Below are 56,526 nucleotides of genomic sequence, written 5' to 3'. Positions count from 1 at the left end.
CGTCGCGGAAGGCCCGGTTGAAGTAGTCCAGGAATGGCTTCATCAGGTAATTGAGCGGGCTGCGCGGGCTGGTGCTGATATACGCCTCAACCGGCATGCCGGGCAGGAGGGTTTTGTCACCGAGCGCATCAATCATGTTGGCATCTACCTCAATGTCGACCCGATAATAGCGTGCGCCAAGCTGCTCATCGACGATCGCGTCAGCCGATACCGCGTGAACTTTTCCTGGAAGTTCGGGGGTGGTGCGCATATCGAAGGCGGAGAAGCGAAGGTTGGCTTCCTGACCCACAAAAACCTGATCGATGTGAATGGTTTCGATTTGGGTGCGGGCGACAAGAGGCGTGTCCTTCGGCACGATATACATGACCGGTTCGGCGGCGCGGATAACGCCACGCAGAGTGTCGGCGGTGCTGCCATAGACCACGCCGGAGACCGGGGCGCGCAGGTCGAGGCGTTCGACCTGATCCAGGAGCGCGCGCCGGCGCTCGCGCAGTTCGATTTCGCGGTATTCGAGGTCGCGAAGCTGGGTGATGGCCTCGTCCCGCTGGGCGGTCATGAGGCGTACGCGCTCGATCTCAATTTCCGCGATCTTACCGCGGTTTTCCGAGATTGAGGCCGCGACCTGTCCTTCGGTACCGTGGAGCGAGGCAAGGTCCCGGCGCAGGGCAAGAACGCGTGCAACCTGGGTGAGACCCTGTTTGTAGAGCTCTTCCTGACCCTCAATCTCCTCGTCCAGCAGCTTGATCTGGGTATCAGTCGCGGCGGCGAGGGAGACCAGCCCGTCAATCTGGTTTGATATCTGGACCTGGCGTTCCGCGAGCTGTTGCGTTTCCTCTTCGCGAAGCTGACGACGGGCCTCAAACTGCTGGATCTGGGCGTCCATCAGCTGTTGAATTTCTGGATGATTTTCGGCTTCCTCCAGTAGTTCCGGGACGAACTGGATTTCATCGAGACCATCCCGCTCGGAGGACAGGCGGCTCTTGCGCGCCAGTACCTCGAACCACTGTCCCTCGACGATTTCGAGCTCGGTGATCAGGGTACGGCCCTCAAGCTGGATGAGAATGTCGCCTTCCTGGACCTCGTCGCCGTCGCGGGCATGGATCGCGGAAATGACGCCGCCGCTGAGATGCTGGACGATCTGGCGATTGCCCTCGACCTCAATCGAACCGGCCGCGACAACGGCGCCCCGAATGCTTGTCAGGACGGCCCAACTGCCGATGCCCCCGACGAGAAGGAAGAGGCAGATGTATCCAAAAACCAGAAACTTGCGAAGGTTCCAGCGGTTGCCTGCTTCAGAACTCATGATTTGGGCCCTCCCTCAATTCGGCCCGCGACCTGCGAGTAGTTTTTGACATGGGCACGAAGAACCTCGTCTCTCGGTCCGAACGCCTTGATCATGCCGCCATCGACAATAAGGATAAGGTCACATTCCGCGATACCAGCCGGACGGTGGGCCATGATGATCACGGCCTTGCCGCTCTCCTTGGCGTCCCGGATGGCAGCGTTGAGGGCGTCCTGACCACTTGAGTCCAGGTTGGAGTTGGGCTCATCCAGCACCATCAGAACCGGATCACCGTAGAAGGCGCGGGCGAGGCCAATGCGCTGTTTTTGGCCGCCGGACAGGCGCGCTCCTCCGGCGGAGACGGGCGTATCGTATCCGTTCGGAAGTTCGAGGATCATCTCATGCGCACCGGCTTTCTTCGCAGCCGTGACAATGGCGTTGTCATCCGGATTAGTCTGCATCCGCGCGATGTTCTCAGCTATCGTGCCGTCGAAAAGAACGACGTCCTGCGGGAGGTAGCCGATATAGCTGCCCAGCACGTCCGGGTCGTAATGATCGAGCGCCGCGCCATCGAGGCGCACCGAGCCGGAAGCGGGACGCCAAATTCCTGTCAGCACGCGCGCGAGAGTGGACTTGCCCGAGGCCGAGGGGCCAATCACGCCAAGGGCCTGACCCGGTTTGACGTTGAAAGACGCGATGCGCAGGCTGGCCTTCTGTTGATCCGGCGGGAACACGGTCACCTGGTTCACATCCAGATAGGCCCGGGGTCGCGGCAGCTTGGTGTGCTGCTGCAGTTCGGGTGTGGAGGACAGAAGGTCCTTGAGTCTGTCCCAGGACTGTCGGGCGCGCAGCACCAAAGGCCAGCCACCAATGGCCTGTTCAACTGGTGCGAGCGCACGGCCCAGAAGGATCGAGCCGGCAATCATGGCACCTGCGGTCATCTGCCCCTCAAGGACGAGGTAGGCACCTAGGCCCAGAACGGCGGACTGCAGGAAGAACCGGAAAGTCTTCGTCATGGTCGAAAACTTGCTGACACGGTCGCTGGATGAAATCTGTGCCTGGATGGCCTTTTGGCGCATGGCCTGCCAGCGTTCCAGCGTCGCGCCGCTCATGCCAAGAGCACGGACCATTTCACCCTGTTGGCGGACGTTCTCCGCATAGGCGTCGCCCTGCATCGTTGCGGCGGAGGCGACCGCCTCCGGCTTGCGCGTCATCAACTGGTTGAGAACGGTCATTGCGACAAGGATCAGGGCACCGACCACGGAAAGGTGCCCGAGCCATGGGTGGAACGTGTAAATCGCGAAAATGAAAAAAGGCGCCCAAGGCATGTCAAAAATGGCAAATAGAACCGGAGAGGACATGAGCCGCTGAACCGCCTCCAGATCACGCAATCCGGTCGCGGGCTTGGAGCGTTCCGTCGACAGGACAGAGCGGCGCATGGTGGCGTCAAACACCCGCGCATCGAGCCGCGCCTGCATGGTCGCACCAATGCGCGCGGAAACCCGTCCACGGATGTAGTCGAGGATCCCCATGAAGGCGTAGAGACCGGCAATCAGCACGGTCAGAGCGAGCAGGGTGGCCTCGGACCGGCTCGGCAGAACCCGGTCGTAGATTTGCAGCATGTAGAGCGGGCCGGTCAGCATCAGCAGGTTCACGAAAACGCTGAAAATCGCGATTGTCAGAAAAAGGCCTGACATGCCCTTCAGGCCGGAAGCCGGACTGTTTAGTTTTTCATCTGGTGACATTTGTGTTCCGATTACCTTCTGCGATCCGCCACAATGCATTCCCTCGCCGTGGCGAGGCTTTTTGCACAGAAAAGACTATTAACCAATTATCAAATGGTAAATTAATGGGTAGAAGACTAACGGTTCCGTAACGAAAATCACATTAGGCAAAGTTTTGCCCATCCGTTGTGGCGAAGGTCGCGACAGGTACATCAAAGCGGGGCGCCCGGGATAAACTCCTGGGGCAGGGTGGCCGCACCCGCTCAGCCGTCGAGCCAGACCTGTTCGAAATGAGTTTCAAAGGTCGGATGCATTCCCAGGCCCCGTACATCGGATGTCATGTGCCTGAACAGGGAGCGCCAGAAGGGCTGGATCAGGACACCGGAATCCTGGAGGATTTTTTCCATCTGACCCATGAGTTCACTGCGTTTTTCGGCATCGGCTATTTTTAGGGCCTCATCCAAAAGCCGGTCAAATTCCGCGTCGGAGAACCCGGTTTCGTTCCATGCCTCGCCGCTGCGATAGGCGAGCGCGTAGATCTGAACTCCCAGCGGCCGCATGTTCCAGTTCGTTGAAGAGAAGGGGTATCCGACCCATCCGTTCCAAAACGTGCTGCCCGGCATCACAATGCGCCGAACTTTCATGCCCGCATCGCGCATCTGGGCGGCTACGGCATCGGTTGAGTTTCGCCTCCAGTCGTCGTCGATCGAGAGAAGCTCAAACTCCGTGTCCGCGTGACCGGCTGCGGTCAGGAGTTTCATCGCCGACTCGGGCACGGCCATTTTGGGAGGAAGTTTTTTGTATTCCGGATGCATGGGGCCGCAGTGATGGTTTTCCGCAACCTCGCCCATGCCCTGATATCCAAGATCCAGAATAATCTCGTTATCCACCGACATCTGGATGGCCCGCCGCACCTCGACATTGTCGAAAGGGGGATGGTTTACGTTCATGCGAATGCAGATGGTAGCGGCCGTGACAACGCTGGTTTTTTGCAGTCCCAGATCATCAAACGCCTCTACGAAATCGGCTGTGGTCTGGTAATTTGTGTGGAGCTGACCGGCCTCGAAGGCCGCAATTTCGGCGGCAGGATTGGTGCCATGGTCGATGAATTCGACACCATCGAGAAAAACGGGACCGAACACCTCATCGCCCCACCAGGAATTGCCATCCGTCCGACGGCGTGTGACCGAGCGTACGCCGGGCTCATGGCTCACGAGTTCCCAGGGACCGGTTCCAATGGGGTTTTGGGTGATGTCCGCACCGGTTTCATCGAAGCTGCGATGGACAATCAGAGCGGGGTAGTCGGTTATCCCTGGAATGATCGTGATGTCAGGGGAGCTTAGATTAAGCTCGACCGTGTGATCATCTACCAGAATGACCGCATCTTCGCGTGCGCCAAAAACGTCCCGGACCAGCTCCCGTTCGACGGTCGTGCCGTCATCCTCGGTCACGGTTCCAATATAGGTTTCCTCGCCTTTTTTCTCGATGAGGGGACCAACGCGGGACGCCATCGAATTGCCGGGGACATGACGCTCGCACCAGCGCCGGAAATTGAACACAACATCGTCTGCGGTGAAGTCGTCACCATTGGACCATTTGACGCCACGGCGCAGCTTCAGAACATAATTCGTGGCGTCCCCGTTTACCTCCCAGCTTTCCAGAAGGTAGGGCTCAAAACCGAAATCAGGCGTATACCGCACCAGGTTTTCGAGGAAACCACGACAGGCATTGCCTTTTTCCGACCAGTCGAAAATCCGGGGATCGCTGATTTCCATGACGGACATGGACACCCGCAGCACGCCACCGGGTTTGCCTTCCTGCGCTCTGGCGACATGCGGTACACTGAGCCCAAGCAAACCGTATGCGGCCGGAACCGTGACACCAAGTGCCGTGGCGCGGGCCAGAAACTCACGCCGGTTGAGTTTGCCGCCGAGACATTCTTCAGCAAGTCGCGGAACCGCGGGGTGCACGTCTTTGCCGTTGATTGTGCCGGAGGTCATCATTAATCCCTGTGGTGATCATGTGCCTTGCAATTGCAAAACAAATCCGCGAACGGGTCAACGGAAGATTGGCTGCAAAACCCTGGTATCGGGAATTTGACCACGGTCACCGCGGGATACCTTTTGGCGATGGGGATGACAGGCGCTATATGCACATAATGATGATTATGTTATTTGGTTTTGTGGTTGTGATACCCCGCCACCGGTTATTCTCATGACATCACAAACAACGCTCATTGCGGGTCCTACTGCGAGCGGCAAATCCGACCATGCATTACGGCTGGCCGAAACCTCACCTTCCGTAATCATCAATGCGGACGCCCTTCAGGTTTATGACTGCTGGAGCATTCTGTCCGCGAGACCTCAGCCGTCAGATCTCGCTTTGGCTGATCATCGCCTCTACGGGCACGTGAAAGCGGATTGCCGCTATTCCGTTGGCGCCTGGTTGCGCGACGTTGCACCGATACTTCGCGAGGCCCACACCAAAGACCTGTCCGTGATTGTCGTTGGCGGTACCGGGCTCTATTTCGACGCACTCACCAACGGGCTGGCTCACGTGCCGGAAATCAAGCCGGAGGTACGTGCGGCGTCCCAAGCTCTGCTGAACAGCAACGAGTTGCACAAAATGATCGCTGATCTTGAAGCCAGTGATCCGGAAATCCGCTTCCGTATCGACACGAACAACCCAATGCGCGTGCAGCGTTCGTGGGAAGTCCTCACGAGCACCGGACGCCCACTGTACAAATGGCAGATGGAAAAGACCGCGCCATTGGTCGACGGATCATCCTGCGAGAAGACACTCATCAATCCACCCACCGAAGTTCTGAACGAGCGCATCGAGGCCCGGTTCAGGAAAATGGTGGAACTCGGAGCTCTGGAAGAATGCCGGCAATTCATGAACAATGGATATGATCGCAACCTCCCTGCCGCACGTGCCCTGGGAGCATCGCAGCTTATCAGTTTTCTTGAAGGCCATGTGGACCTTGATAAGGCTATTCAGGACGCCACCATAGCGACCCGGCAGTTTGCAAAACGCCAGCGGACATGGCTGAGAAACCGAATGTCAGACTGGAATAAAATATAAATTTTATATTATTTTCAGATATTTATACGATATTATTAAAGTTTTTGGAAGCGTTCACGGTCCCGCTGAGACCATCGCACATCAAAGAGATAACCGCCTTCCTGAACCTTTTCACTCAGCACGACATTGCGATCAAACAACCACGACCTTCTTTTCCCGTCGCTGAACTCCAGCTCGACCTGGTCCTCAACCATTTCAGAGGCCAGTTCCTGCTCAATTCGTTCAAGCAGCGCATCCACGCCCATGCCGGACACCGCTGATATGGCGAGAGTATCTCCCCCACGGGCGGCGGAATTCAACGTTGCGTCCAGGTCTTCGCCGGTCAGTTTGTCGACCTTGTTCCAGACCTCCAGCGTTCCCGATTGCCGTTCCTCATCAAGACCAAGCTGTTCCAAAACCTCGTGGACATTCTGAGCCTGGTGCGCGGTTTCAGCGTGGGTAATATCGCGGACATGGACGATCAGGTCAGCTTCCAACACCTCCTCAAGAGTGGCGCGAAATGCCGCCACCAGCTGTGTTGGCAGATCTGAGATAAACCCAACCGTATCCGACAGAATAACCTGACGACCACTCGGCAGCGTGATAGAGCGCATGGTCGGGTCGAGGGTTGCGAAGAGCATGTCGCGCGCCAGAACGGTTTCGCCCGTCAGGCGATTAAAGAGCGTCGACTTGCCCGCGTTGGTGTAACCGACGAGAGCTACAACCGGAAACGGAACGCGCTTCCGGGCCGAACGGTGCTGACCACGGGTCCGGATGACCTTGTCGAGCGACTTTCGGATGCGGACCATGCGCTCGTCCAAGGCACGACGGTCGGCCTCAATCTGGGTTTCTCCGGGGCCACCCAGAAAGCCAACACCACCGCGCTGGCGCTCAAGGTGTGTCCAGCTGCGCACGAGCCGGGATTTCTGGTAACTTAGATGGGCCAGTTCGACCTGAAGGACCCCTTCCCTCGTTTTGGCGCGATCACCAAAGATCTCAAGGATAAGACCCGTCCGGTCGAGAACCTTGCAGTTCCACGCTTTCTCGAGGTTGCGCTGCTGCACAGGTGTGACGACCGCGTCGACCACAACCAGCCCAGCCTCATTCGACGAAACCAGTTCGGCAAGTTCTTCCAGCTTGCCGGAGCCAAACAAAGTACCGGCCCGCGCCTTTGGAAGCGGGACGGCATCGGATGCGACGACTTCGAGATCCAGTGCGGCGGCCAGACTGACCGCTTCCTCAAGCGCGTCGGACGGGTCCCTTTCGGACCCGTTTAGTCTGGCTGGATGCAGAACAACCGTCCGCATCCGCTGTTCCTGATCAGCTATCTTCCGGCTCGTAAAGGTTGATCGGCTGGGCCGGCATTACGGTAGAAATGGCGTGCTTATAGACCAGCTGAGACTGGCCGTCCCGACGCAGAAGAACGCAAAAGTTGTCAAACCAAGTGATCACACCCTGGAGCTTAACGCCGTTCATAAGAAAGATCGTTACGGGAACTTTTGCTTTTCTTACGTTATTGAGGAACGCATCCTGGAGATTTTGTCTGTCGGCAGCCATTTTTCTCAGCCTTAAGTTGTATATGCCATCCGGGAACGGCTTATGTTTTCGTTGCCTTACAATTATGGTTGCCGGTTTTTGGGATTTCTAGTGCAGTGCATCATTTTTCCCCGACTGTGGCCACTTTGCAGAAGTGACATCAATTCCGCCAATACGCGGGGTTGAAGAGCGCAATGATCACCAGCGCCTCCATACGCCCGATGATCATGCCCGCGGAGAAAATCACCTGCGCGGCATCGTTGAGATCCGCATAACCAAAGCCGTCCGACAGGGTCAGAATTGCGGGGCCAGTCGTCGTTAGAGAGGCAATGGCAAGCGTCAGGCTGCGTTCAAATCCGAGACCTGTAGCGCTGAGCGCAACGAGGAGAAGTGACAGCGTGGCGAGAAAAAGCATCAGAAAAACAAAGGCTGTCTGGGGCCCACGGTCTGAAATCATCTTGTCGCCGTGACCCTGCCTGCGGACACTGCTGGGATGGACCAGAAGATCCATCTCCTGCAGCCCCAGGCGGTACAGCGCATAGACCCTGAGCAGCTTCACACCACCAGCTGTGGTAGCGATACCCCCGCCCATCACGGCCACACCGAGGAGAATCAGCCCCGGACTTTGCAGTCCCGACCAGACCTGCATGGTGCGCCAGTCACTGCTCTCAAAGCCTGTCGTGGTGAGGAATGACAAAATTGTGAAGATCGACCCCCACACCCCCTGTGCCGCTGCGGCAAGATTGTCCTGCCGATCCACCTCTGCCGCACCAATGAAGTTGCGGCAGAACAGTACCACGGTGATTCCCAGCACGCATATCAGCATCAACTGCATCTGCGGATCAGAGAAGCGCGGGATACGTTCGGTCCAACGGCTCCTGAATACGGTTTTCTGGGACACTGCGGACAACAGGAAAATTGCGATGGCAATCTCGCCAAGTCGTCCAGAGCCGGCCCCTTCGACGCCGCCTATGGGAGACACACCACTTGTGGATACAGTCGCCATCGCATGACAGAGGGCCACGAACGGACGATCACCGCAAACGGTCAGGATCAAAGCCAGAACAAAGGTGCCCATGACGTATATGGGCGTAATCGTCCGCGCCTTCTGAACGATACGGCGGCTTGCCTCCTCAATGGTCCCTGCCCCATGCCGCAAATACTGGCCGCCCGTTTTGTCGCTGATCTCAAAGCCGCCGAGATTGAGCGGCGCCAGAACGGCGAAGGTCGTGACCAGCACGATCAGACCACCGAGCCAACCGACAAGTGAGCGCCACAGGTGGATCGTATCGGAGATCAGGGCGGGACGTTCGAATACCGACGCACCAGTCGTGCTCAGACTGGACAGCATCTCGAAGTAGAGATCCATGAAATCCATGTTCGGCACGAGGGGTACGAGCGGGGCCGCCAGGAATATCGGCAGTAGGATGTATACCATCAGGAGCGTCAGGAGATGGTATCGCTCTGGAACTCTCGGATGCCAGTTGGTCGTGGCCAGTCCAAGAAGCACCGAAATTACGGCAAAAAACACGGAGTGATAAAAAAACGTCCGTGAAATAAGCATGTTGTGGTCGATCAGCGCGTCGATCGCCGGGACCATCATCAGGGCAGCCGAAAACAGGAGCAGCAGGACAAAAGCCGGAAACTGGCGAAGGTACGACATCAACCTAGAAGAAATCCAGGCCGACCTGGAACAACCGCTCCACCTCGGCAACTGCTTCGCTGGTTGCGAAAATGGTGAGGACGTCACCCTCCTCGATGCGGGTGTCTCCCTTGGGCACCATGATACGATCCTTTTTCTGGATCAGGCCGACGATGCTCGATTCAGGAAATTCAGCATCCCGGATCAGCCTTCCGGCAATGGCGGAGGTTCCCAGAACCTGTGCCTCAATCACCTCGGCCTCTCCATCACCGATTGAATACACCGCCCGGATGCGACCATGGCGCACGTAGCGGAGGATGGAGGATACAGTAGTGGCTCTTGGGTTGACGTAGGCGTCGATGCCCATGGGTGCGATCAGACCAATTAGCGAGGGATCATTGACCAGCGCGACCACAAGTTTCGCGCCCTCGTTCTTGGCTCTCACGCAGGCGAGGATATTGGTCTTGTCGTCGTCCGTCAGTGCCAGAGCGGCATCCACGCGGCGCACGTTCGCCTCATGGAGCAGTTCGAGGTCCAGGGCATCGCCATTGAGAACTATGGACCGCTTTAGCGTATCGGCGGCATGTTCCGCACGATCCATATTTTTCTCGATGAGCTTGACCCTGGATTTGCGTCCTTTGGACTCGAGTTTTTGAGCAACGTTCAAGCCGATATTGCCTGCGCCGATAATCAGCGTGCGCTGAACGTCGAGACTTGCCTTCCCGTATACCTCCATCACACGCTGAAGGTCTTCGGTCACGCAGAACACGTAAACCTGGTCGCCCTCGTAGAGCTGATCCGGGGGCTCCGGCACAAAAAGACGTTCACCGCGCCGAATGCCCACAACATGCGCCCGCAGTGTAGTGAAAAGCTCTGAGAGCTGCCTGAGAGGCGTGTTGAGCACGCTGCAGTCACGGTCGAGGGAAATCCCGACCAGCTGGGCCTTTTCTTCAAGGAACGCCTCAATATCGAATGCAGCAGGCGCAGCGAGCCGCTGCATAACCGCATCGGCGACAGCAAACTCCGGCGAAATGACCACATCAATGGGGAGGTGTTCGCGCCGATACAGGTCGGAATAGAGAGTATTGAGGTAGGACGGCGACCGCAGGCGGGCAATCTTCCTAGGAACGGAAAATACCGAGTGGGCCACCTGGCACACGACCATGTTGACCTCATCCGACTGGGTTGCAGCAATGACCATATCGGCATCACGCGCGCCTGCCTGTTCGAGCACATCAGGATGTGAGGCAAATCCGGTCACACCGCTGACGTCGTAGGCTTCCGTCAAACGCCTAACAAGGGCCGGGTTGTTGTCTACCACGGTTACCTGATTGGCGTCCTGCTCGCGGGAGAGATGACGGGCAATCTGACCCCCTACCTGCCCCGCACCGCAAACGATGATCTTCATACAGCCTAAGCCCCGGCACTAACCAAATTACGGTCAGGCCGGTTCCTGCGCCTCGTCATTGCGCTGCCCCCGGCCTGTCGGAATGACATTCAATGACTTGAGCTTGCGATGCAAGGCCGAGCGTTCCATTCCCACGAAACTCGCGGTCCTGGAAATGTTCCCACCGAAACGACTGATTTGAGCGACAAGATATTCGCGCTCAAACGTCTCCCGCGCTTCGCGCAGCGGAAGTCCAGCGAATGTAGCTCCAAGCAGCCCAGGATCGCCTTCGTCGGCAGTGGGCGCCTCCGTCACGAGTTCACCAGGCTCAATCCGGCCTTTGTCCGGTCCGAGGATCAGCGCACGCTCGAGGATGTTGCGCAATTGCCGGATATTGCCGGGCCAGCGCATGGTCTGCAACTGGGCTTCGGTTTCCAGTGCAAGCAGACGCTGCGGCAGGCCCTGGGCCTTGTTCAACTGCTCAAGGAAATGCGCCGCGAGTTCCGGGATGTCCTCCCGGCGGGCTTCCAGTCCAGGTACGCTTACCGGAACCACATTGAGGCGGTGGTAGAGTTCCGTGCGGAAACGCCCGGCCTGCATTTCGGCCTCCAGGTCACGGGTGGTTGCTGAGAGCACCCGCACATCCACGCGAACCGTGTCGGTCCCACCGACACGCTGGAACGACTGATCCACCAGCACCCGGAGGATTTTCGATTGCGTGCCGATGGGCATATCGGCAACCTCATCGAAGAAAATCGTGCCGGAATTGGCCCGCTCCAGAAGTCCCGGCTCGACGCCACGCTCCGGGGTGTCACGACCGAAAAGCACCTCCTCCATCTGATTGGCGGCGATCGAGGCGGAATTCACGACGATGAACGGACCCTTGGCCCGGTCGGAATTAGAATGGATATAGCGTGCGGCCACATCCTTGCCCGATCCTGGCGGGCCCGACAGCATGATGCGGCTGTTGGTGCGGGCGACCTTGTCGAGTTGTGATTTCATCTGACGGAAGGCGGCGCTTTTACCGAGCATGACCTGTTCAGAAGCATCCTGCCCACGAAGAGATGCATTTTCCCGCCGCAAACGCGACGCCTCCAGGGCGCGTTCGATCACCACGGTCAACTGATCGATGTTGAAAGGCTTCTCGATGAAATCGTATGCGCCCTGTTTGATTGCTGCCACCGCGATTTCAATGTTTCCGTGACCGGAAATGATCACAACCGGGATTGCGGGATTATCACGTCGGACCCGCTTGAGAATGTCGATGCCGTCGAACCGGCTGTCCTTGAGCCAGATGTCGAGAATGATCAGGTCGGGTGCCGCCCTGTTGATCTCCTCGAATGCGGTATCGCTGTTCCAGGCCAGCCGGACACCGTGGCCCTCGTCTTCCAGAATGTCTCCGATAAGGTCCCGGATATCCTGCTCGTCATCGACTACGAGAATGTCGGTCATTTTATTCTCTCTCTCAACTTCTCGGTTATCTTTTCTTTTTCCGAACGGTCCTCACCGGCCGGGCTTTCAATCCTCACATGAGGCAGGGTAATTTTCGCGAGGGCTCCCTTCGGACCGCCGTCCTCAAAGCCATTGGACGGCAGCAGTTCCAGCGTGCCGTCGTGTTCCTCGATAATCTTTTTGACGATGGAAAGGCCAAGGCCGGTGCCCTTTTCCCGGTTGGTTACATAAGGCTCAAACAGCCTGCTCGCCGCGTCTGGCAACCCGGAGCCGTTGTCCTCAATCTCGATCTGCAGGTGTTCCGGCGAAGTGACCAGTCGAACCATGATTTGTCCGCGCGGTTGCGGCATTTCAGCGATGCGGTCATCGACCGCCTCCGCCGCATTCTTCATCAGGTTGGTCAGAGCCTGGCTGATCATGGTGCTGTCGAGTTGAGCCAGCACGGCGTGATCCGGGAGTTCCGTGACATAACGGATGTCAGGCCGTCCGTTTTCCTGTAGCAGCACGGCTTCCTCGACCAGTTTGGTCAGATCGAGCGCCTTGCGATCGGGCGCGGGCATGCGTGCGAATTTGGAGAACTCGTCTACGATCCGCCTCAAATCATCGGTCTGACGGATGATGACGTCGGTCATGCGAACCATGGCCTGCTGGTCATCCCCCAGCTTGGGCCCGAATTTTCGCCGGATGCGTTCGGCAGACAACTGAATTGGTGTGAGCGGGTTTTTGACCTCATGCGCAATGCGTCTCGCTACGTCCCCCCAGGCGGCAAGCCGTTGAGCGGCAACAAGGTCCGTCACGTCGTCAAAGGAAATCACATACCCCTCAAGGTCGCCCTCGTTCGAATTCCTCTTGGCCATTCTGACAAGGAGATCTTTCTCACGACCATGGCGGCGAAGTTTGATCTCTCCCTTCACCACGTTGATGCGACCGTTCTGCAACTGCTGTTGCAGATCCATAAACTCGGGCACCGCAAATTCGAGGGGACGGTCAATCGCCTCTTCAGGCTCCAGGTCCAGCAGGTCCGAGGCGGCAGTGTTCATAACCTCCACATGACAGTCATCGCCGAGGCCAATGACTCCGGCCGTAACGCTGGAAAGTACCGAGTCAAAAAGTCGTCTTCTGCGTTCAGTATCCTGGTGAGCCGAGACCAGCGCATCCCTCTGGCCTTTCACCTGACGGGTCATTTTGTTGAACGCCTGTCCCAACAGGGCGATCTCGTCGTCGCCGGCGGCTTCCCTGACGCGCACATTGAAGTCTCCGCTACCAACCCGTTCCGCGGCACTCGCCAGGCGGCCAACCGGCCGTGCAAGACGTTCCGCGAACCACATGCCCATCCACATGGCTCCGAGGATGACGACCAGAGCGAAGCCCAGATAGATCAGAGCAAACTCAAACAGCAAACTGCCGCGTTCTTTTTCGAGCTGCTGATAGAGGAGGACCGTTTCCTGTGTTTCATCCAGCAGACCGAGGATTTCACCGTCGACTTCCCGGCTGACAAAGAGGAAATGATCGCTGAACCTTTCGAGTTCGACGAGCGCGCGGAACTCGTTGTTTTCCCAATCCTGGATTATGACGAGCTCACCATTTCGGGCGCGTTCAAGTTCCTCAGGCAATGGACGGGAATAATAGAACAGGTAACTGCGCTCGCCGCGGGCCCTGATGGTTCCGTCGCCATCGATGATGTAAGCCTTTGAGAGCGCCCGCTGCATCTGTATCTGACCGTTGGTCAGGGTTTCGCGCAGCCCGCCACCGGAGAGCAGCGGGTATCGTCGCTTCTGGTCGCTGATGTATTGAGCGAGGACACGCGTATCGGCGGTGAGCGTACTCGTATGCTCTTCCTCATAGGCCTGAGCGGCAGCGAGTGAGTTTGAGACCACGTCGCGGACCCGGTCCGAGAACCAGCCCTCCAGACCGAAATTGAGCGTGATCGTTGCAAAAATCGCGACGAGAACCGTCGGGATGATAGCCAGGGCCGTAAACATGCGCACGAGACGCACGTGCAGTCGCGACCCTGCTGACTGTCGGCGCCTGGCCGCAATCATGGCCGCAAGATGCCTCCCGACAAATGTGGCGACCATCAGGGCATATATGAAGTCCGCGACAAGAATGGCCCGGAGTGTTTTGCGGCCACTCAGGCCCTCAAGGCCACCGAGGGATGCGAAGGTTGCAATGCCGAGAATGACACCCAATACAACCATAAGCCAGAAGACGCCCATCCGGGCGTTTCGGTTGTTCATGGATACTACCAGGCGTTCGCCCAGTATGCTCAGAGGATGCAGGCGCATGCTTCAGCGGCGCTTCAATTGTGCTCGACTGTGGCTGTCTTACATCATTTTTTTGCCACGTGTCACCCGAATGTCGAGGTCACGGATCTTTTTTCTGAGCGTATTACGGTTAATTCCCAGCAATTCAGCCGTTTTTATCTGGTTTCCACGCGTTGCCGACAGGGAAAGCGCGATAAGCGGCAACTCCATTTCCTTCAGAATTCGATCATAGAGTCCAACCGGAGGAAGGCCGTTCCCGTGGAGGTCGAAATACCGCTTCAGATGAGCCTCAATGGCATGTGCCAGACGCTGGGGCTGGGCGTCCTGGTCGTTGGAGGCGGATGAGGGTCTTTGGGCGATCTCACGCGCCACTGCGGCACCGGAAATCACATCCTCAGTACAGAGGACACAGAGCCTCCGCACGAGGTTTTCGAGTTCACGGACGTTGCCCGTCCACTCCTGTTTCCCAAGAATTTCCAGCGCTTCCTTTGAGATCACCCTCCGCGGCAGGCCCTCCGCTTCCGCCCTGCGCAGAAATGCCCGGGTCAGATCAGGGACATCCTCCAGTCTGTCACGCAGCGGCGGGATACTGATGGGAACGACGTTCAGGCGGTAGAAAAGGTCCTCGCGGAAACGGCCCTCGCGAATGAGTTCCGAAAGATCCTGGTGTGTGGCCGCCACGATCCTCACATCGGCGGACTGGACCTCCCTGCCGCCAACGCGGGTGAACTCACCCTCCTGAAGCACACGAAGGAGTCGGGTCTGGGCATCGATGGGCATGTCGCCAACCTCATCGAGGAACAGCGTCCCTCCCCTCGCCTGCTCAAATTTACCTGGAGCGGCGCGGTCCGCACCCGTGAATGCGCCTTTTTCATGACCGAAAAGCTCCGATTCGATCAGTTCACGCGGAATCGCCGCCATGTTGACGGCAACGAAGGGCCCGTCCTTGCGAAGACCAAAATTGTGCAGGGCGCGGGCCACGAGTTCCTTACCGGTTCCACTCTCCCCGGTGATCATCACGCCAAGATCCGTATTCATAAGACGCGCAAGGATCCGGTAGACCTCCTGCATCGCCGGGCTGCGACCAATGAGGGGAAGGTTTTCGTCCTTCGGTGCGATGCTCTCGTCATCCGGAGATACAACACGCCTGCTTGTCTGCTTCAGCGCCTTGGAGACCTGTCCCAGCACCTCGCGCAAATCAAACGGTTTTGGCAGGTATTCGTAGACACCAACCTCTGCGGCGCGAATGGCGGTCATTACCGTGTTCTGTGCGCTCATGACGATCACCGGAAGCTCCGGTCTACGACGCTTGATGGCCGGCAGGAGGTCCAGCGCATCGCCGTCGGGCATCATGACGTCAGTGACGACCACATCCCCCTCGCCCTCGTCTATCCAGCGCCAGAGCGTGGAGGTGGTTCCGGTGGCCCGGACCTTGCATCCGGCGCGGGTCAAAGCCTGCGCCAGAACCGTTCGGATGGTGCGGTCGTCGTCCGCGACCAGAATTGTTCCCTCCATGACCTATCCCTCTTCAGATACCTGTTCGTCTCGGCTGATCGGAAGCCGGACAAGAAAACGTGTGCGACCCGGTCGGCTTTCGCATTCGACGACGCCGCCATGATCGGAGATGATTTTCGAAACCAGAGACAGCCCGAGACCTGTTCCGTTCACTTTGGAACTGACGAACGGGTCGAAGATGTCCGCCACCATCGAGTCGGGGATGCCCGGCCCGTTGTCCCCAATCACAACCAGGAGCGGCAGGCTTTCGCTGCGTCCACCCGGCCTGGACAGCTTTACTCCCGGCCGGAATGCGGTTGTGACCGTGATCAAACCACCAGTTGGCGGCAGGGCCTCGGCCGCATTTTTCATGAGGTTTTGGAAAACCTGCAACATCTGGTCCGGATCACCGAGTGCCGGAGGCAGGGACGGATCGAAATCCTCGCGGAAGCGGACGTGGTTGGCGAAACCGGCCTGCGCGGAACGCCGGGTCCTGTCGAGGACGTCGTGAATGTTGAAAGCGATCCGTTGCGTGGGCCGCAGGTCACCGAATTTCTCCACCCGATCCACCAGGCTGCCGATCCGTTCAGCCTCACCCCGGATCAGGCCTGTCAGTTCACGGTCCGCATCCGTCAGACCCATTTCCAGCAATTGTGCGGCCCCGGAAATACCGGCGAGCGGATTGCGGATCTCGTGTGCCAGCATGGCGGCCATGCCGGAGACCGACCGCGCCGCCGACCGGTGTGTCAGGCTTCGGTCCATCTTTGCCGCCCGTCCCTGTGGGTGAAGCAGAATGAGAATTTTATCGCAGGCTTCCCGCATCGGGACGGCGTGAACGTTCTGCAGGGTTGGCACATTGCCCAACCAACCCACCATGACGTTGTACTGGGTCACGGGAATGTCGTTCTTTCGCGCCTGACGCACCACCTCCATAACAACGCTGTTCGCGCCGAGGTAGTAATCCACCGGCTTGCCGTGCATCTGTTTCTCAGAAGTGGAGCCGAATTCCTCGGCTGACGGATTGGCTCCGGCGATGGAGTCATCGGGCGCGACAATGAATGCAGGATAAGGAATGGCGCTCCAAAGCGCATCGAACGAAACACCGCTCATGATGCGATATCCATACGCGCAGTAGAACAATGGGGCAGTTCGGCTCCGATAGCCGTACTCACGTCATTTGGATCACCCATGCGCAGGACACGCGCACGCAGGTCGGCGGCGCCATCCACACGCTCAAGATACCAGCCCAGGTGTTTCCGCGCCACGCGCACACCCAGATCGCGTCCGTAGAATGACAGAATGTGATCGTAGTGGGTCAGGATAATTTCAGTCCGCTCCTTCAGGTCCGGATCCTCCGGCGGAGTCTTACCGTTCAGTTCATCAGAGAGGCGATTGATGATCCACGGCTGACCCTGTGCGCCGCGCCCAACCATGACCGAACGGGCACCGGAGTCGCTCATGGCCTGCTTTGCGGTAGCGGTATCAAGAATATCGCCGTTCGCGATGACCGGTACATTCACGGCTTCAACGACCTGCGCGATTTTGGCCCAGTCAGCTGAACCTTTATAAAACTGACAACGGGTACGACCGTGGACGGTTATCATTCGGACACCCGCATTTTCGGCACGTTTTGCAATCTCCGGCGCGTTAAGCTGGTTTTCATCCCAACCCAGACGCATCTTCAGCGTAACGGGCACACTCACCGCTCCTACAACCGCATCCACGAGGCGCATCGCGTGATCGGGCTCCCGCATCAGGGCAGCCCCGGACCAGCCGTTTGTGACCTTTTTTGCCGGACATCCGAAGTTTATGTCGATGATCCCAGCTCCCCCAGCCTCACAGATTTTGGCGGCCTCGGCCATGTAACCCGCTTCCCGTCCGGCAAGCTGCACGGCGGACCGCTGCACTTCCGCGCCTGGGAGGGCCCGGCTGCGCACGGAAGACTTTGCATGAACCATTTCAGCGGACGCCACCATCTCAGACACTACGAATCCGGCACCACACCCAAGGACAACCGAACGAAAGGGAACGTCCGTTATTCCAGCCATAGGTGCAAGAAAAACAGGCGGATTGAGAAAATGGCCGTCCATTTGGGATGTCATCTGATTATTTCCAAGGCATATTTTGGTAAACGCTTAGGCGATGATCACAATTTATGCAATCCGCAAGCGCAATCGGTCATAGTTGTGCCTGACGTTTCCGCTTTGTATACGCTTCCAAACACTGAGGGGTGCGCAATGGAAACAGTCGGCCTGATCGTTGCCGCCGGGCGCGGAAGCCGCATGGGAGGCGATACTCCCAAACAGTATCTTGACCTGAATGGCCAGCCAATACTGCGTCACACAATAACGGCATTTCTTTCCAGCCCCGTAATTGACGCCGTCATAGTCGTCATTCACCCGGAGGACGCCGAGAGGTATGCGCAGGCAACTCAGGGACTGAACGACAACAGGCTGCTTCCCCTGGTACATGGCGGACAGCATCGTGCGGCGTCCGTACTTGAGGGCCTAAAAGCTTTGGAGGCCCGGAACCCTCAGTATGTCCTGATCCACGATGCAGCCCGACCATTCGTTACGCTGGACATAATCCGCGATGTCCGCGAGTCCCTGAACACCGGGAAAGGTGCCTTCCCAGCACTCCGCGTCATCGACGCTCTATGGAAATCTGATGGCGATCACGCGACCACTCCTCAGGACCGTACGGGCCTATGGAGGGCGCAAACGCCACAGGGATTTCACTTCCGCGAAATCCTGTCGGCGCACGAAAACTCATCAGGTGACCTTGCTGACGATGTCGCCGTTGCGAGAGCTAAGGGGATAGATGTCCGGATTGTTTCGGGCAGCGAATCCAACTACAAAATTACGACTGCAGCGGACTACGGTCGCGCACAGCACGAGATCGGGAGCAATACGATGGATGTCCGGTGCGGCAATGGCTATGACGTACACGCCTTCACCGAGGGTGACAGCGTTGTACTCTGCGGCATCAGCATCCCGCATGACCAAGCGCTGAAGGGACATTCCGACGCGGATGTGGCCATGCATGCGGTCACCGACGCGCTATTTGGCGCCATTGCCGAGGGCGACATCGGGCAATGGTTTCCACCGTCGGACCCGAAGTGGAAAGGTGCGGCGTCGGAAGTGTTTCTAGTCAAATCCGCTGAAAGGGTGAAGGCACGTGGATTTGAGATTTCGTCGATCGACTGCACAATCATATGCGAACGCCCCAAAATCGGACCGCATTCAGACCCGATGCGCGCCGAACTCGCCCGGATACTCGGGATTGATGTCGGTCGCGTCAGCGTGAAAGCAACAACTTCCGAAAAACTTGGGTTTACGGGACGCGGGGAAGGCATCGCGGCAATGGCTACAGCGACGGTGGTATCCCAATGACCCGGTTCATCGCGACATTCGGCTTTATTGGGCTCATCCCAGTGGCTCCGGGAACGTTCGGCTCACTGGCGGCCATTCCGGTTGCGTGGCTGCTTCATTGGCTGGGCGGGTTCCCATTACTTTTGTCCGCGACCTTTCTCGTATTTTTCGCAGGGCTACATGCCACGCGCGTCGAGACAATGGGAACGGCGGATCATGACCCCTCGTCCATCGTTATCGATGAGGTGGTGGGACAGTGGATCGCGCTCTTCCCCCTCTCAGCGGGGCTTTGGTTTGGAGGCGCCGCGTCACACGTGTTTCCATGGCCGGGCTGGGTCGGTGCGTTTATCCTTTTCCGGATCTTCGATATCTGGAAGCCGTGGCTCGTGGGTCGTGCCGACCGTATGCATGGACCGGTGGGAGTAATGCTTGACGATGTGGCGGCCGGCGTGTTTGCGGCGGTTTTTGTGGCAATTGCAGCCGCAATTTCGCACGGATTGCTGATGAAATGATGGAAGAAATTGCCACGAGACTGTTGGACGTGTGCAGGAGCCGCGGAATCATGACGGTTACTGCCGAAAGCTGCACCGGCGGCATGGTCAGTGCGGCGCTGACGGCAATACCCGGCTCCTCCGATGTCGTGGACCGGGGCTTTGTCACGTATTCCTACGCGGCCAAAACCGCTCACCTGAATGTCAGCACCGGCACACTCGCTGAACACGGCGCGGTTTCGGAGCCCGTTGCACGTCAGATGGCCGTTGGCGCAATCAAAAATTCAGACGCGCAACTTTCCATCGCAATCACAGGTGTCGCAGGCCCTGGCGCATCGGAAGCAAAGCCGGAGGGCCTCGTCTGGTTCGGTCTGAGCTTTGAAGGCCGGACCCTGACCGAAAAGCGTGAGTTTGGCGCTATCGGACGGGAGAACGTACGGATGCGCAGTGTCGAAACCGCACTGGCCCTAGCACTTCAGCTGGTCGACGCACCGTAGAGTTTTTCGGCGCGCTGCTCGAAGGCCCTGACGATCCGTTGCATGGCCTCGCCGAAAACAACACCGATGATCTTCTGCAGGATTGCGGATTTGAATTCGAAATCGACGAAAAAGTCGACTTCGCACCCACCACCCTCAGCTGGCAAAAATTTCCAGTGGTTGTTCAGGTAGCGGAACGGACCGTCCAGATACTCGACATCAATGGTCGAATTTTCAGGCCTTAGGGTGACGCGGCTGCCGAACTTTTCCCGAAATACCTTGAATGAGATGACCATGTCGGCATCAATGACTGACCCTTCGCCTTCGCTCAGCGGTCTGGTTGAGCGTATACGACAGGCGGAACACCAGGGCAGGAATTCCGGGTACTTCCGGATATCGGCAATCAGGTCATACATCTGTTGCGGGCTGTACGGCATGACGCGTTTTTCGGCGTGAGTGGGCATGGACACCTTGCAGGTCAGGAAGCGATTGTCGCCGACCGTCAATGACAATAGGGTGAGCGAAATTCAACCTTCAACGCCAAATTAGCGCCAGGAATGTGGATGTCCGACCCGAAATACGTCATTGACGAGCTGATTTCCGCCAAAGCAATCGCAGCCCGGGTTGAGGAACTCGCGCGTGAGATTACTGAATTTTATGAGGGAACCGACAAGCTGGTCATAGTCAGCCTGTTGAGGGGATCGTTCATTTTTACCGCTGACCTCGTGCGGGAAATCAAACTGCCCATCGAGGTCGATTTCCTCGAAGCCTCATCCTACGGCAATTCCACCGAGAGCAGCCGGGAAGTCCGCATTTTGAAAGATTTGCGCGGAGAAATTGAGGGACGGGATGTTCTGGTCGTTGAGGATATTGTTGATACGGGTTTCACGCTGAACCACGTTCTGGCCATTCTCGGTACCAGAAACCCTGCCCGGCTCGAGGTTTGCGCGCTGCTTGACAAGCCATCACGGCGCGAGGTCGACATCAAGGCCACCTGGACCGGCTTTGAAATCCCGGACAGGTTTGTGGTCGGATACGGCATCGACTACGGGCAAAGGAACCGCAATCTCGACCATATTGGCGCCGTCCGTTTCATTGAATAAACGCCATTCAAAAGAAAAAGCCCGGACGTTACGCCCGGGCTTGATCAGAAAATCCAGTTATCGAGCAGCGGTTAGCCGCGCGCGTTGCCGACCAGTTTCCACACCGCCGGAACTATCAGAGCGGCCAGAACCAGTTTCAGGGCATCACCAATCAGGAAAGGCGTCAGGCCCCACTCGAGGATGGGTTTTTCCCAGGTGTAGAGATGCGCCAGCCACAGAATGCCGGGGATGTAGATCAGTGCGTTGCCCACCAGCATCGCGGCGCCCATACCGGCTACGTTTCTGTCCCATCCCTTTCGGGCGGCAAATCCAAGCGCGAGAGTTGCGAGGACGTAACCAACCAGGTAACCGCCGGTGCTGCCCATCATGTAGGTCAGGCCGTTTGCTTCAGCCGAAGAGCCGGCAAACACATCCCAACCCAGCATCCCAACGAGCATGTAGGCGAGTATGGTGGCAAAGCCGAGACGCGGACCATATGCGGCACCGAGGGTCAGCACGACAAACGTTGTGAGGGTCACCGGAACCGGCGAGGGCCATACGGGCACCTGAACTTTGGCCGCTAGCGACAGGAGTGCAACGCCGCCGGCCACAAGTGCGGCCCGCTTCAGCCAAAGCCCGGCGCCTTCCGCTTTCCAGACGGCCTCACTCAAAACCGGATTGCTCATTGTATCTGACATCGCAAACTCCCATGATTTCCCTGATGCTGCGTTGCAACTTTCATGCCTGAATTGCGATGTCCTGTCCAGTACGCCGATAGGTTGACGTCATTAGATAATCCTTCGCGGGCCCCTCAACACGCCATGTGGCGGTCCAGACCGGCCACGCCTGGAAATCGTAACCCACTCTGTAAAGGTCATCACCACAGAGATGTTCCGCAAGTGGCGTCACCTCGGCATGCCCGAACCCGTGGAAGTAACCGCCATGGTCGAAAAAAATATCGATCCTGTTCGTCGCATCGGTCCAGCGATAGCTTCGCGTCGCTACAAGAACAGTTCCGCCATCGAGTTCGAGGCGCCCCTCCTCCCTATACCGGCCGAGATCGGGACCGGTTCCAAAATCCGCCGTACCCGAAAACCGGGACAGGGATCCGTCGAGATGGTTGGTAATTGTCCGCTCAATTTCCCAGACACCACCGAATGCGCTTAGCCGCATGGTTTCCCTCGCTTGTGCAACAGAGCCGGGCAGTCTATCAGACCGCGAACCCTTCACAATCCGAAAGGCACGCCCAGTGATCCCGCGTTATTCCCGCCCTGAAATGGTAGAAATCTGGTCGCCGGCAACCAAATTCAAGATCTGGTATGAAATCGAGGCACACGCCTGCGACGCGCAGGCGGAACTTGGGGTCATCCCAAAGTCGGCAGCAGAGTCGGTCTGGAAAGCCAGGGACGTGGAATTCGATGTCGCCCGAATTGATGAGATCGAAGCCGTCACCAAACACGACGTAATTGCCTTTCTCACGCATCTTGCGGAGCATGTCGGTGAGGATTCCCGCTTCGTCCATCAGGGCATGACATCCTCGGACGTGCTGGACACCTGTTTTAATGTTCAGCTCGTCCGGGCGACCGACATTCTTCTCGCTGACATGGATCGTCTGCTGGCGGCCCTCAAAAAGCGTGCATTTGAGCACAGGGATACGGTCACCATCGGACGGAGCCACGGCATCCACGCCGAGCCCACGACCTTTGGTGTCAAACTCGCGCTGGCCTATGCGGAAATGGACCGGAACCGGGACCGCCTCGTCGCGGCCCGTGAGGAAATCGCGACGGGCGCCATTTCGGGCGCTGTAGGCACGTTTGCGAATATTGACCCCAGTGTTGAGGAGCATGTGGCCAAGGCGCTGGGCCTGAAGCCGGAGGCCGTGTCCACACAGGTCATTCCGCGCGACCGCCACGCCATGTATTTTGCCACACTCGGCGTCGTTGCATCCTCCATCGAACGCATCGCAACCGAAATCCGTCACCTGCAGCGCACGGAGGTTCTCGAGGCTGAGGAGTACTTCTCTCCGGGACAAAAGGGTTCCAGCGCAATGCCGCACAAACGGAACCCCGTACTGACTGAAAACCTCACGGGACTGGCCCGTATCGTTCGCATGTCCGTGACGCCCGCAATGGAAAACGTGGCGCTTTGGCACGAGCGTGACATCAGCCACTCATCGGTCGAGCGCATGATTGGCCCGGATGCGACGATCACTCTGGATTTCGCACTGAACCGTCTGACGGGCGTGATCGACAAGCTGGTGGTCTATCCCGACAACATGATAGCCAACATGAACAAGTTTCGGGGCCTGATCCATTCCCAGCGCGTCCTGCTGGCGCTGACCCAGAAAGGTGTGAGCCGGGAGGATTCCTACTCACTCGTTCAGCGAAATGCGATGAAAGTGTGGGAACAGGGAGCCGATTTCCTGGAGGAACTCAAGGCCGACGAGGACGTAACCGCCGCTATGACCGAAGCGGAGATCGAGGACTGCTTCGATCTGGGATATCATACGAAGCATGTTGGCACGATTTTCCGGCGGGTGTTCGGGGAAGAGTAAACGCCCCGGCCCGCTTACGTCCGCTCAATATCAAAACACAAAAAATGCCTGTCCGGTGCATTCGGACAGGCATTTTTTTTGGGGTCGTGAACGCGAAGCGTTCGGTACTCAACTCTCGTTGAAAATCTGGACCTTGGCTTCGGCCAGCAGTTCAACCATTTTGGAACGGATGGTTTTCTCGTCCGCACGGTTGCCCAGATCATGAGCCAGCTTGCGATAGACGTCCTCGTCTCCCGATTCCTCGAAATCAGCCTTGATGACTTCCCTCGCATAGGCCATGGCGTCGTCGCCGGTTTTACCGAGCAGATCAGCAGCCCAAAGGCCGATTAGTTTGTTTCGCCGCGCCTCGGCCTTGAAGATCATTTCCTGATCATGGGCGAACTTGTTCTCAAAGCCCTTTTCCCGTTCATCAAAACTGGACATTTCGGTCTCCTGCTGCCTGTCTGACGTCGCGCGTACCTAATCACCAGGACACGCATCCGACAAGAGGCCCATGTCGGTGCTTGCTCCTTTTTCGGGGAAAGTATAGAGAACCGGCAACCGGAGCGGCACGGAACGGCGCCCGTACCGGCCCATTTTTCGGAGAGGCACATGGCCCGGCGCAGACTGATTTACGAAGGCAAGGCAAAAATTCTGTACGAAGGGCCCGAACCGGACACTCTCATTCAGTATTTCAAGGATGACGCCACCGCTTTCAACGCCGAGAAAAAAGCCACCATCGATGGTAAAGGCGTTCTGAACAACCGGCTCAGCGAACACTTCATGACCGGGCTGAACTCCATCGGAGTACCCACTCATTTCATCAAGCGCCTGAACATGCGCGAGCAGCTGATCCGCAGCGTGGAAATGATCCCGCTTGAGGTGATTGTCCGCAACTTTGCAGCCGGTACTCTGAGCAAACGGCTGGGCCTGCCGGAAGGCCAGCAGATGCCACGCCCAATCATCGAATTCTGCTACAAGGACGACAGCCTCGGTGACCCACTGGTAACGGAAGAGCATATTGCGGCGTTCGGCTGGGCCTCGCAGCAGGATTTGGACGACATGATTGCCCTATCGCTGCGCGTTAACGATTTCCTGTCCGGCATGTTCCTTGGCGTCGGTATCAGGCTCGTGGACTTCAAAATCGAAATTGGGCGCGTCATTGAGGGCGACTTTCAGCGTCTGGTGATCGCCGATGAAATCAGCCCGGACAGCTGTCGTCTTTGGGATATTGAAACGGGACGAAAACTCGACAAGGACGTTTTCCGCCAGGATCTCGGCGATCTGGGAGATGCCTACACGGAAGTGGCAAAACGTCTCGGCGTCATGCCGCGCACTAACGGAAAGCCCGCCGCCGGGCCAAAACTGGTGAACTGACAATGCAGGCTAAAGTTCTTATCACGCTCAAAAACGGCGTCCTTGATCCGCAGGGTGAGGCCGTATTGCACGCACTCGACAACCTAGGGTTTGATGATGTCGACGGCGTGCGCGTCGGTAAAATGATCGAACTCGATCTCAGCGACACCAACGCCGATACGGCCCGCACCCGTGTCGAAAAAATGTGCGAGAAGCTGCTCGCCAACACGGTGATCGAGGATTACGAGGTGGAAATCCTGTGACTTTTCGCGTTGGTGTACTGGTATTCCCCGGATCCAACTGTGACCGGGACCTAGCCGTAGCTTTCGACGCGGCGGGCGCGGAAACCCAAATGATCTGGCACAAGGACACGACCCTGCCCAAAGGTCTGGACCTTTTGGCCATTCCGGGTGGGTTTTCCTTCGGTGACTATCTGCGCTGCGGTGCTATCGCCGCAAATTCGCCTGTGGTTCGCGCCGTTGCGGATTTTGCTCATTCGGGCGGACATGTTCTTGGCATCTGCAACGGTTTTCAGATCCTGATCGAAACGGGGCTGTTGCCGGGTGCGCTGATGCGCAATGCGGGGCTGAAGTTTCTCTGCGCGACCGAGGAACTCACCGTGGCGACGAATAACAGCCTCTTCACCAGCCAGTATGCCACCGGTGAAAAGGTTCGTTTTCCAATTGCCCACCATGACGGGAACTTCATCGCGGACCAGCATACGCTTGAAAAACTTGTTGGTGAGGATCGCATTGCCTTCCGGTATTCCAACAATCCAAACGGGTCCGTGGATGACATTGCAGGGGTCCTTTCAGAGAACCGCAGGGTGCTGGGTTTGATGCCGCATCCCGAGCGGGTGATTGACCCCATCCATCCCGGAGTTGATGGTGCGCGGTTGTTTGCCGGTGTTGTTAACGCGGTTTTTCAGGACACTTGAGCAAATCACCAATACCGCCTAAGTTTTTGGCATCATGACGCCAAAAAAACCGACCGGAAAAGAACATGCCGATCAGAAGCGCTTCTGGATGCGCATCGGCATGGTTCTATCGGTTGTATTGATGGCATTGGTCATCTGGGCCAGTCAGATTTACCTCACCCGATCCTTCGTTGAGGAAGAGGCCGCAAAGGCCAAGACACGTGCGACGTTGTATGCCGGAACCATCAAGGCCAAGATGGTTTCACATTCCGTGGCACCTCTCCTTCTGTCGCGGGACCCCATTCTCACCATCCCCCTCCGACTGGGCGAGTTCGCCAATATTGACGAGGACCTTGCCGCCTTTCAGGAGGAACTCGGATACGGTGCCATATTCCTGCTGAATACGGACGGAAACGTGGTCGTAGCCGGCGGCAGCCATGAACTGAATGACTACGAAGGCGACCAAAACTTTTTCCTGGCCGCCATTGGCAGTGATAAGACCGAATTTACCGTGACAGGTGGCGGCGAGACTCCGTACCAGTTCCACTATTCACGAAAACTGACATTTGATGACCGCTTTGTCGGTGTCATCGTGGTTTCGGTGGACCTGGCCTCGGTAGAGAACAGTTGGCGCCTGCAGGGTTCCAAAGTCATCGTTTCTGACGAGGAAGGTTCAATCCTGCTGGCTTCCGAGCCTTCGTGGCGCGGCCGGACGACTGACGAGATACTTGTGCCGGAGAACGAGCGTCCCTCGGTCAGACATGCGATCCGTACGGTTGAGGAACGGCTGGGTGGTGTGCCTTACGTCTATTTCGACCAGACGCCATTGCTGGCGTCCAAGGTGCCCCTGGGACACGGATCCTGGCAACTGACATATTATTCGACGCTTGAGGATGTCCGGGCACGGGTAAACGCCATTCTAGCGGGTATTTTCATGGTGCTTGCCTTGCTGCTGGCGCTCCTGTTTTACCTGCTGTCGCGTCGACACGAGGCGGAAAGCGCGCGAATACAGGGCGAGTCCGACATTCTACGGCAGTTGAACCGAAAACTCTCCAACGAAATCGCGACGCGCAGGCGTGTTGAGAAGAACCTGCAGGAAGCTGAACAAAGTCTGGAACAGGCATCCAAATTGGCGGCTTTGGGACAGATGTCCGCCGCAGTAAGCCATGAGCTTAATCAGCCGCTTGCGGCGATGAAAACCTACCTAGCGGGCGCGAGGCTGCTCCTGTCACGGCGGCGTCTGGATGAGGCGATGACATCATTCCAACGGATTGACGATCTGATCAACCGCATGGGTGCGATTACGCGTCAGCTTAAATCATACGCCACAAAACGGCCGGTCGAACTTGTCGAGATTGATCTGCGGGACAGTGTTCGCGAAGCACTGTCGATGATGTCGCCGCAACTTGGAAAAATGTCGGTCGCCATCAATACGGTTGTCCCGTCCGAACCCGTACGGCTCCGCGCAGACCCTCTGCGTACCGAACAGATCATCGTGAACCTCCTGCGCAATGCGCTGGATGCCGTTCGACCGATGGAAGACCGCAAGATCGACATCCTACTGGTAGAGGGCGAATCCATCGTCCTGTCGATCACCGACAACGGAATGGGTCTCAAGGATCCTGACCAACTGTTTGAACCCTTTTACACGACCAAGCGTCCAGGCGAGGGCCTGGGACTGGGACTCGCCATTTCAGCCGGATTCGCTGGGGAACTTGGCGGCCGACTTGTCGCCAGGAATGCTCCGGACGGAGGCGCTGTCTTCGAATTGATACTGCCCCCAATAGAGTCCCAGACCCAGGCCGCAGAGTAATAGAGATCATGGAAAACACATCCACACCTACCGTGATGATCATCGATGATGAAGCGGATCTGAGAGATTCCGTTTCACAATGGCTGAAGCTCTCGGGTTTCGAAGCGGACAGCTTTGAAGCCGCCGAGGACGCGCTCAAGGTTTTGACCGCCGACTACCCAGGCATTGTCCTGACCGACATCAGAATGCCTGGCATTGACGGGATGACGCTTCTGCGACGGCTTCAGTCCATCGATCCTGGACTTCCAGTGATCCTAATGACGGGCCATGGGGATGTCCCGATGGCCGTGGAAGCCATGAGAATTGGCGCCTATGATTTTGTGGAGAAACCGTTCCAGCCAGAGCAACTGGCGGACCTTTGTTCCCGCGCCGCACAACTGCGCGCGAGGACCATGGAAACCAGGGCCCTGCGCAAGGAACTGTCCGATCCCAACGCCATGCTGCGAAAGCTGGTCGGAGAGAGTCCGGCAATTGAGAAGTTGCGCGAAAACATTCTCGACATCGCACAGGCGGACGGACATGTACTGGTAACGGGCGAAACCGGGACCGGCAAAAGTCTGGTCGCCAAGTCCGTCCACGCATGCGGACCGCGCGCATCAAAACCCATGATTACCCTGAACTGCGCATCGACGGAACGAGAGCTGCAGGATGCGATTCTGTTTGGAGGACCAAACTGGCCGGAGAAACCTCTGGTGGAGCAGGCAGAGGGAGGAACGCTTTGCCTGGAGGACATCGAACATCTATCCGATGCCGCACAGGCAAAACTGCTTGATCTCATCAACGCGGTTTCCGACGGCCCGGAGACTGCCAGACCGGTCAACGTCAGGGTAATCGCTGTATCCAGCGTTCTCACCGGTGGCTCTGGCTCGGTAGAAGGGTTCAGAAACGACCTGTATTACCGCTTAGCCGCACTTGTGTTGCAGGCACCGCCGCTAAGAAACCGGGGTAAGGACATCCTGACGCTATTCACGAACTACACAGTGGAACTGGCCGATGAATACGGCTGCGAGGCTCCGCAGCTCAATGCGGCTGATGCGGCAAACCTCATTCAAGCGCCGTGGCCGGGTAACGTGCGGCAGCTGATCAATCTCGCGGAACGGGCTGTTCTCCAGTCCCGTCGTGGAGAAAACAATATCTCGGCTCTATTGATTGACGATGGCTTTGAGGCTCCATCCATGGCGATCGATACGGACAAGCCACTGAAGGAGCACGTTGAGATGTTCGAGAAAATGCTCATTGATCATGCCCTCCGCCGAAATGCCGGATCTGTTTCGGCTGTCATGGCTGAACTCGCCCTTCCCAGGCGGACGCTCAACGAGAAAATGGCGAAATATAACCTCAGCCGGCAAAACTACCTGAACGGCTGACCTTTGTGAGGACTTTCTCCAAATCGCCGTAGCCGGTTTGGCGACGCTCGTATTCGAGGCCCAAGCGTTGGGCACAGGTGGCCGCTTTCCTCGAGAGTTCGTCATCGTTGGTCTGAGCTAGATACACCAGTTTGGTGTAGTTCCCAAAAATCATGTCGCGCAGTTCAGGGTGGCGGTGCAGCCCCATTGGTTGCCAGACGAACGCATCGAACTGACGGACGAGAAAGTCCGTCAGGTAAAACGCGGTCATCTCCTCATCACCTCTTGCGGCGAATACTTCGTTGCCTTCAAAAAAACTGTAGCAATGTGGGCCTTCAATCATTGCCACACCGAGATCATCACATCTGGCCTTCAGCAGGCCGCCGGTACCGCAGTCGGCATACGCAACGAAAATCTCCTCGTAATCGCTCCGGCACTTCCGAACAGCTGCTTCTACCGCGTCAGGTATTCTCTGCGGTTGCAAATGAAGATCGGCCGGAAGACACTTCAGTTCGATATGGTCAAAACCGTTCAATCGGAAAATCTCGAGTATTTCCCGAGCCAAAGCGCCGCAGGCCAGCACGAGGATGCTCGCCTTTCCCGGCTGCTCAATGTTTGACGGTTCATTCATTTAGGAACCCTTGCGGGATCAGACCACACTAACACCGGCAACGCTCAACCGCAAAAACAACCCGGCAACTTTCAGGCCGAGGACGCCAACTGGTTGTGCTTACGGGCCATGAATTCCTTGGCCGTTTCAACTGCGACCGCTGCATCCCTGCAGTATGCGTCAGCACCAATAGCCTTGCCAAACTCCTCATTCAGCGGCGCGCCGCCCACGAGAATGATGTAGTCGTCCCGCATGCCCTTGTCATTGAGCGTGTCGATCACAACCTTCATATAGGGCATTGTGGTTGTCAGCAGCGCCGACATGCCAAGAATGTCGGCCTCTTCCGTTTCGAGTGCCTCGAGGTAGGCCTCAACAGCATTGTTAATGCCAAGATCCACCACCTCAAAACCGGCCCCTTCCATCATCATAGAGACAAGGTTTTTGCCGATATCATGAATGTCGCCCTTTACGGTTCCAATCACCATTTTGCCGAGACGTGGAGCGCCGGTCTCGATGAGGAGTGGCTTCAGGATTTTCATCCCGGCCTTCATGGCATTTGCTGCAAGAAGCACTTCAGGCACAAAAAGGATACCGTCCCTGAAATCGATTCCTACAATGCGCATGCCCTCAACAAGAGCTTTCGTCAGAATGTCGTAAGGCTGCCAACCGCGCTCAAGAAGAATATTCACACCTTCGACGATCTCGTCAGCAAGCCCGTCATAAAGGTCGTCAAACATCTGAGGGACAAGTTCCTCATCGCTGAGGTCGTTGAGGTCAAAATCTTCTTCTTCGTCAGCCATGGCTATCCTTTCATCCCGCCTAAGGGCGAATGACGTGATCTCAGCAATTGACCGCTACCGTAAATTGCAAAAATTCGCGGGACGTAAACGACTTTGCCGGTATCAGCGACGACATTGAGTTGGCCACGTCTGAAAAAAATATTCCATGTTGCTGATCGTCTGGCGCATGTTCTACTTTTGTTCTATAAATGCGTCATGGCAGACAGGGAATCGAAACTTAAGAGAGCGCTAAATCTGCGCGGCCGCGGCTCGCACACCAACCCCACTGGCCGTTTTGAGCGCTTCGAAACCGTGGAATTTGATGACGGTTGGACAAACGAAGAGGATATCCCGCCTGTCCGCACTGAGGTTGCGACCGAGACTCCGAAGAGCGTGATCGCCCGGAACACCTCGCCGGACATTCCCTTTGACCGGTCCCTGAACGCCTACCGCGGTTGTGAGCACGGTTGTGTTTACTGTTTCGCACGACCGTCGCACGCTTATCTCGGCCTGTCTCCGGGCCTCGATTTCGAGACGAAGCTGACAGCGAAGCCAAACGCAGCGGCACTACTGAAAAAAGAAATAGCAAAACGAAGTTACCGGGTCGCGACGCTGGCAATGGGGACCAACACCGACCCCTACCAACCGATTGAGCGGCAACTCAGAATTACTCGACAGGTTCTCGAGGTTCTGAACGAATGGAGCCATCCGGTATCAATCGTCACAAAAGGCACCCTGATCGAACAGGATCTTGACGTCATCGGATCGATGGCAAAGCGCGGCATCGCGAGTGTCGGGATATCAGTGACCACCCTGGATCCGGAACTGTCGCGCTCCATGGAGCCAAGGGCTCCTGCCCCCACTCGGAGACTGGCGACAATTTCAAGACTTGCGGAAAAGGGCGTTCCTGTCAGGGTGATGATTGCACCTGTAGTACCCGGTCTGACTGACCACGAGTTGGAAAACATACTAAAATCAGCACGCGAAGCAGGTGCGACCCGGGCCAGCTATATCGCCTTGCGCCTGCCCCGGGAAGTCAGCCCGCTGTTCCAGGAATGGCTGTCGCGCTGCAAACCCGGTTACGCCTCGCGCGTGATGGCACGAGTTAGGGAATACCACGACGGCTCCGACTACAGTTCCGAATGGAGCAAGCGCATGACGGGCACGGGGCAGCACGCGCAACTGCTTGCCAAGCGGTTTCAGAACGCGACCAAAAAGCTGGGCTATTGCACCGGCTCTGAGTCCCTGCGTTGCGACCTGTTTAAAAAGCCGGAGCGCCTCAACCCGCAAATGGAATTGTTTTAAAGAAGGCCGTTTAATTACCCCCGACGGCGGCGCCTTTGGCGTTCCGGTTTGGGCCCGCCTTCGGTGCCATCACTATCCGAGGAAAATGCACCCAACCGCGCGGCAATCGTGTCCAAAGACGGGACGCCCCCCCGGTCTCCGGCGTTTTCCAATGCCTTTCGCATGGCCAAGAGATGAGCCGGCGTTGTGCCACAGCATCCGCCGATGATCCGTGCCCCACAATCCCGAGCGAGGAGCGCGTAATCAGCCATGAGCTCCGGCGTCCCGTCGTAGTGAATATGGCCATCAACGTATTTCGGTATGCCGGCATTTCCCTTCGCGATCACGGGAAGCGGTGCACCAGCATCCCTGAAGCCGATCACCGTCCTCAACAGATCCGATGCACCGACGCCACAATTGGCCCCGAAGGCCAACGGTGCATGAGGCAGTTCGGCAACCAGACGCACCATGTCAGCAGAGGTCAGCCCCATCATCGTCCGTCCGGACGTATCAAAACTCATGGTGCCGCACCACGGGGCCCCTACCCGACCGATTCCGATGGACGCCGCTGTAAACTCCTCGGGTGCCGAGATTGTCTCCACCCAGAGAACATCCGCACCGCCCTCCATCAGGGCTTCGGCTTGTTCCTCGAAAAGATCTGCCGCCGCTTCAATGGAAAGCGGACCATGTGGCTGCATTATTTCTCCGGTTGGCCCCATGGACCCGGCAACCACCACGGGGCTATCCGAGGCATCCGCAACCTCGCGTGCCAGCATTGCGGCCTTTTTGTTGATCTCGGAGACACGATCCGAGGCTTCGTGCAGCGCCAGGCGACTGGCGTTGCCTCCAAAGCTGTTGGTCAGGAAAAGATCACTGCCCGCGTCGGACGCGCCGCGATACAGGGCCAGGATTTTTTCAGGCGCATCGATATTCCAAAGTTCGGGCGCCTCACCGGACTCCAGACCCATATTGAACAGGTTGGTGCCGGTTGCACCATCAGCGAGGATCCAGTCCCGCTCTGAAAGCAAATCCTGAAGGGTAGAACGCATGTCAGGCCTCCAAATTGTCAAGACGACCGGATTTAGCCGCATCCGCGACTGCTCGGATTCTCGCGATCATTGCCGTCAAACCGTTTGATCGCTGCGCCGACAAATGCTCGTCGAGGCCAAGTCGTCCCAACTCCTTCGCAGCGTCCACACCGAGAACATCGGATATGGTCAGGCCGGAATACAACGCATGCAGGGATGCGATCAGACCACGGACGATCATCGCATCCGAGTCGCCATCGAAATCAAATACGGCTTCCTCACCGGAACCTTCAATTCGTGGCACAATCCAGACCTGGCTGGCGCAACCATTGACCTTCGTAGCCGGAACACGCAGAGCCTCATCCAGTTCAGGCATCTTTTTACCCATTTCGATCACATAGCGGTACCGGTCTTCCCAGTCCTCAAGAAACTCAAAATCTTCAACTATGTTTTCAAAATTCTTCGTAGCCACCGGATTCGTCCATTACCGCCACTGTTCCTTTCGCACTTAGGGCGATAATGGCGCAAGGTCCAGTGAAGCCGCCCCTTTTTTACTTTTCATTGACCGGGTCAGCGTCTATTTCCTGCTGGGGCTAAAGACGGGGAACCATGCAAAAAATTTGGCTAATTCTTATCGGCTTGACCGTTTTTTCCGGGTGCTCGATGGAGGTTCCGTCTTTCCTGGGACGTGAAGGCTCGGGTGACAGCACGTTTAGCCTCGGCGGTCCCGAACCGCTGCCCGAACCCGTAGCGGTTTCCATTGCGTCAGCAACCGTGGAACCCGCACTTCACGGTGTCATCGTTCGGGTAGAGGGCGTGGCGCCGACCCAAGGGTACTACGGAGCAAGTCTGGTGGAATACCGTGACGGAGAACCGGGACCAAATGGTCTGGTCGAAATGGCGTTTGTCGCTCTTCCGCCCGATGTCACGCAGCAACCCGGTCCGGCCCAAACCCGCGAACTGAGAGCGGCCCGGTTCTACACCAACGCCGAACTTGAATCGATCCGCGGCGTCAGCATCCAGGGAGCGGGCGTCTCGCGCACACTCTCCCTAAGATGACCTTTTAACCGCCAATCTTAACCACGTTGATTTCAGACCCATTGGCTGAGAGCGCGATTTCGCCGCGTTTAAGCCGCATTGCGTCCCGTCCGAATACCTCGAACCTCCACCCTTTGAGGGCTGCGATGTCAGGCTTCTTTTCCGATGCAAGACGGTCGAGGTCAGCCGACGAGGCGATCAGTTTTTGCGCCACGCCCTCCTGTGTGGAACGGGCCTTCAGGAACACGCGCAGCAGGTCACACAAGGCGGTGGCATTGTTCGCAGTCCGCGGTCGCTCCTCCGGTTTGGGAATCTCGTCGCGCGGCATGATTTCGGCGACCCTCAGAGCCTTGAGGATGCCCTCTGCAATGTCTCCCTTGCGTGCCTCCCGTAAGAGAAGCCGTGATTTACCTAGCTCTTCCAAGTCTTTGGGACGGTTGGCCGCCAGTTCCATCATCGCGTCGTCTTTATAGATGCGATTCCGGGGAACATTGCGATCGCGTGCGGTCGCTTCCCTGAATTTCGCGAGTTCCTTGAGTGCGGCGAGAAAACGCGGCGAGGTCGTCCGGGTTTTAACACGCTGCCATGCATCTTCCGGGTCGATGGTATAGGTGTCAGGGTTCAGGAGTATCGAAAGCTCCTCCTCCACCCACGCACTACGGCCGCTTTCTTTGAGCTGTTCCGCCAAATCCTCATAAATGACGCGCAGGTGCGTGACATCACCTATGGCGTATTTCTTCTGCGCCGCGCTCAGCGGTCTGCGGCTCCAGTCGGTGAAGCGGGAGGACTTGTCGATACTCTGATTGGCAATCCGCCTTACAAGAGTTTCATACCCCACCTGGTCGCCGTAGCCGCACACCATGGCGGCAACCTGGGTATCAAAAAACGGCTGGGGAATAACACCGGCCTCGACCTGAAAAATCTCGAGATCCTGACGGGCAGCGTGAAAAACCTTAACCACGTCGGGGTTGCGAAACAAATCATAAAGCGGCTCGAGCGACAGCCCGTCGGCCAGTATATCAACAAGTACCGCGTCCTCGCGATCGTCGTCCCCCGGCCGGGCCAACTGCACCAGACAAAGCTGGGAAAAATAGGTTCTCTCTCTTAAAAACTCCGTATCGACAGTCACATACGGATACCTGGAACATTCAGAGCAGAACTGGGCCAGCTCTTCGGTCGTCTCAATGGTTTTCAATCAGGGCTCCCTGACACGAATGTGCCGGTCCTCTTTCAAGGAAAAGCAGTTGCTTTCAGTCGAATGCAACAAACTCAACGCTTTAGATGGTTTCATTTCAAACTTCACGCTCCTGTTTTGCACATAGCGAAAGCCAAGGCAATTGGACATGAAACGTGAGTTGGCAACCCGGATGTACTTCACTGGCGCGCACCCATGGTTAACCATTCGTTTTTTTGTATGCGTTATGTTCCCGGTGATTAACGATTACGGGCAGAAGCGATGGAATCCAACAAACAGATGCTGGCCGCAATGGCCGAAATTGGGGCGCTGCGTAATTTCCTGGTTCAGACCGTCGCCTTAAGACTTCTCGAAGAACCGGATCCCCTGGGCTCCTGCGAAGCGGTCAACAATCTTCTCAACGCGGCACCTACCATGCCGGGAAGTACATCGATTGATTTGGATCCCGCGATGTCCGACCTGCTCGCAGCAATGACTGATGAACGTACGGCCGCAATCGGGCGTGAGGTTCGCGACCGGATCGGCGCAATCCTCCAAACCTGAAATACTTTCCGTTAGCGGAACAGTTCGGGCGTTGGCGGAACAAACACATCCGCTACGTAAGGTTCCAGTTGTTCCGGTATCTTCGACGCGGACGCGGCAAGCCCATGATGCAGCAGTTTGGCGTCCAACCCAAACACCTCTGCAAACCGGTCCGCACTTCCCGATATGGAAAGCGTGTTGCCGTCTCCCGTCACGACCTGAAACCCCAGAGATTCCAGTCGGGCCGAAATTGCGGTCCTGCGCTCCGGAGACGTGTCTTTCAGGGAGGGGCCGTCTTCGAGGATTGACGACCCGTCATCCCTTATCATTACCAACTGGGCATTAATCACATCGTCATCGGCCATTTTGGTTCTCCAGCCAGATGGAGGGCGCGCATGATGCGCGCCCATCTATTATATACCTGTCCAGTTCGTCAGCGGGAACGCAATGTCTCAATGAGGTCCTCGACAAACTCCGTTGATATCTCGGGCATCGCCCCGGACGTCACCATTGCCATCTGGGTTTCCTTGGGAGCGGAGAAGAATTTGGCCGCGACCCCTCCCATCGTGTTCAGGTAAGCCCATTTGGCGTCCGCCAGGCCGGCTCCGGTTGCCTTGTCCGGCCCGGAAGTCGCGGTATCGCCATTGGCCGTAGTCCCCTTCTTCACATCCCGCGCACTTTTTTCCAGCGCCTGCTTGATTTTCGCGGGCGTCGCCGAGGGTTCTTTTTCCAGCATCAGCGCAACGATGCCCGCAATTTGAGGACAGGCCGCTGACGTACCCGAAAACAACCCCCAACCGTCCGTTCCTGAGCCGGTGGTCGGTGTGATGCTGTCCAGTTGCGCGCCTTCCTGCACGGGAAGCAGGATACTAGGCGCGTAACCGCTTCCGCTTATGGTGATCCTTTTGCCGGTCAGTCCGCAAACATCAGGCACGGATCGACCCGGGTAGAACGACGAGTCAAAACTGGACGCATAACTGGATGCCTCAAAGTCCAGAGTGTCGGGCAGGTTCACATGCACACCACCGACCGAGATGACGTCAGGATGGCTCCCCGGGAACGCAAGATGACCATTCCCTGCCGAAAAACAGACAACGACTCCCTGCGCGACCGCGTTGGCCACCGCCGCCTCCAGAGGTTTCAACCAGTTGGGAATGGAAGTGTTCGGGAAGTCGATGTGATACCCCCAACTGTTCGTCAGAACGTGTGGCTTCTTCGAATTCGAAAGCGCCATATTGATGGCACCAACCGGATCGTTGCCAGTTTTAACCGGCAGGAGCGTGATATCGGGCGCGCAGGCGAAGATGTTCGCACTCTCACCTGTACCATGCCCGTTGGAATCGCTTCCGGGATCCGAAGCACCAGGCCCGAGGAGTGTTTTGTAGGAACGGTAGCCACGTTCGGTGAAGAACGGGTGCCTATAAAATCCGGTATCAAGCATACCGACGGTCACGCCCTTACCGGTCACACCCAGACGATGAACCCGAGAGGCGCGTAGCATCACGGCAACCCCATCGGGTACACTCAGATACTGATAGGCGGAGGAATGGATCGGTGCCACGGGCGGAATTGCGGAAACACCGAAATAGGTGGGCGGACGGGCGATGACGGCCCCCTCTATCAACGGAGACAGCGACTCCGGCGCGTTGAGAAGCGACGCGTCCGGATCACTGTCATCGGTGCCCATAAACGTAATTTCATTGTTTGGCGCTATTTCGGTCTTTTGTTTTGTCAGCTTTGCGCCAAAAAAACTTCGGAACAGCTTTGCATCGGCGCCGATGGACAGTGTTTTATCGTTCGACGCCTCCTCAAAAACATGAAATCCCGCGTCCCGAAGCGCGCGTTTGGCGTCCCGAACGTCGTCATCTGTTGACGCAAATTCACCGACATTGCTCGCGTCGATCCTGATGTCCGTATCAAACAGCGAGTTTCGACCGATGGAACGTGGCGACACGTTGGCGATTACCTCATAGTCCATATCAGACATGGCTGGTCCTTTGCTTGACTGTGACCGGTGATACCGCGTTCCAAGAGAATCCCGGCCTGACCCCCGCGCGGATACATGCATTGGGCAGCAGCCAATCGAGCGGCTCGTTTGGTGAATAAAATCTACCGAATTCGCTCAGACACAACGGCACACGCTAAAATTCACACAAGCGGCTGATCCGACGCACCAAGATGTCTACCCGTAGAGCCGCGCACAACAGAAGGCGTACCCAAGCATAATAATCAAGCATTACTTGAATTTAACTTCAATTTAAAACAGTAATAATTTATTTTACCAGAATCAGCGCCGAAAGTCAAACTCGGCCAGCGATCACTCGACTGACAACCGCAACAAAAAAGTCTGCAATCGCATATCTCAGGGACACCGCCTCTACATTAGTGAAAAACCCGCAAAAACGCGAAACAAACGCCTTCTTGACGGAGCCGGAAAACCTGCCCATACCGCGCTGATGACCGACATATCACACATCCGTAATTTTTCCATCGTGGCGCATATCGACCACGGAAAATCGACGCTTGCCGACCGGCTGATCCAGTCAACCGGCACGGTCGCTGACCGCGACATGAAAGCGCAACTGCTTGACAGCATGGATATCGAACGTGAGCGCGGTATTACAATCAAGGCCAACACGGTCCGTATCGATTACACGGCAAAAGATGGCGAGAAGTATATTCTGAACCTGATCGACACACCCGGTCATGTTGACTTTGCATACGAGGTTTCCCGGTCAATGCGGGCCGTTGAGGGCTCCCTGCTCGTAGTGGATGCCTCTCAGGGGGTCGAAGCACAGACCCTTGCGAATGTCTATCAGGCAATCGATGCGGATCACGAAATCGTCGCGGTCCTGAACAAGGTGGACCTGCCCGCTGCCGAACCCGACAGGGTGCGGGAGCAGATTGAGGACGTCATTGGGATCGATGCATCCGACGCCGTGGAAATATCCGCAAAAACCGGCCTGGGCATTCCGGATGTACTGGAAGCCATCGTGACCCGGCTGCCCGCACCAAAGGGAGATGCGAACGCCCCCCTCAAAGTGATGCTCGTCGACAGCTGGTATGATGCCTATTTGGGCGTGGTGGTTTTGGTTCGTGTCCTTGATGGTAAACTGAAAAAAGGTGCCCGCATCCGGATGATGTCCACTAATGCGGTCTATCCCGTGGACCGCGTTGGGGTATTCACACCACAGATGGTCCAGGTTCCGGAACTCGGCCCCGGTGAAATGGGATTCCTCACGGCCTCCATTAAACAGGTTCGTGACACCCGGGTTGGCGACACCATCACTACAGAGAAAAAGGGAACGGAGTCGATGCTCCCTGGCTTCAAGCCAGCCCAGCCGGTGGTGTTCTGTGGACTTTTCCCGGTGGACAGTGCGGAATTTGAGGATCTGCGCGACGCGATCGAAAAACTCCAGTTAAACGATGCGAGTTTCTCGGCAGAGATGGAAACATCGGCCGCACTTGGATTTGGTTTCCGCTGCGGTTTCCTGGGACTTCTTCACCTCGAGGTCATTCGTGACAGGCTTGAGCGCGAATATGACATTGATCTGATCACAACCGCACCTTCGGTTATCTATCAGGTCTACATGAATGACGGCTCAATGATCGAGTTGCACAACCCGGCCGACATGCCGGAGATGGTTAAGGTCGATCATGTCGAGGAGCCAAGGATCAAGGCAACCGTTCTCGTACCCGATGAATTCCTCGGCGACGTACTGAAACTGTGCCAGGACCGTCGTGGCATCCAACTGGACCTCACCTATGCCGGGTCGCGGGCCATGGTCATTTACGACCTGCCGCTCAATGAGGTGGTCTTCGATTTCTACGACAGGCTAAAGTCAGTCACGAAGGGATACGCAAGTTTCGACTATCAGGTGACTGGATACCAGCAGGACGACCTCGTCAAAATGCAAATACTGGTGAACGACGAGCCCGTGGACGCTCTCTCAATGATGGTTCACCGCGCCCGCGCCGAGTCCCGTGGCCGTGCCATGTGCGAAAAGCTGAAGGAGCTCATCCCACAGCATCTGTTCAAAATCCCCATTCAGGCCGCGATTGGCGGGCGTATCATCGCGCGGGAAACCATCTCCGCCCTGCGTAAAGACGTAACGGCAAAATGTTACGGCGGCGACGTTTCGCGTAAGCGCAAGCTTCTGGACAAACAGAAGGCCGGCAAGAAAAAGATGCGTCAGTTTGGCCGCGTCGATATCCCGCAGGAAGCGTTCATTTCCGCTCTCAAGATGGACACCTGACCGTTCACAAACTGGGATTGCGGGTGTCTCCGCAGGCAAGGCATTGTTTTCCCTGATGACCTGAGTCAATCATGTCGGGCATTCGAGGTTCGACATCATGCCCCAAATTTTCAGCCATCGCGACGCGCTGGAAGCCAACCTGGAGCGGCAACTGGAGGCAATCCGGGCATCCGACGCAAAGGTTCTCCTGCTTATTCCGACCTCCAGCTTGATGGTTGGCGTTTTGGCCGCTCTGCTTCGAAGTCGCGGTGTAGATGCACTGTCAGCCGTGTACGTGGCCGCGAGCATTGCCCCGATCATGGTGGCATATTTTTTCATCGGCATGACCCTGATCCCGAGAACCGGCAACGGCGCCAAGGGACGCTCCCTTCTCTTCTTTGGGACGATTTCCAAAAGATCGGTTGATGAGTTCAAGTCCGAATTCATGGCGATCTCTGAAGAAGACTACATCAATGACCTCGCGACGCAGTGCCACACTGTTTCAGTCATTGCCCGTCGCAAATATATTCATGTTCGAAATGCTTTTCTTGCCTTTTTCATCGCTCTCCCCTGCTGGGGCCTTGCGATTTACGGTTTGTCTCCAGCGGTTTGAGCAACCGGATCTCCAGTAACCATACCTGCAAACAACCGACACAATTTTCCGAAAATTTGTTAGGATGATGCCTCACCGTCAATCAAACGAGGGAGCCAGGGTCCTATGGATAAGGCGAGGCAGAGTATCAGGTGCCTGACATTTATCACAATAGCCGCGTTCAGCACCGGACTGAACAGTGCCAGTGCACTCGAGGAAGCGACTGACCCGACACTCCCAAACGGATGGCAGTATGCCGGTGACCTGGAACAGCCCGCGGCGCCCGAAATTAACAACCATCACAACCTTGTGTCGGATCTTGACGCCGACCAGAACGAAGACTCGGGCATCCAGGTTGTGAGGGGAAGGGCACCTGCGAAGCAAACCGTGCTCGCGCCGTATTGCGACTGCACCAATAATGGAGACACAGTCATCATTATACGTGACGCCTACCTCTACGAACCGGATGCCGGAAACTGGCGCAACGCGTTCTCGCGGCGGCACAGTTGGCAGGACTGGACCATAGAACGCGTCGAAGCCCGCAGGAAGCTGTACAGATCCGGTTTGTACTAAACCTCCAGCGCGGCCGCCTGGCGCGCGGTGACGGCAATCACGTTCAGGACGTCCTCCGTGGTGCAGCCTCTTGAAAGGTCATTGGCCGGCGCCGCAAGCCCCTGAAGTATTGGGCCTGTCGCTTCCGCACCACCGATCCGCTGGGCAATCTTGTAGCCGATATTGCCAGCCTCGAGGCCTGGGAAAACGAAAACGTTTGCGTGGCCGGCAACATCCGAACCCGGGGCCTTGGATGCTCCGACCGCGGGAACAAACGCGGCATCAAACTGCATCTCCCCATCAACTTTGAGATTTGCGTTCTTTGAACGAACCAGCGCCGTTGCTTCAGCCACCTTGTCGACGAGAGCGTGGGACGCACTTCCCTTCGTCGAGAAACTGAGCATGGCGACGCGCGCCTCCCGGCCAGTCAGATCCGTGAAAGATCTCGCGGATGCCAAGGCAATCTCCGACAACTCTTCCGCATTCGGCTGAATGACCATGCCACAGTCGGAGAACACCAATACGTTGTTGTCCGGAAACCGCGTCTCATCCAACCGCATCAAGAAATAGCTGGACACCATTCCCACGCCAGCACCCCGCCCGATCATCTGCAGCGCCGCACGGACGGTATCAGACGTGGTGGCTCTAGCCCCACCGATTGTACCCGCAGCCAATCCCGCCCGCACCATGAGTGCGGAAAAGACCAGAGGATCGCGCACGGCGATAGACGCGGAGTCATGCGTCATGCCTTTCTTCGCCCTGAGTTCAACCAGCAGATCAATCAGTTGCGGGAGCTTCGCAGAAGCCGATGGATCATCGATCGCTACAGTGTCCGGATTACCGCCAGCCGAGGCAATGGCAGCCCTAACGGCGCCGGTTTCACCCACCAGTAAAACATTCGCCAGCCCTTCCCCAACCGCGGTCACCGCAGCCTTTGCAACCCGCGGATCCTCACCCTCCGACAACACAATCGGCTTTTCCAACATGGGAGGAGAAAGGAACTCATGTAATGGCTTCATATTCTTCGCCTGTCGTACCACCGCACCGGTCGTTTCACCAGGTGTGGCCTGAATTCATCAACTGCCGATATGGCACATCAGCGTGCCCTGCCCTCAAATGACAAAATGCGCCACAGTCGGATAGGGCCAACGCGACATTTAAATCAGACCAGATAACGCCTCAGGCCGATTTCGGTACAATGGCGCCCCGAAACCCGACCACATGCGAAGCGCACCTGTGACCCGCCATCATTGCGTCTGCAAGCGAACCCGATTTAATGTATTCCGCCAAAAAACCGCCATTGAAGCTGTCGCCAGCTGCGGTCGTATCGACAACCCGCTCCGCCGGTTCAAACGTCTGTTCGACGGCATCCTCCTCCCGGATCGAAAGAGGACCGGTTGCACCACGTTTCAGCGAACCTTTACCCACGTTCCATGACCGGAAGCGCTCGATCACTCCCTGTTCATCATCATCACCAAACAGGGCCATTTCGTCATCCACACTGGGAAGCGCGATATCGGACATTCGCCATGCCCGTTCCACCACGGCCCGCGCTGTTGACACGTCGGACCACAGCCGGGGCCTGTAGTTCGAGTCGAAGGCAAACAGTCCGCCACGGCTTCGATAGTCACTCAGCCAGGAAAACAGCGACTCCCGCGCCTCCGGCGAAATGACAGCCAAAGTAATCGCCGACAGGTAGACTACGCCGGCACCCTCCAGAGCCTCAAACCCATCCCTCTGAAACAGGCGTCTCGCCGCGGAGTTCTCACGCCAGTACAGGAACGACCGCTCACCGTTTTCATCAGTATTGATCGCGTAGAGACCAGTCAAAAGCCCTTCCAGACGGGTCATGCCCGAGACGTCAATGCCCTCTGACGCCACAAAATCCCGCAGCCTGTCCGAAAGGACATCGTCACCGACCAGAGAAACAAAGCTGACATCGTGATCCGGCGGTAAATTTCGACGAAGGTAAATCGCCGTATTGAGCACATCTCCCGCAAACCCCATCGTCGCGGAGTCGCCATCAAGCGACAGTTCAACCATCGCCTCGCCGGCGCACGCAATCCTCACAGTGTATCCCCCTTTACGTATTCAGGACCGCACGAGGCGGTCAATTCTTTGCATTGCCAGCATGTATCCCTGCGTTCCGCAGCCCGCGATGACGCCGTCCGCACGGGAGGAAACGAAAGAGTGGTGCCGGAATTCCTCACGCTTGTGGATGTTCGAAATATGGACCTCAATTACCGGACCATCGAACGTGTTCAACGCGTCCAGTATCGCCACCGAGGTATGGGAATAGGCAGCCGGATTGATGATGATACCCACCGCGTCTTCCCGAGCTTCATGAATCCAGTCAACGATGGCCCCCTCATGGCTGCTCTGCAGGAAACGAACGTCCAGATTGATATCCGAACCCAGGTCCACACACTGCTTTTCAACATCAGCCAATGTCTCAGGCCCGTAGACCTCGGGCTGGCGGACGCCCAGCAGGTTAAGATTGGGACCATTGATGACATAGACACGTTTATCCATTTCGGTGATCCCTGCTCCCAATGTTTTTGCTCCGTTACCCGTAAACGGGAACGAGCTTTTTGGCCAGATGGTTGCTCCACCGCGCCGGAACAAAAGTCGTGGGTTTTGTTTTCCGGTCAAAAGCGTAAGAGTACGGCAAAAGACATAAATGCAAGAGCCAACAAATGCCCGCTTCCAATCCGCTTCTGAAACTTCACGCCAGCGACAACATCTCGGTCGTAGCCCGCAGGCTCGATCCGGGGTCGCAGCCCCTTGGAACCGGACCTTCGCTCGAACAGCCTCTGTCCGCGGGGCACAAGATAGCCAATGTGGCCATCCCAAATGGCGGAGCGATTTACAAATTCGGTCAGATTATCGGCTACGCCAGCCAGGATATCTCCGCCGGTGAACACGTACACACGCATAACTGCGCATTTGGAAGCCATGACCAGGAATATGAAATAGGCGTGGATCTGGAGGCGGCCAGTGCGGCCATTCCCAAGCCAGCGCCGAAGCAGTTTATGGGTTACCGTCGACCGAACGGTCAGGTTGGAACGCGCAATATGATTGCCATCTGCGCCACGGTGAACTGTTCCGCCACGGTAATTCGGCGCGCCGCGGACAAAATCAACTCGTCCGGCATGCTCGACGACTACCCCAACGTTGATGGCGTTGCCGCCTTCAGTCACGGCACCGGCTGCGCCATGGCGACGAACAGCCCGGGTTATGCAAACCTGCAAAGGGTGCTCTGGGGCCACGCAACCCACGCCAACGTGGGTGCGGCGATTTTCGTGGGTCTGGGCTGCGAGGTGATGCAGATTGCCCGCATGAAGACCATGTTCGACTCGAATGGTCAGGAACGGTTTCATGGCCTGACCATTCAGGACACCGGGGGGACAACGAAAACAATTGAGCGTATCATCGAACAGGTCCGCGAACTTCTGCCCGAGGTCAATGCGATTGAGCGCGAACCGGTGCCGGCATCCGAACTGAAACTTGCCCTGCAGTGCGGCGGATCCGATGGGCTTTCAGGCGTCACGGCCAACCCAGCACTTGGAGCGGCAAGCGATCTGCTCGTTGGACTGGGCGGAACGGTCATTCTCGCGGAAACCCCGGAGATCTACGGCGCCGAACAGCTTCTCCTGCGTCGGGCTGCCGACCGTGAGACTGCGGACAAACTCATCGAACGCATTCGCTGGTGGGAGGAATACACCCGCATCAATAACGGGTCGATGGATAACAACCCCTCACCGGGAAACAAGGCGGGCGGACTGACCACGATCCTGGAAAAATCACTTGGCGCCGCGGCCAAGGGCGGCACAACGCCGCTAACCGAAGTGTTGCAGTACGGCGAAGTGTCGAAAAAACCGGGTTTTTCCTTCATGGATTCGCCCGGTTACGACCCCGCCTCGGTAACCGGCCAAATTTCAAGCGGTGCACAGGTGGTCGTTTTCACCACCGGACGCGGCTCCGCCTTCGGCTCCAAGCCAGCCCCGACAATCAAGGTCGCAACAAACGACCGGTTGTTTGAGGCCATGCCCGACGACATGGACATCAACTGCGGCGACATCGTATCTCAGGGTGTTTCCATTCAGGATAAAGGCGAACAGATTCTCGATCATGTCCTGCGCGTGGCGTCGGGCGAGAAATCGAAGAGTGAAGCACTTGGGCTGGGCGACCACGAGTTCGTTCCTTGGCAGATCGGAGCCGTCATGTAGCTGCGACTGCCCTGGTGCGGTTCAAAAAAAAGCGTCACGGAATTTCCGTGACGCTTTTTTTAATGTGCAATTTGTAGGAGCTTTGCGATCAACCCATCCGGTAGTTCGGGCTCTCCCGGGTAATCTGCACGTCGTGCACATGACTTTCCCGAAGGCCCGAACCGGTGATGCGAACAAATTTGCAGTTGGTCTGCATTTCCGGGACCGTGCCATTACCGGTATACCCCATTGCGGCACGAAGCCCGCCGACGAGTTGGTGCAGCACGGCTGAAACTCCGCCTTTGTACGGCACCTGCCCCTCAATCCCCTCGGGCACAAGCTTGTCGGCGCTGGCCTCCTTTTGGAAGTACCGGTCAGCGGACCCGCGCGCCATGGCTCCTACACTTCCCATACCGCGGTAGGATTTGAAGCTGCGCCCCTGATACAGAATGACCTCGCCAGGGGCCTCGTCCGTACCCGCGAGTGATGATCCAACCATTGCGCAGTGGGCGCCGGCCCCAATAGCCTTGGCAAAATCGCCGGAGAACTTAATGCCGCCATCAGCGATGATGACATGACCCGTCTTGGCGGCTTCTTTGGCACAGTCACTGATTGCCGTCATCTGGGGCACACCAACGCCGGCCACAATCCTCGTCGTACAGATGGACCCTGGGCCAATACCCACTTTAATCCCGTCAGCACCCGCATCAATGAGTGCTCGCGTAGCCTCGGCAGTAGCAACATTGCCCGCAATAATCTGGGCTTCAGGACGGTCCGTTTTAATTCTGCGGACCGCGTCAGCCACACCGCTCGAGTGGCCATGGGCCGTGTCGATCACCACCACATCAACACCCGCGTCCAACAGAGCAATCGAACGCTCATAACCCGCGTCGCCAACGGTTGATGCAGCCCCAACACGAAGACGGCCCTGTTCATCCTTCGCGGCCAGCGGGTTTAGAACCGCCTGCTCGATGTCCTTTATGGTCAAAAGCCCGGTCAGCCGACCCGCGTCATCAACCACCATCAGTTTCTCAATGCGACGTGCTTCCATGAGGCTTTTGGCCTCATCGAGATTGGCAGGAGAGCGCAGCATGGCCAGATCGTTGCCGGTCATCATGACGCTGACCGGAGTTGCGTCATCAATCGCGAACCTCATGTCTCGGTTGGTCACTATACCAACGACAACACCATCCCCATTAATCACAGGGAAACCGGAGACCCGAAAACGCTCCTGAAGCGCCTTGGCATCTCCAAGCGTCTGATCGGGTCGAAGGGTGACCGGGTTATCGACGACGCCGGAAACGAAACGCTTGACCCTGCGAACCTCGTCACACTGTTCCTCAATGGTCAGGTTGCGATGGATGACCCCAAGACCGCCGGACTGGGCCATGGCAATTGCCATTTTGGCCTCGGTGACCGTATCCATCGCGGAACTCAGCAACGGAATATTCAGCGAAATTTTCGGGGTAACCATCGTGCGCGTATCGGCGGACCCGGGCAAAACGTCGGAGGCACCGGGAACCAAAAGAACATCATCAAACGTCAAGGCTTCGCGAAGGTCCATTGTCACACTCCCAGCAACGGTTGTTCAGGCCGGTCCTATTCCATGGACCGGGTAAAATGAAAAGACTTGGAGGCTGACATCCACGAATTCTTCACGGAAAATGTAGTAGCGCGCGCTGTTTTTCGAACCAGATGCACCGCCAACACCACCGCGGGACAGGTTACTCTTCGCCCGGCCTTCCCCGAAACCCGGTCGCTACGAGGAACTTTTCCGACGAGTCTGAACGGCTTGCCGGCGGCTTGAAGTGAACCACCTTGGCAAACGCAAGATTGAGCCTGCGGATTAAATTGGCTTCGGCGCCTCCGGCCAGCACCTTGGCGACAAACGTGCCGCCGGGTTCGAGCACGTCCATAGCGAACTCAGCCGCCGCCTCGCACAGGCCCATGATTCGAAGATGATCTGTCCCGGCATGCCCCGAGGACTTCGCGGCCATGTCCGAGATAACCGCATCCGCCGATCCATCAAGCCATTGACGGACCTTTTCGTCCGCGCCCTCATCAAGGAAATCCAAAACGTGGATCTCGGCACCCGGAATGGGATCGACCTCCTGAAGGTCCACGCCCAATACCGTGCCTTTAGGTTTTTTTCGGTTTTGGCCGAGGGAATTAACACGCGCTACAGCAACCTGACACCAACCGCCCGGCGCACATCCCAGATCCACAACTCTGGCGCCCGGTTTCAAAAAACCAAACCGATCATCAATCTCGATGATTTTATAGGCCGCCCGCCCCCGATATCCCTCAGCTTTCGCGCGCTGAACATAGGGATCATTCAACTGCCGCTCCAACCAGCGTGTGGAGGACAGCTTGCGGCCCTTGGCCGTTTTGACACGCACACGCAGGTCCCGGCGTCCGCGCCCCGAATTTGGCTTTCCAGGTTTTTTCAACGGTGCCCTGCCATTCCGGAGTAAGCTCCGTTTGCACTCATCATGGCAAACAACATGCCCTCGCGAAGCCCACGATCGGCTACGCGCATGGAATCCGTAGGCCAAATCCGCAGCAGTGTCTGCAAAATCGCGGCACCGGACATGATCAGTTCCGACCGGTCTCGACCGAGGCCAATATCGTTTCGTCGCCCTTCCGGTCCCAGTTTCAGGAACCTTGCGATCACATCCTCAATAGCTTTTGTCGAAAGCCGCATACCATCAACCTTGCGTCTGTCATAGCGCCGCAAGCCAAGATGCGCGGCGCCGACCGTGGTAACCGTGCCCGACGTACCGATCATCTGAAACCGCGACAACTGCTCGTCTGAGAGAATTTCCTGATACGGCTTAAAACCGGCCAGTTGCTCCTCAAAATACCACGACATAAGCGCGAACCGTGCAGCATCATCGGTAACGTCCGAATACCTCTCGTGCAGCGTCGCCACGCCGAGCGGGACCGAAATGAAGTCGACGATACGCGCCCGGTCTTTGGTCAGGGCTTCCGTGCCGCCCATCTGAAGGTTCACAATGGCCTGCGCCCTGCGTTCCCTGGGAACATCCATAAGGTCGATCCAGACCAGCTCGGTCGAGCCGCCACCAATATCGAACACGAGGACCTGACGCGCCGACGAAGCAACCAGCGGCGCACAGGAAATCACGGCGAGGCGTGCTTCCTCTTCCGGGCGGATCAACTCAAGATTGAGACCCGTTCGCTTTTCCGCCAGCCGAAGAAAATCAATTCCGTTGCCTGCCCTACGGCAGGCTTCAGTCGCCACAAGCCGCAGATTTCCAGCATTCCGAATGCGGTGTTTCTTCAGCTTGTCAGCGCATATCTCCAGTGCGGAGATTGTACGCGCAATACCGCCCCGCGAAAGGTTTCCGGTTCTCTCCAGACCGGATCCGAGGCGCACGGATTTTGCGAAAGCATCGACCACACGAAAATGCCCGGCATCGGGTGTAGCGATCAACATGCGGCAGCTGTTGGTTCCCAGATCCAACGCCGCATAAAGCTCTGGACTGGTCTGCGCAGGCGCATTTACCGGACGCTTACGCGCCAAAGCATCGGGTTCCTGCGCAGCATCCGTAAGATTCTGCGCCATCTATGCCAAATTTCTTCTTGCGGAACATTCCGCAGGTTTAAGATGACGCTACAGGAGACTGCAATCCATGGCAAGATTTCCATCCATCAATATCAACGCAACCAAACGGCCACGTTGATACAAATCCACCTGCTTTGACGTCTGCAGTATCAGGCCGCGCCAGCCTGTCCGGCCGCCACCAGAGGTGCCGCCTCATAGCCAAGAGCGCGGCAGATATCCCAGGTGAGATCCGGATTGTTCAGAGTGTAGAAATGCAGACTGTCAACGCCCTCCTGAACCAACCTGTCACACTGCTCGGAAGCAATGGATACAGCCAGAAGGTGCTCCTGCTCCGCATCTTTAGCATATCCAAACGCCTTGGTCATCCAGTCGGGGACGCCCGCTCCACAGCGTTTCGCGAAGTTCCGCATTTTGTCGAAGTTTTCGACAGGCAGGATGCCGGGGATAATCGGCACATGAATGCCCGCCTTTTCACAGCGGTCCCTAAAGCGCAGAAAATCATCCGTCTCGAAACAGAACTGGGTGATGATCCTCGACGCACCGGCCTCAACCTTGCGCTTCAGATACCGGGTTTCCTGCTCAATGCTTTCAGCTTCCGGGTGGACCTCCGGATAACCGGCAACCGCGATATCGAAGTCGCCAATCGCGGAAAGTCCCTCAACAAGTTCTGCAGCACTGGCAAATCCGTCAGGGTGCGGTTCGAATTTCGACGCTCCACCGGGCGCATCGCCACGCAAGGCGACAATCCGGCGCACGCCCATGCGGGCATAGGAACGCGCGACGTCGAGAGTTTCTTCCCGGGACGCACCGACACAGGTCAGATGCCCCGCAACATTGAGGCGCGCACGCTCAATGATCGTCCGAATGGCAACATTGGTCCGGTCACGTGTTGTGCCACCCGCACCATAGGTCACCGACACGTAATCGGGAGCCAGAGGCGCAAGGCGCTCAACCGTCCGCCACAAACGAAGTTCAGCCTTCGGAGTACTGGGGGGGGGAAAATTCGAAAGACAGGCCCGCAGGAGCCTTTGAAGTATTGGTCATGATGCACCGGTCCATACCGACAATGAGATTTGCAGTTGCGGAGTATACAGGTGGATATTTCATCCGGCAATCTTTATCTGCCAAATATTTTACGAATGCCCGCTAACGTGCGGGCCCTGGACGCAGGAGGCAACGGACCACATGCCCAAGGTTACCATCGTCTACTGGCGGGATATACCCGCTCAGGTCATCGTCGGCACGGGCCGCCGGGCCGCAAAAGTGCAGTTGCCGGAGCGGTTTGAGCAGGCGATCGACCGCTGCGCCATGAAGGTTGGGGCAAAAGATGAGGACGCATACCTAGCCGACTGGCGGAAGGGAGAACCATATGAGGTCGAAGGTGATCCCGCGGATGTCGCTTATGAAGAAGCCGCCCGACTGGATTCGCAATTTACTGTCGAAGAAATCAAGGCCCTGATTGCAAATGACGGACGGGCGCCCGCGACAACGTGAACAACTGGAGACAAGCCGTGGCGAATATTTTGAATTTCAGCCGTCTGCGCCGTACCCCGCCCCAGGGCGGATCCTCGGAAGTTGCCGGGTTTCTCCAGGATTTTTCAATCGAGGTCATGCCACGGACCGCGGCGAAAATTGACGACTTCCGCGCCATCCTGCCTGCCGGAACGCGCGTCTACGTCGCCCACATAGACGGGTTCGAATTCGACGCCATGCTCGCGACCGCCAGGCGACTGGTCGATGAGGGTTTCCAGGTGATGCCGCACTTCCCGGCCCGTGGAATCATCGACCGCAACGATCTGAGGAACCGGATCGCCGCCTATTCCGACGTTGGAGTTCGACAGGCTCTGGTGCTTGCCGGCGGAATCGACAAGCCCCACGGCGCCTATTCCGACTCGATGCAACTGCTCGAAACCGGGCTTTTTGACGAGTTTGGGTTCACCGACCTCCATGTGGCCGGCCATCCGGAAGGCAACATGGATATCGATCCCGACGGTTCCACAACCCACGTGACGCACGCCCTGCAGTGGAAAAACGACTTCCAGACGCGCACGGACGCACGCATGGCAATCGCGACCCAGTTCTGTTTCGAATCACAGCCCGTCATCGATTGGTGTGACCGCCTCCGCGAAAACGGTATCACCCTGCCCGTTCATATTGGGGTGGCGGGGCCAGCCAAACTGCAGACCATGATCAAGTTCGCCATGGCCTGCGGAGTCGGTCCATCGCTACGCGTGCTGCAAAAACGGGCGACCGATCTCAGCAAGCTGGTCCTTCCGTTTGAGCCGGATCAAATCCTTTCCGAACTTGCCGCTCATAAGGCCCGAAATCCCGATTTTGCCGTCGAGCGGGTTCACTTCTTTCCGCTTGGAGGCATAACCAAAACGACGGAATACGTGAGCGGGGCAACCTCCACGGAAAACATCCGCGCCCGTGCATGACACGTTACGCACTTCTGTTTGACCTCGACGGGACGCTCGTCGAAAGCGATCCACTGCACCTGAAGGCTTTCAACAGCTTGCTGGAAAAGTATGGAATGCCAACGATGAGCGAGCTTGATTACAGAAAACGGGTCCAGGGCAGATCGAACCCTGAAATCATGCGCGACCTGTTCCCTTCGCTGCCAAGACAGCACATTGAACTCGCGGACGAAAAAGAGAACATTTTTCGCAAATCTCTCGGCAGTGACGTTCAACCCATGCAGGGGATCGCCGAGCTTCTTGATTGGGCTGAAGCAGAAGGCGTGGCAACCGGCGTGGTAACCAACGCACCGCGTGCCAATATGGAAGCCATGCTGGGAGCCACAAGACTTGAGGGCCGTTTTGAGGCCATGATTGTTGGCGAGGAATGTGACCGCGCAAAACCGGACCCGATGCCCTACCAGACCGCAATGGCCGAACTCAAAGCGACACCGTCACAATCCATTGCATTTGAGGATAGCGGGTCCGGTCTGCGGTCCGCCCGAAATGCCGGGGCCCATGTATTTGGTTTAACAAGCAGCCTTGCGCCGAACGAACTCGTTCAGGCCGGAGCACACCAAACGATTGACGACTTCACCGATCCAGCCCTGTGGGCGCGCATTCGAACATTGAAAGCCAACTGAAAATGACCAGAACCGTCGTTGAATCCCGTACGAAAACCGCAATCATCGGCTTTGATCAGCCGTTCTGCGTCATTGGCGAGCGCATAAATCCAACGGGTCGAAAGAAACTTGCGGCCGAACTGGAAGCAGGGGACTTCTCGACTGTTGAGAAGGACGCGCTTGAACAGGTTGCGTGTGGGGCCACCATGCTCGACGTCAACGCGGGCGTGGTCTATAATTCAAACCCCAACCCAAACGAAACCGAACCGCCCCTGATGCGTCAGGTCATCGAACTGGTTCAGGGCCTTGTGGATGTTCCGCTCTGTATTGATTCAAGCGTGCCCGGGGCGCTGCAGGCCGGCCTTGAGGTTGCCGGCGGCCGCCCCCTCCTCAATTCGGTAACGGGAGAGGAGGAACGTCTCGAACTGGTTTTGCCGCTAGTCAAAAAATACAACGTGCCCGTCGTTGCAATCTCCAATGATGACACCGGTATCTCGGAAGATCCGGATGTGCGTTTCGCTGTTGCCAAAAAGATCGTTGAGCGTGCGGCTGATTTCGGCATTCCGGCCCACGACATCGTTGTGGATCCGCTTGTGATGCCGATTGGCGCCATGGCGACGGCCGGCCTTCAGGTATTCGCACTTGTGCGCAAACTGCGTGAGGAACTGGGCGTGAACACCACCTGTGGCGCGTCCAATATTTCCTTCGGACTTCCAAACCGCCACGGGATCAATGCGGCGTTTCTGCCGATGGCAATTGCCGCGGGCATGACCTCAGCCATCATGAATCCGGTGCGGCCACAGGAAATGGAAGCGATCCGTGCGGCAAACCTGCTCACCAACAACGATCCCCACGGTGCGACCTGGATCAAACACAACAAGCCGCCCACCGTTGAAGGCGAGGCTCCGGCCGGTGCCCGCGCCGGGCGAGAAGGCCGCCGCCGTCGCCGGGCGTAAGGGACACTGAACACACCATGGGTAACTCCGCCGATCCACTTGTGATATTTACTCCATCCGGAAAGCGGGGGCATTTTCCAAAGGGAACGGCAATACTCGACGCCGCGAGACAGCTGGGCGTTGATCTCGATTCCGTATGTGGCGGACGTGGCATCTGCTCCAAGTGCCAGATCAATCCGTCCTATGGTGAGTTCTCCAAGTTCGGTGTGACAGTGAATGATAATGCACTGTCCGAGTTCAACGCGGTTGAGGAACGCTACGACAGCAAACGCGGTCTGGCAAAGGGACGACGTCTCGGATGTCAGGCCAAAGTGGAGGGCAATGTCGTTATCGACGTCCCCCCCGAAAGTCAGGTCCACAAACAGGTCGTCCGAAAACGCGCGGAAGCCCGGCAGATTATCATGGATCCTGCCACGCGGCTTTACTACGTCGAGGTTGCCGAACCGGACATGCACGAACCGAGCGGTGACCTCGAAAGACTTGAAAACGCACTGGCTGAGCAATGGGGGCTGGCCCATGTGAAGGGCGATCTTCGCACGGTTCAGATGCTCCAGCCCGCACTGCGCGAAGGCAACTGGAAGGTGACCTGCGCCGTGTATCACGGCAACAGCCTGGGCGAAGCCCGCATCATGCATGTCTGGCCTGGATTCTTCGAAGGTTCGATCTACGGGCTTGCCATTGACCTTGGCTCAACAACCATCGCGGGACATCTTTGCGATCTTCAGAGCGGAGAGGTACTGGCGTCTTCGGGCCTGATGAACCCCCAGATTCGGTTCGGTGAGGATCTGATGAGCCGGGTATCCTACGCCATGATGAATCCCGGCGGAGCGGCCGACATGACACGGGTTGTTCGCGAGGCGATCAATACTCTCGTCAACCAGGCCGCCGCGGAAGCAATGATCGATCCGGGCTTCATCATGGAAACCGTGATCGTGGCCAACCCGGTCATGCATCATCTGCTGCTGGGCATTGATCCAGTGGAACTTGGTCAGGCACCGTTTGCGCTGGCGACGGCGAAGTCCATGACCCTCTGGGCCAGCGAGATCGACATATCGATGCACCCGGACGCCAGGATCTACATCCTCCCCTGTATCGCGGGCCATGTCGGTGCGGATGCCGCCGCGGTTGCCCTCTCAGAGGCTCCAAACCAGTCCGAAGAACTCACACTGGTGGTTGACGTCGGCACGAATGCGGAAATCCTGCTTGGTGACCACCGACGTGTTCTGGCCTGTTCATCTCCGACCGGCCCCGCTTTTGAGGGTGCACAAATTTCTTCCGGTCAACGCGCAGCACCGGGGGCCATCGAACGGGTCGAAATCGACCCCGACACCGGAGAACCGAGGTTCCGCGTGATTGGCTGCCACCTCTGGTCTGACGAGCCAGGGTTTGAGGCGGCCACCAAAATCACCGGAATAAATGGCATATGCGGATCCGGCATCATTGAGGTCATCGCGGAAATGCGAATGGCGGGACTGATCGACCGGACCGGCCTCATTGGAAGCGCGGAACAAACCGGATGCGCCCGCTGCGTAACTGACGGTCGCACCAATTCCTACGTACTGCAGGAGGAAAACGGCCCGGGTCGGCCGCGTATCATGGTGACCCAGGGAGACGTCCGCGCCATTCAACTCGCAAAATCAGCGCTCTATGCCGGTGCCAAACTTCTGATGGATCAACTTGGAGAATACACGCTCGGCCGCGTAGTGCTGGCCGGTGCGTTTGGTGCACATATCTCGCCCAAACACGCCATGGTTCTCGGGATGATACCCGACTGCGAGCTCGACAAGGTAACCTCCGCAGGAAACGCCGCCGGGACCGGGGCCCGCATCGCGCTTCTGAACTCCGCATCCCGTCGCGAGGTCGAAACACTGGTGACCAATATCCAGAAGGTCGAAACCGCGATTGAACCAAAATTCCAGGAACATTTCGTCGCGGCGAACGCAATTCCACACGCGGTCGATGAATTCCCCCGTCTGCTGAGGCAGGTCAGCCTGCCCGATGTGTCATTCAACACTGGCGGACGCGCTGACAGCAAACGCCGGCGAAGACGCGCCTGACAGTCCGAAAAACGGAACCCGATCTCCAGCGACCGCGTTGCATTCGCACAGACCACATCATAGGTCTGTGTGACAACAACTTCCAACTGGAGAGCGTCAATGAAACGTACAGGATCAGCCGTCTGGAACGGAGAACTCAAGACCGGGAGCGGGACAGTATCCACCGATTCCGGAGTACTCGACAAGGTTGCGTACAGCTTCGGAAAACGTTTCGGCGACGATGCCGGCTCGAACCCCGAGGAGCTTATCGCTGCGGCGCACGCCGGATGTTATTCCATGGCCCTGTCCAACGTGCTCGGCGGCGAGGGTATGACCCCGGAAAAAATTGAAACCTCCGCAACCGTGACACTTGAGATGCTGGATGCCGGCCCGACCATTACCGCCGTTCACCTGGTCGTAAACGCAAAAGTACCCGGAGCGGATGCCGACGCCTTCCAGAAAGCCGCCGAGGGCGCCAAAACGGGCTGTCCCGTGTCCAAGGTCTTGAATGCTGAAATCACCATGGATGCGACGCTCGAGTCCTGATCCAATATCGGTGACTAAAAGAAACGAAGAGGAGCCTCAAATTCCTCTTCGTTCCCCGGTTCTCTTCGGCTCAATGTATGTGCCGCGCCCGCGTCTTGCCTGCAGGACCGATTTTCTTACTAAAGTCTAAACAAAACCCTAATCAGCTTAACCATTTCGTCCGCCAAGGCGTAATTAATTGTGTTGTTCCCCACTACCGGGACACAAAAAAAGGGACCCCGAAGGGTCCCAAAGTAGATTTGATCGGTCGTCTTGTCCCCCAACTGCTCGACGGGATGTTGCGCGACCTTTGGCCTGTAAATCAGCTGCAGCCGGAAGTTCCGCCGCAGGAGTTGCACTTCATGCAGGTGCCGTTCCGCACCAGGGTGAAGTTCCCACATTCGTCACAGGGATCGCCCTCGTATCCCTGCATTTTCGCCCGGGCGCGTTCGTCCATCGCGGTCACGGAAGCGGAGGTCTGCACCGTTTCCGAAACCGAGACACCGCTTAGTCCGCCGTCCAGATCCATCACCTCGCTCATGGCACCGCCCTGAAGAACCATCAGTTCCTGAGGAAGACGCTTGCGCAGGTAGCCGGTCGAGGAAACCTGACGGATCATGTCGATCGAACTCGGGTGGGAGACTTCCGTTTCCACTCCCTCGCCGCCATCCTGACCCTCTCCAACGCCGCGGCCAAGATCATCAAAGCTCTCGCCGGTGGGTTTGACATGAGCAAGGTCAGTCCGGTCCAGATAGGACACCGCCAGTTCCCGGAAGATGTAATCAAGGATCGAGGTGGCATTCTTGATGCTGTCGTTGCCCTGAACCATGCCAGCCGGCTCAAACCGGGTGAAGGTGAAGGCCTCGACAAACTCCTCAAGCGGAACACCGTACTGAAGACCCACCGACACGGCGATTGCGAAGTTGTTCATCATCGCACGGAAGGCGGCACCCTCCTTGTGCATGTCGATAAATATCTCGCCAAGCTGACCGTCCTCATACTCACCGGTCCGCAGGTAAACCTTGTGGCCACCGACGATGGCTTTCTGGGTGTATCCCTTGCGCCGTTCGGGC

Annotated in this window: 55 protein-coding genes (2 of these 55 cut by a window edge); 24 read left to right on the top strand and 31 right to left on the bottom strand. The window is 57.2% G+C overall.

Going from position 1 to position 56,526, the window contains the following annotated elements; translation table 11 throughout:
* The 3 genes from ACP15P_RS09800 to ACP15P_RS09790 form a co-directional block, all read right to left on the bottom strand.
* Positions 1-1,303 carry the 5' portion of an HlyD family type I secretion periplasmic adaptor subunit gene (locus ACP15P_RS09800; protein ID WP_424928270.1) on the bottom strand. 5 nt of this gene lie to the left of the window's left edge, so the window shows 1,303 of its 1,308 coding nt (coding positions 1-1,303); the start codon lies at positions 1,301-1,303; its stop codon lies off the left edge, out of view.
* Positions 1,300-3,027 carry a type I secretion system permease/ATPase gene (locus ACP15P_RS09795; RefSeq protein WP_424928269.1) on the bottom strand — a complete coding sequence of 576 codons (1,728 nt, stop codon included), beginning with the start codon at positions 3,025-3,027 and terminating at the stop codon, positions 1,300-1,302. Before ACP15P_RS09795 ends, ACP15P_RS09800 begins: the two co-directional genes overlap by 4 nt.
* A 242-nt stretch (positions 3,028-3,269) precedes the next feature.
* The gene (locus ACP15P_RS09790; protein WP_424928268.1) at positions 3,270-5,006 is read right to left on the bottom strand and encodes an ABC transporter substrate-binding protein; all 1,737 of its coding nucleotides are present in this window, start codon (positions 5,004-5,006) and stop codon (positions 3,270-3,272) included.
* Between the two features lie 214 nt (positions 5,007-5,220).
* Here ACP15P_RS09790 and miaA point away from each other — a divergent pair, with 214 nt between their 5' ends.
* On the top strand, positions 5,221-6,090 hold the full coding sequence (gene miaA, locus ACP15P_RS09785; RefSeq protein WP_424928267.1) for a tRNA (adenosine(37)-N6)-dimethylallyltransferase MiaA: 870 nt from the start codon (positions 5,221-5,223) through the stop codon (positions 6,088-6,090).
* A 35-nt stretch (positions 6,091-6,125) separates the two neighbouring features.
* Here the strand turns inward: miaA and hflX are convergent, their stop codons facing one another.
* The 9 genes from hflX to dusB form a co-directional block, all read right to left on the bottom strand.
* Positions 6,126-7,376, bottom strand: a complete 1,251-nt coding sequence (gene hflX, locus ACP15P_RS09780; protein ID WP_424928266.1) for a GTPase HflX — start codon at positions 7,374-7,376, stop codon at positions 6,126-6,128.
* 13 nt (positions 7,377-7,389) lie between these two features.
* A complete protein-coding gene (gene hfq, locus ACP15P_RS09775) occupies positions 7,390-7,626 on the bottom strand; it encodes an RNA chaperone Hfq (protein ID WP_424928265.1) in 237 nt (78 codons plus the stop codon).
* Between the two features lie 139 nt (positions 7,627-7,765).
* Positions 7,766-9,268: a potassium transporter TrkG gene (locus tag ACP15P_RS09770; protein ID WP_424928394.1), complete on the bottom strand. Its 1,503-nt coding sequence runs from the start codon at positions 9,266-9,268 to the stop codon at positions 7,766-7,768.
* 4 nt (positions 9,269-9,272) lie between these two features.
* The gene (trkA, locus tag ACP15P_RS09765) at positions 9,273-10,655 is read right to left on the bottom strand and encodes a Trk system potassium transporter TrkA (protein WP_424928264.1); all 1,383 of its coding nucleotides are present in this window, start codon (positions 10,653-10,655) and stop codon (positions 9,273-9,275) included.
* Positions 10,656-10,688: 33 nt separating this feature from the next.
* On the bottom strand, positions 10,689-12,086 hold the full coding sequence (gene ntrX / locus ACP15P_RS09760) for a nitrogen assimilation response regulator NtrX (protein WP_424928263.1): 1,398 nt from the start codon (positions 12,084-12,086) through the stop codon (positions 10,689-10,691).
* Positions 12,083-14,323, bottom strand: coding sequence for a sensor histidine kinase NtrY-like (locus ACP15P_RS09755; RefSeq protein ID WP_424928262.1), 2,241 nt, complete (start codon positions 14,321-14,323; stop codon positions 12,083-12,085). Before ACP15P_RS09755 ends, ntrX begins: the two co-directional genes overlap by 4 nt.
* 87 nt (positions 14,324-14,410) lie before the next feature.
* On the bottom strand, positions 14,411-15,865 hold the full coding sequence (ntrC, locus tag ACP15P_RS09750) for a nitrogen regulation protein NR(I) (protein WP_424928261.1): 1,455 nt from the start codon (positions 15,863-15,865) through the stop codon (positions 14,411-14,413).
* Between the two features lie 3 nt (positions 15,866-15,868).
* Entirely contained in the window at positions 15,869-16,954 is a 1,086-nt protein-coding gene (locus tag ACP15P_RS09745; protein WP_424928260.1) for a two-component system sensor histidine kinase NtrB, read from the bottom strand.
* Positions 16,951-17,946, bottom strand: coding sequence for a tRNA dihydrouridine synthase DusB (gene dusB, locus ACP15P_RS09740; RefSeq protein WP_424928259.1), 996 nt, complete (start codon positions 17,944-17,946; stop codon positions 16,951-16,953). Before dusB ends, ACP15P_RS09745 begins: the two co-directional genes overlap by 4 nt.
* Positions 17,947-18,081: 135 nt before the next feature.
* Between dusB and ACP15P_RS09735 the strand changes: the two genes are divergently transcribed.
* From ACP15P_RS09735 to ACP15P_RS09725, 3 genes are read left to right on the top strand one after another with little or no spacing between them, the layout of a single operon-like run.
* Positions 18,082-19,236 carry a bifunctional 2-C-methyl-D-erythritol 4-phosphate cytidylyltransferase/2-C-methyl-D-erythritol 2,4-cyclodiphosphate synthase gene (locus tag ACP15P_RS09735; protein WP_424928258.1) on the top strand — a complete coding sequence of 385 codons (1,155 nt, stop codon included), beginning with the start codon at positions 18,082-18,084 and terminating at the stop codon, positions 19,234-19,236.
* Complete coding sequence (locus ACP15P_RS09730) at positions 19,227-19,727, top strand: phosphatidylglycerophosphatase A family protein (RefSeq protein ID WP_424928393.1); 501 nt, start codon at positions 19,227-19,229, stop codon at positions 19,725-19,727. Before ACP15P_RS09735 ends, ACP15P_RS09730 begins: the two co-directional genes overlap by 10 nt.
* Positions 19,727-20,203 (top strand): CinA family protein, encoded by a 477-nt coding sequence (locus ACP15P_RS09725; RefSeq protein ID WP_424928392.1) that lies wholly within the window; start codon positions 19,727-19,729, stop codon positions 20,201-20,203. Before ACP15P_RS09730 ends, ACP15P_RS09725 begins: the two co-directional genes overlap by 1 nt.
* On the opposite strand, the gene ACP15P_RS09720 is transcribed toward ACP15P_RS09725, so the two are convergent.
* A complete protein-coding gene (locus ACP15P_RS09720; protein WP_424928257.1) occupies positions 20,182-20,646 on the bottom strand; it encodes a type II toxin-antitoxin system RatA family toxin in 465 nt (154 codons plus the stop codon). The two genes, ACP15P_RS09725 and ACP15P_RS09720, sit on opposite strands and share 22 nt — an antisense overlap.
* A gap of 99 nt (positions 20,647-20,745) precedes the next feature.
* Between ACP15P_RS09720 and hpt the strand changes: the two genes are divergently transcribed.
* Positions 20,746-21,285 carry a hypoxanthine phosphoribosyltransferase gene (gene hpt / locus ACP15P_RS09715; protein ID WP_424928256.1) on the top strand — a complete coding sequence of 180 codons (540 nt, stop codon included), beginning with the start codon at positions 20,746-20,748 and terminating at the stop codon, positions 21,283-21,285.
* A 71-nt stretch (positions 21,286-21,356) separates the two neighbouring features.
* Here the strand turns inward: hpt and ACP15P_RS09710 are convergent, their stop codons facing one another.
* On the bottom strand, positions 21,357-21,962 hold the full coding sequence (locus ACP15P_RS09710; RefSeq protein WP_424928255.1) for a biotin transporter BioY: 606 nt from the start codon (positions 21,960-21,962) through the stop codon (positions 21,357-21,359).
* Between the two features lie 40 nt (positions 21,963-22,002).
* Complete coding sequence (locus ACP15P_RS09705; RefSeq protein WP_424928254.1) at positions 22,003-22,437, bottom strand: DUF6314 family protein; 435 nt, start codon at positions 22,435-22,437, stop codon at positions 22,003-22,005.
* A gap of 76 nt (positions 22,438-22,513) precedes the next feature.
* Here ACP15P_RS09705 and purB point away from each other — a divergent pair, with 76 nt between their 5' ends.
* Positions 22,514-23,818, top strand: a complete 1,305-nt coding sequence (gene purB / locus ACP15P_RS09700) for an adenylosuccinate lyase (RefSeq protein ID WP_424928253.1) — start codon at positions 22,514-22,516, stop codon at positions 23,816-23,818.
* 108 nt (positions 23,819-23,926) lie between these two features.
* Here the strand turns inward: purB and ACP15P_RS09695 are convergent, their stop codons facing one another.
* On the bottom strand, positions 23,927-24,241 hold the full coding sequence (locus ACP15P_RS09695) for a DUF1476 domain-containing protein (protein WP_424928252.1): 315 nt from the start codon (positions 24,239-24,241) through the stop codon (positions 23,927-23,929).
* Between the two features lie 168 nt (positions 24,242-24,409).
* Here ACP15P_RS09695 and purC point away from each other — a divergent pair, with 168 nt between their 5' ends.
* The 5 genes from purC to ACP15P_RS09670 are packed head-to-tail and all read left to right on the top strand — an operon-like array spanning position 24,410 to position 29,249.
* On the top strand, positions 24,410-25,174 hold the full coding sequence (gene purC, locus ACP15P_RS09690) for a phosphoribosylaminoimidazolesuccinocarboxamide synthase (RefSeq protein WP_424928251.1): 765 nt from the start codon (positions 24,410-24,412) through the stop codon (positions 25,172-25,174).
* A 2-nt stretch (positions 25,175-25,176) separates the two neighbouring features.
* The gene (purS, locus tag ACP15P_RS09685) at positions 25,177-25,416 is read left to right on the top strand and encodes a phosphoribosylformylglycinamidine synthase subunit PurS (RefSeq protein WP_424928250.1); all 240 of its coding nucleotides are present in this window, start codon (positions 25,177-25,179) and stop codon (positions 25,414-25,416) included.
* On the top strand, positions 25,413-26,090 hold the full coding sequence (purQ, locus tag ACP15P_RS09680) for a phosphoribosylformylglycinamidine synthase subunit PurQ (RefSeq protein WP_424928249.1): 678 nt from the start codon (positions 25,413-25,415) through the stop codon (positions 26,088-26,090). Before purS ends, purQ begins: the two co-directional genes overlap by 4 nt.
* Before the next feature lie 34 nt (positions 26,091-26,124).
* Complete coding sequence (locus ACP15P_RS09675; RefSeq protein WP_424928248.1) at positions 26,125-27,882, top strand: ATP-binding protein; 1,758 nt, start codon at positions 26,125-26,127, stop codon at positions 27,880-27,882.
* Between the two features lie 8 nt (positions 27,883-27,890).
* Positions 27,891-29,249, top strand: coding sequence for a sigma-54-dependent transcriptional regulator (locus tag ACP15P_RS09670; protein ID WP_424928247.1), 1,359 nt, complete (start codon positions 27,891-27,893; stop codon positions 29,247-29,249).
* Here the strand turns inward: ACP15P_RS09670 and ACP15P_RS09665 are convergent.
* Both ACP15P_RS09665 and ACP15P_RS09660 read right to left on the bottom strand, forming a co-directional pair.
* Entirely contained in the window at positions 29,221-29,859 is a 639-nt protein-coding gene (locus ACP15P_RS09665) for a DUF1638 domain-containing protein (protein ID WP_424928246.1), read from the bottom strand. The two genes, ACP15P_RS09670 and ACP15P_RS09665, sit on opposite strands and share 29 nt — an antisense overlap.
* Positions 29,860-29,930: 71 nt before the next feature.
* Positions 29,931-30,638 carry a corrinoid protein gene (locus ACP15P_RS09660; protein WP_424928245.1) on the bottom strand — a complete coding sequence of 236 codons (708 nt, stop codon included), beginning with the start codon at positions 30,636-30,638 and terminating at the stop codon, positions 29,931-29,933.
* A gap of 195 nt (positions 30,639-30,833) precedes the next feature.
* Between ACP15P_RS09660 and ACP15P_RS09655 the strand changes: the two genes are divergently transcribed.
* Entirely contained in the window at positions 30,834-31,922 is a 1,089-nt protein-coding gene (locus tag ACP15P_RS09655; RefSeq protein WP_424928391.1) for a PA0069 family radical SAM protein, read from the top strand.
* 14 nt (positions 31,923-31,936) lie between these two features.
* Here the strand turns inward: ACP15P_RS09655 and bmt are convergent, their stop codons facing one another.
* Both bmt and ACP15P_RS09645 read right to left on the bottom strand, forming a co-directional pair.
* Positions 31,937-32,950 (bottom strand): betaine--homocysteine S-methyltransferase, encoded by a 1,014-nt coding sequence (bmt, locus tag ACP15P_RS09650; protein ID WP_424928244.1) that lies wholly within the window; start codon positions 32,948-32,950, stop codon positions 31,937-31,939.
* Between the two features lies 1 nt (position 32,951).
* Positions 32,952-33,401 (bottom strand): SufE family protein, encoded by a 450-nt coding sequence (locus tag ACP15P_RS09645; protein WP_424928243.1) that lies wholly within the window; start codon positions 33,399-33,401, stop codon positions 32,952-32,954.
* Positions 33,402-33,592: 191 nt separating this feature from the next.
* Between ACP15P_RS09645 and ACP15P_RS09640 the strand changes: the two genes are divergently transcribed.
* Positions 33,593-33,988 (top strand): hypothetical protein, encoded by a 396-nt coding sequence (locus ACP15P_RS09640; RefSeq protein ID WP_424928242.1) that lies wholly within the window; start codon positions 33,593-33,595, stop codon positions 33,986-33,988.
* A gap of 4 nt (positions 33,989-33,992) precedes the next feature.
* Here the strand turns inward: ACP15P_RS09640 and rnd are convergent, their stop codons facing one another.
* Positions 33,993-35,162, bottom strand: coding sequence for a ribonuclease D (gene rnd, locus ACP15P_RS09635; RefSeq protein WP_424928241.1), 1,170 nt, complete (start codon positions 35,160-35,162; stop codon positions 33,993-33,995).
* 261 nt (positions 35,163-35,423) lie between these two features.
* Between rnd and ACP15P_RS09630 the strand changes: the two genes are divergently transcribed.
* Positions 35,424-35,705 (top strand): hypothetical protein, encoded by a 282-nt coding sequence (locus ACP15P_RS09630; protein ID WP_424928240.1) that lies wholly within the window; start codon positions 35,424-35,426, stop codon positions 35,703-35,705.
* An 11-nt stretch (positions 35,706-35,716) separates the two neighbouring features.
* On the opposite strand, the gene ACP15P_RS09625 is transcribed toward ACP15P_RS09630, so the two are convergent.
* Both ACP15P_RS09625 and ACP15P_RS09620 read right to left on the bottom strand, forming a co-directional pair.
* Positions 35,717-36,049 carry a hypothetical protein gene (locus ACP15P_RS09625; RefSeq protein WP_424928239.1) on the bottom strand — a complete coding sequence of 111 codons (333 nt, stop codon included), beginning with the start codon at positions 36,047-36,049 and terminating at the stop codon, positions 35,717-35,719.
* 68 nt (positions 36,050-36,117) lie between these two features.
* On the bottom strand, positions 36,118-37,671 hold the full coding sequence (locus ACP15P_RS09620; RefSeq protein ID WP_424928238.1) for a S8 family serine peptidase: 1,554 nt from the start codon (positions 37,669-37,671) through the stop codon (positions 36,118-36,120).
* A gap of 469 nt (positions 37,672-38,140) precedes the next feature.
* Here ACP15P_RS09620 and lepA point away from each other — a divergent pair, with 469 nt between their 5' ends.
* From lepA to ACP15P_RS09605, 3 genes are all read left to right on the top strand, one after another.
* A complete protein-coding gene (gene lepA, locus ACP15P_RS09615) occupies positions 38,141-39,940 on the top strand; it encodes a translation elongation factor 4 (RefSeq protein ID WP_424928237.1) in 1,800 nt (599 codons plus the stop codon).
* Between the two features lie 97 nt (positions 39,941-40,037).
* Positions 40,038-40,532 (top strand): Pycsar system effector family protein, encoded by a 495-nt coding sequence (locus ACP15P_RS09610; protein WP_424928236.1) that lies wholly within the window; start codon positions 40,038-40,040, stop codon positions 40,530-40,532.
* 105 nt (positions 40,533-40,637) lie between these two features.
* Positions 40,638-41,084: a hypothetical protein gene (locus tag ACP15P_RS09605; RefSeq protein ID WP_424928235.1), complete on the top strand. Its 447-nt coding sequence runs from the start codon at positions 40,638-40,640 to the stop codon at positions 41,082-41,084.
* On the opposite strand, the gene pta is transcribed toward ACP15P_RS09605, so the two are convergent.
* From pta to aroQ, 3 genes are all read right to left on the bottom strand, one after another.
* Positions 41,081-42,082 (bottom strand): phosphate acetyltransferase, encoded by a 1,002-nt coding sequence (pta, locus tag ACP15P_RS09600; RefSeq protein ID WP_424928234.1) that lies wholly within the window; start codon positions 42,080-42,082, stop codon positions 41,081-41,083. The genes ACP15P_RS09605 and pta overlap by 4 nt on opposite strands.
* A gap of 160 nt (positions 42,083-42,242) precedes the next feature.
* Positions 42,243-43,133 (bottom strand): sugar kinase, encoded by an 891-nt coding sequence (locus ACP15P_RS09595; RefSeq protein WP_424928233.1) that lies wholly within the window; start codon positions 43,131-43,133, stop codon positions 42,243-42,245.
* A 21-nt stretch (positions 43,134-43,154) separates the two neighbouring features.
* On the bottom strand, positions 43,155-43,595 hold the full coding sequence (gene aroQ, locus ACP15P_RS09590; RefSeq protein ID WP_424928232.1) for a type II 3-dehydroquinate dehydratase: 441 nt from the start codon (positions 43,593-43,595) through the stop codon (positions 43,155-43,157).
* Between the two features lie 164 nt (positions 43,596-43,759).
* Here aroQ and ACP15P_RS09585 point away from each other — a divergent pair, with 164 nt between their 5' ends.
* On the top strand, positions 43,760-45,292 hold the full coding sequence (locus tag ACP15P_RS09585) for a UxaA family hydrolase (RefSeq protein ID WP_424928231.1): 1,533 nt from the start codon (positions 43,760-43,762) through the stop codon (positions 45,290-45,292).
* 88 nt (positions 45,293-45,380) lie between these two features.
* Here ACP15P_RS09585 and guaB read toward each other — a convergent pair whose 3' ends face one another.
* The 4 genes from guaB to metF all read right to left on the bottom strand — a co-directional run bounded on the left by guaB (position 45,381) and on the right by metF (position 49,822).
* The gene (gene guaB / locus ACP15P_RS09580; RefSeq protein WP_424928230.1) at positions 45,381-46,835 is read right to left on the bottom strand and encodes an IMP dehydrogenase; all 1,455 of its coding nucleotides are present in this window, start codon (positions 46,833-46,835) and stop codon (positions 45,381-45,383) included.
* A gap of 160 nt (positions 46,836-46,995) precedes the next feature.
* Complete coding sequence (locus ACP15P_RS09575; protein ID WP_424928229.1) at positions 46,996-47,721, bottom strand: RlmE family RNA methyltransferase; 726 nt, start codon at positions 47,719-47,721, stop codon at positions 46,996-46,998.
* The gene (locus ACP15P_RS09570) at positions 47,718-48,857 is read right to left on the bottom strand and encodes a Ppx/GppA phosphatase family protein (protein WP_424928228.1); all 1,140 of its coding nucleotides are present in this window, start codon (positions 48,855-48,857) and stop codon (positions 47,718-47,720) included. The genes ACP15P_RS09575 and ACP15P_RS09570 overlap by 4 nt, the downstream gene beginning before the upstream one ends.
* 149 nt (positions 48,858-49,006) lie before the next feature.
* Complete coding sequence (gene metF, locus ACP15P_RS09565; protein ID WP_424928227.1) at positions 49,007-49,822, bottom strand: methylenetetrahydrofolate reductase [NAD(P)H]; 816 nt, start codon at positions 49,820-49,822, stop codon at positions 49,007-49,009.
* Positions 49,823-50,042: 220 nt separating this feature from the next.
* On the opposite strand from metF, the gene ACP15P_RS09560 reads away from it, so the two are divergent.
* From ACP15P_RS09560 to ACP15P_RS09535, 6 genes are all read left to right on the top strand, one after another.
* The gene (locus ACP15P_RS09560; RefSeq protein ID WP_424928226.1) at positions 50,043-50,351 is read left to right on the top strand and encodes a virulence factor; all 309 of its coding nucleotides are present in this window, start codon (positions 50,043-50,045) and stop codon (positions 50,349-50,351) included.
* A gap of 17 nt (positions 50,352-50,368) precedes the next feature.
* Positions 50,369-51,295 carry a methylenetetrahydrofolate reductase gene (locus ACP15P_RS09555; protein ID WP_424928225.1) on the top strand — a complete coding sequence of 309 codons (927 nt, stop codon included), beginning with the start codon at positions 50,369-50,371 and terminating at the stop codon, positions 51,293-51,295.
* Complete coding sequence (locus ACP15P_RS09550; RefSeq protein WP_424928224.1) at positions 51,292-51,957, top strand: HAD family hydrolase; 666 nt, start codon at positions 51,292-51,294, stop codon at positions 51,955-51,957. The genes ACP15P_RS09555 and ACP15P_RS09550 overlap by 4 nt, the downstream gene beginning before the upstream one ends.
* Before the next feature lie 2 nt (positions 51,958-51,959).
* Positions 51,960-52,892, top strand: a complete 933-nt coding sequence (locus tag ACP15P_RS09545; protein WP_424928223.1) for a methyltetrahydrofolate cobalamin methyltransferase — start codon at positions 51,960-51,962, stop codon at positions 52,890-52,892.
* Between the two features lie 17 nt (positions 52,893-52,909).
* A complete protein-coding gene (locus ACP15P_RS09540; RefSeq protein ID WP_424928222.1) occupies positions 52,910-54,949 on the top strand; it encodes an ASKHA domain-containing protein in 2,040 nt (679 codons plus the stop codon).
* Positions 54,950-55,048: 99 nt separating this feature from the next.
* On the top strand, positions 55,049-55,474 hold the full coding sequence (locus ACP15P_RS09535; protein ID WP_424928221.1) for an OsmC family protein: 426 nt from the start codon (positions 55,049-55,051) through the stop codon (positions 55,472-55,474).
* A 301-nt stretch (positions 55,475-55,775) separates the two neighbouring features.
* On the opposite strand, the gene ACP15P_RS09530 is transcribed toward ACP15P_RS09535, so the two are convergent.
* Positions 55,776-56,526 carry the 3' end of a vitamin B12-dependent ribonucleotide reductase gene (locus ACP15P_RS09530; RefSeq protein ID WP_424928220.1) on the bottom strand. Its footprint extends 2,906 nt past the window's final position, so only the last 751 of its 3,657 coding nucleotides appear in the window; its start codon lies beyond the right edge, outside the window; it ends in the stop codon at positions 55,776-55,778.

It is taken from the genome of Amaricoccus tamworthensis (genome assembly GCF_049800875.1).
In the GTDB taxonomy this organism is placed as follows: domain Bacteria; phylum Pseudomonadota; class Alphaproteobacteria; order Rhodobacterales; family Rhodobacteraceae; genus Amaricoccus; species Amaricoccus tamworthensis.
Note: the sequence above shows the minus strand (reverse complement) of the source record. Positions and strands in the feature narration are given on the sequence as shown.

What these genes read in the sequence shown, in the direction of transcription:
- ACP15P_RS09795 (WP_424928269.1), bottom strand. Translation starts at nt 3,027, where the DNA reads ATGTCACCAGATGAAAAACTAAACAGTCCGGCTTCCGGCCTGAAGGGC.
- ACP15P_RS09790 (WP_424928268.1), bottom strand. Translation starts at nt 5,006, where the DNA reads ATGACCTCCGGCACAATCAACGGCAAAGACGTGCACCCCGCGGTTCCG.
- miaA (WP_424928267.1), top strand. Translation starts at nt 5,221, where the DNA reads ATGACATCACAAACAACGCTCATTGCGGGTCCTACTGCGAGCGGCAAA.
- hflX (WP_424928266.1), bottom strand. Translation starts at nt 7,376, where the DNA reads ATGCGGACGGTTGTTCTGCATCCAGCCAGACTAAACGGGTCCGAAAGG.
- hfq (WP_424928265.1), bottom strand. Translation starts at nt 7,626, where the DNA reads ATGGCTGCCGACAGACAAAATCTCCAGGATGCGTTCCTCAATAACGTA.
- ACP15P_RS09770 (WP_424928394.1), bottom strand. Translation starts at nt 9,268, where the DNA reads ATGTCGTACCTTCGCCAGTTTCCGGCTTTTGTCCTGCTGCTCCTGTTT.
- trkA (WP_424928264.1), bottom strand. Translation starts at nt 10,655, where the DNA reads ATGAAGATCATCGTTTGCGGTGCGGGGCAGGTAGGGGGTCAGATTGCC.
- ntrX (WP_424928263.1), bottom strand. Translation starts at nt 12,086, where the DNA reads ATGACCGACATTCTCGTAGTCGATGACGAGCAGGATATCCGGGACCTT.
- ACP15P_RS09755 (WP_424928262.1), bottom strand. Translation starts at nt 14,323, where the DNA reads ATGAACAACCGAAACGCCCGGATGGGCGTCTTCTGGCTTATGGTTGTA.
- ntrC (WP_424928261.1), bottom strand. Translation starts at nt 15,865, where the DNA reads ATGGAGGGAACAATTCTGGTCGCGGACGACGACCGCACCATCCGAACG.
- ACP15P_RS09745 (WP_424928260.1), bottom strand. Translation starts at nt 16,954, where the DNA reads ATGAGCGGTGTTTCGTTCGATGCGCTTTGGAGCGCCATTCCTTATCCT.
- dusB (WP_424928259.1), bottom strand. Translation starts at nt 17,946, where the DNA reads ATGACATCCCAAATGGACGGCCATTTTCTCAATCCGCCTGTTTTTCTT.
- ACP15P_RS09735 (WP_424928258.1), top strand. Translation starts at nt 18,082, where the DNA reads ATGGAAACAGTCGGCCTGATCGTTGCCGCCGGGCGCGGAAGCCGCATG.
- ACP15P_RS09725 (WP_424928392.1), top strand. Translation starts at nt 19,727, where the DNA reads ATGGAAGAAATTGCCACGAGACTGTTGGACGTGTGCAGGAGCCGCGGA.
- ACP15P_RS09720 (WP_424928257.1), bottom strand. Translation starts at nt 20,646, where the DNA reads ATGCCCACTCACGCCGAAAAACGCGTCATGCCGTACAGCCCGCAACAG.
- hpt (WP_424928256.1), top strand. Translation starts at nt 20,746, where the DNA reads ATGTCCGACCCGAAATACGTCATTGACGAGCTGATTTCCGCCAAAGCA.
- ACP15P_RS09710 (WP_424928255.1), bottom strand. Translation starts at nt 21,962, where the DNA reads ATGTCAGATACAATGAGCAATCCGGTTTTGAGTGAGGCCGTCTGGAAA.
- ACP15P_RS09705 (WP_424928254.1), bottom strand. Translation starts at nt 22,437, where the DNA reads ATGCGGCTAAGCGCATTCGGTGGTGTCTGGGAAATTGAGCGGACAATT.
- ACP15P_RS09695 (WP_424928252.1), bottom strand. Translation starts at nt 24,241, where the DNA reads ATGTCCAGTTTTGATGAACGGGAAAAGGGCTTTGAGAACAAGTTCGCC.
- purC (WP_424928251.1), top strand. Translation starts at nt 24,410, where the DNA reads ATGGCCCGGCGCAGACTGATTTACGAAGGCAAGGCAAAAATTCTGTAC.
- purS (WP_424928250.1), top strand. Translation starts at nt 25,177, where the DNA reads ATGCAGGCTAAAGTTCTTATCACGCTCAAAAACGGCGTCCTTGATCCG.
- ACP15P_RS09675 (WP_424928248.1), top strand. Translation starts at nt 26,125, where the DNA reads ATGACGCCAAAAAAACCGACCGGAAAAGAACATGCCGATCAGAAGCGC.
- ACP15P_RS09670 (WP_424928247.1), top strand. Translation starts at nt 27,891, where the DNA reads ATGGAAAACACATCCACACCTACCGTGATGATCATCGATGATGAAGCG.
- ACP15P_RS09665 (WP_424928246.1), bottom strand. Translation starts at nt 29,859, where the DNA reads ATGAATGAACCGTCAAACATTGAGCAGCCGGGAAAGGCGAGCATCCTC.
- ACP15P_RS09660 (WP_424928245.1), bottom strand. Translation starts at nt 30,638, where the DNA reads ATGGCTGACGAAGAAGAAGATTTTGACCTCAACGACCTCAGCGATGAG.
- ACP15P_RS09655 (WP_424928391.1), top strand. Translation starts at nt 30,834, where the DNA reads ATGGCAGACAGGGAATCGAAACTTAAGAGAGCGCTAAATCTGCGCGGC.
- bmt (WP_424928244.1), bottom strand. Translation starts at nt 32,950, where the DNA reads ATGCGTTCTACCCTTCAGGATTTGCTTTCAGAGCGGGACTGGATCCTC.
- ACP15P_RS09640 (WP_424928242.1), top strand. Translation starts at nt 33,593, where the DNA reads ATGGAGGTTCCGTCTTTCCTGGGACGTGAAGGCTCGGGTGACAGCACG.
- ACP15P_RS09630 (WP_424928240.1), top strand. Translation starts at nt 35,424, where the DNA reads ATGGAATCCAACAAACAGATGCTGGCCGCAATGGCCGAAATTGGGGCG.
- ACP15P_RS09625 (WP_424928239.1), bottom strand. Translation starts at nt 36,049, where the DNA reads ATGGCCGATGACGATGTGATTAATGCCCAGTTGGTAATGATAAGGGAT.
- ACP15P_RS09620 (WP_424928238.1), bottom strand. Translation starts at nt 37,671, where the DNA reads ATGTCTGATATGGACTATGAGGTAATCGCCAACGTGTCGCCACGTTCC.
- lepA (WP_424928237.1), top strand. Translation starts at nt 38,141, where the DNA reads ATGACCGACATATCACACATCCGTAATTTTTCCATCGTGGCGCATATC.
- ACP15P_RS09610 (WP_424928236.1), top strand. Translation starts at nt 40,038, where the DNA reads ATGCCCCAAATTTTCAGCCATCGCGACGCGCTGGAAGCCAACCTGGAG.
- ACP15P_RS09605 (WP_424928235.1), top strand. Translation starts at nt 40,638, where the DNA reads ATGGATAAGGCGAGGCAGAGTATCAGGTGCCTGACATTTATCACAATA.
- pta (WP_424928234.1), bottom strand. Translation starts at nt 42,082, where the DNA reads ATGAAGCCATTACATGAGTTCCTTTCTCCTCCCATGTTGGAAAAGCCG.
- aroQ (WP_424928232.1), bottom strand. Translation starts at nt 43,595, where the DNA reads ATGGATAAACGTGTCTATGTCATCAATGGTCCCAATCTTAACCTGCTG.
- ACP15P_RS09585 (WP_424928231.1), top strand. Translation starts at nt 43,760, where the DNA reads ATGCCCGCTTCCAATCCGCTTCTGAAACTTCACGCCAGCGACAACATC.
- guaB (WP_424928230.1), bottom strand. Translation starts at nt 46,835, where the DNA reads ATGGACCTTCGCGAAGCCTTGACGTTTGATGATGTTCTTTTGGTTCCC.
- ACP15P_RS09570 (WP_424928228.1), bottom strand. Translation starts at nt 48,857, where the DNA reads ATGGCGCAGAATCTTACGGATGCTGCGCAGGAACCCGATGCTTTGGCG.
- ACP15P_RS09560 (WP_424928226.1), top strand. Translation starts at nt 50,043, where the DNA reads ATGCCCAAGGTTACCATCGTCTACTGGCGGGATATACCCGCTCAGGTC.
- ACP15P_RS09550 (WP_424928224.1), top strand. Translation starts at nt 51,292, where the DNA reads ATGACACGTTACGCACTTCTGTTTGACCTCGACGGGACGCTCGTCGAA.
- ACP15P_RS09545 (WP_424928223.1), top strand. Translation starts at nt 51,960, where the DNA reads ATGACCAGAACCGTCGTTGAATCCCGTACGAAAACCGCAATCATCGGC.
- ACP15P_RS09540 (WP_424928222.1), top strand. Translation starts at nt 52,910, where the DNA reads ATGGGTAACTCCGCCGATCCACTTGTGATATTTACTCCATCCGGAAAG.
- ACP15P_RS09535 (WP_424928221.1), top strand. Translation starts at nt 55,049, where the DNA reads ATGAAACGTACAGGATCAGCCGTCTGGAACGGAGAACTCAAGACCGGG.